Source organism: uncultured Sulfitobacter sp., assembly GCF_947499945.1.
Lineage (GTDB): Bacteria > Pseudomonadota > Alphaproteobacteria > Rhodobacterales > Rhodobacteraceae > Sulfitobacter.
The window spans coordinates 1-57,671 of record NZ_CANMQD010000008.1 but is presented as its reverse complement, the minus strand read 5'-3'; the positions used below and the strand labels follow the sequence as shown (position 1 = coordinate 57,671).

Genomic DNA, 57,671 nt, shown 5'->3' with positions numbered 1-57,671 from the left:
TTCCGACATAGACATAGCAGATGGGAAATCTCCCCAATTATCAGTTTAAGAGCTGCTGTAACCACTCAGAACCAAGTCCAAATAAGGCAAGTCCGAATACTGCAACAACCAAAGATACAATAACTAAAAGCCAGTCATGACCTGAGGTAGAACCAATTTTATTGAAGTCTGGGATCGAAAGATATGCTGCTGTAAGGCCTGCAAAGGCCACAATCCCGTTAAACCAAGGGATAGTCGTCTCGGGGTTAAAATTCTTCCACACAACAAAAAATATACCGAATGCCAACCCCACGGCAAAGCAAAGAGTTAGTATTCGAAATGTTGCGTTTGCATTTTTCTCTGTCATGTATTCCAACTTGAATTTAGGTGCGGTGTTGATTTTTCCTAACAACCCAAGGTAGTGCTTACAACAGAAAATCGTAATATATTCCAATTACTTATCTGGGGTGCAGTATGCTTTGTATTGATCTCAATCGTGCCTTGCGCTGCACAGGGTTCATATGCGCGTTGTTTGATATCTTACCGATAACCTACCCGCCGCCCGTCAATCCCCCCCAAACAGATCGCGGGTAAAGACCTTGTCGGCCACATCTTCCAGATCATCGGTTTTGCGATTGGCGATGATGACGTCGGCCTCGGCTTTGAAGGCGTCCAGATCGCGGATCACGCGGGAGTTGAAAAAGCGATCCTCTTCCATTGCAGGCTCATAGACAATGACTTCGACGCCTTTGGCCTTGATCCGCTTCATGATGCCCTGCACGGACGATTGGCGGAAGTTGTCGGAGCCTGATTTCATCACCAGACGGTAAACGCCCACTACGCGCGGTTTGCGGGCGATGATTTGTTCGGACAAGAAATCCTTGCGCGTGCGGTTGGCGTCCACAATGGCGCGGATCAGGTTTTGCGGCACTTCGGAATAGTTCGCCAGCAGCTGTTTGGTGTCTTTGGGCAGGCAGTATCCGCCATAGCCAAACGAAGGATTGTTGTAGTGGTCGCCGATGCGCGGATCGAGGCTGATGCCCTCAATGATCTGGCGGCTGTCGACACCGCGCGACATGGCATAGCTGTCAAGCTCGTTGAAAAACGCCACCCGCATGGCAAGGTAGGTATTGGCAAAGAGCTTGATCGCTTCGGCTTCGGAGGCGTCGGTGAATTTGACGGGAGCGGTTTTGTCTATCGCACCCTGCACCAGAAGATCGGCAAAGGCATGAGCGGCGGGCCCTGTATCGCCGACGATGATGCGGCTGGGATGCAGGTTGTCATAGAGTGCGCGGCCTTCGCGCAGGAATTCAGGCGAGAACATAATCCGGTCACTGCCCGTCTGGGCGCGCATACGCTCGGTAAAGCCGACGGGAATGGTGGATTTGATCACGATATGGGCTGTGGTGGTGCAGGCCAGCGCTTGGACAATGACTGCCTCGACGCTGGAGGTGTCGAAATAGTCATGCACGCTGTCATAGTCGGTGGGCGTTGCCACGATGATATAATCGGCATCCCGAAACGCGGCCTCCGCATCGGTGGTGGCCGTCAGGTTGAGATCGTGATTGGCAAGGAAGTCATCAATATCAGGGTCTACAATGGGGCTTTTGCGTGCATTGACCATGGCCACGCGATCCGGATTGATGTCTACGGCGATGACTTGATTATGTTGAGCAAGCAGAATTGCACCTGACAGCCCGACATATCCCAGACCTGCGACAGCGATTTTCATTTGTATGAATTCCTTTGGGAGGGCTTAGAACGTTTGGTCGTAATCGCCCACAGCAGGCTCTGTGCGGATCACGTCATCGACGGCTTTGAAAATCGCACGCAGCTCGGCTTCACTCTCGGAACTTTCGCAGACCACTACCAGATTTGGCGTGTTGGATGACGCACGTACCAGACCCCAGCTGCCGTTGTCGAGGATCACGCGGGCCCCGTTGACGGTAACGACCTGTGCTACTTTGCGCCCCGCAAATTCGGTTACCGTTTCCAGTTTGGAAACAATGCGCGCGAGGATGTCGTATTTTTCCTCATCGGCGGCATAGGGCGACATGGTGGGCATTGCATAGGTCAGGGGCAGGGCGCGGCGCAGGTCGGACATGGACATGTCGGGGTTGCGGTCCATCAGCTTGCAAATCTCGACAGCGACGCGCATGCCGCAGTCGTATCCACGGCCAATAGGTTCGGCCAGAAAGTAGTGGCCGGATTTCTCGAAACCGGCGAGTGCGCCGATTTCTTTCACGCGCCGCTTCATGTGGCTGTGGCCGGTTTTCCAGTAATCCGCCTTTGCGCCATTGGCGATCAATACGGGATCTGAGGCGTAAAGGCCGGTTGATTTCACGTCAGCCACAAAGGTGCTGTTTGGATATATCTTGGACAGATCACGCGCCATGATGACGCCGACCTTATCGGCAAAGATTTCTTCACCCTCGTCGTCCACCACACCGCAGCGGTCACCGTCGCCATCAAAGCCAAGGGCGAAATCAGCGCCAGAGGCTTTCACGCTCGCGCTCATATCATGGAGCATCTCCATGGCTTCGGGGTTGGGGTTATAGTGCGGGAACGTATAGTCCAGCTCGTTATGGCTCTCGACCACTTCGACACCGAGGCGGCGGAACAACTCAGGCGCGAAGGCCGCTGCTGTGCCATTGCCTGTGGCACAGACGACTTTGAGTTTGCGGGTCATTTTGAAGTCACCAACCAGATCATCAAGGTAGGCCTCGCGCACGCCCTCGACGAATTCGTATTTACCGCCCTCGCGCGTGACACCTTTGCCGTTCAGCACAATATCGCGCAGTTCGTTCATCTCGTCAGGGCCATGGGTCAGGGGGCGTTCAAACCCCATCTTGACGCCGGTCCAACCATTGGGATTGTGTGAGGCCGTCACCATCGCCACCGCAGGTGCGTCCAGATGGAACTGGGCAAAATAGGCCATAGGCGACAGGGCGGGGCCGATATCCTTGACGTGAATACCTGCCTGCATAAGCCCCAGCATCAGAGCGTTTTTGATGGTCAGCGAATAGTCGCGGTAATCGTTGCCCACAGCAATCACAGGCTCGATCCCGCGCTGGTGCATTTGTGTCCCAAGCCCAAGGCCTAGTGCGGTGATGCCAGGCAGGTTGATCGCTTCGGGGTACTGCCAGCGGGCATCATATTCCCGAAAACCGGTGGGCGCGATCATCGGGTCGCGCAAAAATTCCCATGTGTTGGGCGTGACTGTTGGAAGGGGCTTTTTCATGGGGCTCGATTTTCCATTATTCTTATTAGGAGATAGGGTAGCCACTTTGAGAAAAACCTTCAATCTGTCCGCGTGATGAAGCGTCTTTTGCAGGCTAAGTGTTCTTTGATTGCCTCAACGGATGGCGGGTTTGACGGCCAAGAAGGCTCAGTGCATTTGTCCATCGCCCAACATCCGCCATTGGCGAACAATTTCTGCGGGTGCTGACTCTTGCGGGTCAAACGGGTGCAAGGCGGTCAAGGCGGTGCAGTCGAGTGTGACATGTTGATGTGCGTTGCACTGTGTCGGGCGCAGTTCCAGGGGGATCTCGGCCGCCTGTGCCAAAGCCTGCATTGTGACGGGATGCGGTGCCGCAGTGTTGAGCGTTGCGGGCAGGGACGTGTCGGCTCGGGTGAGCGATACCATTACCCGTGCAAGGCTGTGCGGTCCGATATAGGAACGCAGAGGTGTACTCCCGTCGTGAAAGCAATCGAGGGGCAGTTTTTCATTCGGTTTGAGTGCGACCCCGCCAGATAATAGCGCATCCGCTCCTGCTACATTGCCGATACGCATGCAGCATAGCTCGATACCGTTTGCCAATGCCTGCGCACGGCAAGCAACCTCCATATCCCTCTTTGAGTGGCCATATGCACTCACGGGATCAAGGGGGGCATCCTCGTCAAAGGGGGTGTTGCTGTAGGTGCCGTAAACAGCCGAAGTGGAGGCCAGCAAAACCCGTGGTATCCCGAGATCTGCGGCGGCGTTCATACCTGCGGCGCCAATCAGACTGTTGAGGGCGAAATCAGCCCCCTGTTTTGGGACAATCCCCGACAGGATAATCATACAGTCAAAAGGGCCTGCATCAACCAAGGCTCGGGGTGGCTTTTGCAGGATGTTCCAAAGGATATCACCGGGCGCAAGTACAGGTGTCTGGCGCGTCTGGAAGGTGAATTCCACAGCGGTGTCCTGAGTGGCCAGTGCCGGCTGTGTCCATGCGCGGCGCAGCATTCTACCGATGCGGCCACTGCTCCCCAAAACAAGAATCCGTGTACATGTCACCTGCTGTAAGGGTCCAGAATATGCGGACCCGCACTGTTTGCTGCACAGTAAGGTTTGCGGTGCGCTACGCTGTTACCGGTCGTGCAGAGCGGGGAGGTGGCAGGCATGCAGGTAATCCTTGTCCTTTTATAGTCTTGAAACCGACCAAACATATGGCGGGTCTTACGTTGATTACGGCGTGTCGTAGGGTATGCCCATCCAACACTGGATCTTGCTCACGAAAGTATTGCTACTTGTAATCGGTAATCCACCTGACGATCAACCCGGTCGCCAGTCACACGCATGAAGCGATTTCTATCGCGAACCTGCCTGTACTAAAGCCCTGCGGCCTTTGTCAGGTTAACGCGGAACCGATCCCGCCGACGTTGATACCGCCGCGTCATCTCTGCCGATGCATGGCCAAGTTGCTTTTGAATGTAGCGTTCGTCGACGTCAGCGCTCGAAGCCAGGCCAGCCCGCAAGCTATGCCCGGAGAACAGCGCAAGGCGATCTTTCTCGGGCAACTCACTGCGGATACCCGCGTCCAGTACAGTTTGTTTGATCAACCGCGCCACGTGTTTATCAGAGAGGCGCGCATCAAGGGCGCGCCTGTTGTCACGGGTGGTGCGGCGGAACAGCGGGCCAAAATCGATGCGTGCAAAGTGCAGCCACCGTTCCAACGCCTGTACGGGGCAGGTTTGATCGCTCGATCCGCGGCCAATCTCGACCTCACGCCAACCGGTTTTGCCGCGCAGGAACAGCACCGCGCCGTCGTCCTCTATCTGCACCCAACCACCGCTGTCAGGGGTATCGTCCTTGCCGTGATCCAGGCTGACAATCTCGGATCGCCTAAGCCCGCCCGCATATCCGATCAGCAAAATCGCGCGGTCCCGCAAGCCACGCAGATCGAAGGGCAGGGAGGCGATCATCGCGCGGATATCCTCCGCTAGTACCGCTTCTTTCTGAACGGGTGGCCGCGCGTGCTTGCGCCGGATACCAGCAAGGACGGTCGCGATATGCCGGTCCTTGCGATCAAGCGTAAAGCCGCGCTGCTGGTAGTGCCAGGCAAGGCCAGACAGGCGGCGTTCGATGGTCGATACCGAGAGGGCAGGGGCCTTGGTATCGGGTGCCGCACAGTTCGCAATGTAGAGCCCGATCAGTTCCGGGCTCGGAGGCAACGCGTCTGCCCCCCGTCTGTGACACCAACGCATAAAGTGAGCCCAATCCTTTGCGTAGGCCTTTAGCGTGTTCTCAGATGTCGCCTGCTTCGCATAGTCGCGGGCAGTCTCAACCAGCCGATCGAGTGTGCCAGAACCAGCAACAAAGGTGGGGAGGCTTAGGGCCTCGCCGGAAGGCCGCAATCTATCGTCGCCCTCGTTGGGTGAGAAGGCGGTTGCTGGCTCTGAGCTTGATTTCTGGGGCTTTTGAGGCATGTCGCTGGGCATAGATTATAATGTCCGATAATGCAAACTTATTGGACATAGAGAAGACCTGTAAGGTGGGGCGGTTTATGAGCTATTTACTGGAAGTAAGCGCCGTCTTGGGATAGTGTCGGGACATGATTTATCAGTCTGGCACACTCTCTGACGACTTGAACACCCTACCGAAACTGCCCGCGTGGATCACGTCCGGACGGGCAGAAACGTTCGAGTCTGTGGCTTTTCGGTCCGGTTCGGCGCTGACAGTGTTGGATGCACTGATCTCTGATCCAACGCACGGCATGCCTGTCAAACTACTCGCCAACCGATTGGCGTTGAGTGCGGCTACGGCGTCCTCGAAACTGGAAGGGCGGTTGGCGCGGGAGGCGGATATTCGTGACGCCTATTATTTGACACCCAGAGGCGAAGCGCGCGGCCCGGACGGCGATCTGTTGGCGTTCTGGCGTGATGCGACGCGTATCAAGTTGACGGGGCGAGGCTGGTTATCCGAAGTGGCGGACCTGGTTCATAGGAACTTCGAAGGTGAGATCGCTGTCTGTTTGGTTGCCGGTACCATCCGCGCGAAAACTCACGGGCTGCTGGCGGGGTGTGTTGCGGTGATGCGTGCGGTTCTAGAGGTGGACGATCGGGCCGAGCGGGTCGCTTGTCTGCTCTCCGATATTGTGGTGGCGCAGGCATTGAATTGGACGTCAGTGGTACCTTTCACAGCACAAAAACTTACCAAAGCAATGTTGCGTGATCTGGTGGCGGACGTGCAGGGGGCGGAGCTGAATGTTCAGAAGCGCCTCTTGGAGTGCGTCGAGGACACGATCCGACAGTCGTGTGATTTTGCAACCAGAGCAACGGCGCTGCAAGCCATTGCTCCAAAGTTGCGTTCCAAAGGATCGGAGGTAGCCGTCGGGCTATTCCTGTCCGAAGATGCCGTGGCACCGTCGACCATGTTGTCGCCATTGATCCAGGGCAGCACCACTTCCATGACCGACCGTGCCGCGCGGCGGTTCTGCGACCGGCTTGTTGAATTGGGCGTTGCTCGCGAACTGACCGGTCGGGCGACGTTCCGGCTTTATGGGATTGCGCCATGACCTTCGCCAGCAAACGCAAGCGCCCGAAAGAGAAGGACGTCTCGGCGCGAGGTGACGTATTTGATCGTGAACTCGAGGATCTGGCACAGGAACTGCGCTGGCGCGAATGGATGGGGCGGATTGAAGCGGTCTTGTTTGCGAGTGCTACGCCGGTTGGCCGCGAGGACTTGTCGCGTGTGGTTGGGCAGGGGGCCTCGGTTGATATGCTCATAGAGGATATTCAGGTAGAATTGGTGGGGCGGTCCTATGAGTTGGCGGAGGTTGCTGGTGGCTGGATGCTCCGCACCAAGACGCAATTCGCGGATGCGATCAGGGCCGCAGCAGAGCTTGGCGATCAAACGCTTGCCTTCACCGAAAATGAGATGGGCGTACTTTGTGCCATTGCCTACTATCAGCCGATCGATCGGGCCGGACTCAAGGATATCTTTGGCAAAGACGTCAGCCGGGATCTTCTGGCGCGGTTGCGGTTCAAGGATCTGATTGCCAGCGGTCCAAGGGCGCCACGACCTGGTGCACCCCACACGTTTGTGACGACGGAGACGTTTCTGGTAGTATTTGATCTACCAAGCTTGAGGGATTTACCTGATTTTACATAAGGGTCAGGCAAATCAGCGTGGACATGATGAAGCAGCCACGCTGTTTTGGTGATTTACGCGGCTTTGCGACTGCCGCCACATGTGTCGACCGAAGTGGGGGTAATGCAATCAAGGCCACCAAGCAGTCGTTAAGGTCCACCAAAGCCAAAAGGAAGCCAGCTCATTTCGCTAAGAGCAAACAGGGCCGCCTATGTCGAAGTGATCCGTTCTGCTGCTGATGTGGGAGACCCGATACTGGCGCTGAGCGCATTTGATGTCTCGGTGCTGGCTGCTCGCTTGTCATCAGCTTATGACGTGCGACGGGTTGAAAGACATCTTTGGCAAGGAGATCTGCCGGACCCTGACAGGCCGCTTGCATGCACGCGGCCTGATCGGCACAGGCCCCCGCAGCCCCCAACGCGGTGCGCCCTATACTGTTGTGACAACAGGGCAGTTCTTATCTGCTTTTGATCTGGAAAGACTGCGCGATCTGCCAGAATGTGAACAGCTGGAGGATATGATGCCGAGCCAAAATAAAAGTTGATTTATATATTGAAAAATAAAGAAAAATTGATGATAAATTAAACAGAGGTATGACAATGCCGATTAAAAAATATGGTTATTTCTCATGCTTGGAGGGGGACCCTTTCTAAGGAATTTGAATGACCCGTGAAGTTATATTTACCCAAACCGATATTGATTTGGGGTCCGACAGCAGAAGCTATGACTTTACGCAGACAATTGGAAATTTGGGGGGGGATTGGGAGAGTGCCGATCTGCGCGCCTCTCTGCCCAACCCTTTTGGCGCTGATGTTGATGTGGCCTCTCTCACCTTTGATTATAAATTCTGGTCGCGGTTCGGGTTTGAGGTTGATTTTGCCGCGAGTTTGGGCAGCGCCAGTGTTGTGGCTCCTTTGCTTATTGATCTGGACCAACAGGCTGTGGCGCCAGATGATGTTGTTACCTTTGACACATCAGCGTGGAATTGGGGCAGCGGTGTCGTTGTCTCGAACGGGCCGTCCTATTCCCTTGATGTTGATTTTGTCACGGAACTGCTTTTTGCGGTCAGACCCGAAAGTGCCAGTGTAAATCTGGCACCTGATGAGGTTGGCGATGCATGGGCCAGTGCAGATATTGATCTGCCCAGTCTTCTGTATACTGAAAACCTCAATACCGGTTTCCGCTATGATTTGCTGTCGCTCGACAGTGACACGGGAGCCGAGGAAAGTTTCGAGATTGGCGATGTCACGTTCACCGCAGCACTGCCAACCACATTCGGGGCAGTCACCTCCGAGGCAGATGACTATGGTCCTAATGGGCAGGTCATTGCGGATTCCCTGTCGAACCCGATCTTCACCGCCGGTTTCAATGTGATCGACCTGCTTGAAAAGATAGCTCCCATCGCAGAGGTTTTGCGCAAAGAAATATCGACGCCGATTGGCGATCTGTCATGGACCGTGCTGGACATGACGGCCACCGCAGGTCTGCGCCTTGCCCAAGAGGTGCTGTTTGATCCCGGTGCGGTTCAGGTCAGGCTGACGGATCAGGCGACGGGTGCGCATCAGACAGGTCTGTTGGGGGAGAGTTTTGATTTCCTTGCCGGCGCGGATGATTTGAACATTACAGCCGAATTTGATTTGTCCGGGGCTGTGAGCACACGTTGGGGGCTGGCCCCTGAACTGGTCTTCGGCTTTGATACTTTGGGCGCATCGTTGTCATCTCCGATATTGGCGGATGACGTCACATTCGGGCCGTTTTCCGATGAATTCCGGTTCCAGTTTGATCCTGTCTATTTTCTGGACGGCCCCCTGCGCGACATTACTTTTGCCACGCAGACAGAGGTGTTCACAGTTGATGTCGACCCCGGGCTAGCGCTGGAACCAGCAGCCCCGCCGCCACAACCGGTAGCATCCGTTTTTGCGGGCGCATCAGTGATCGCGGGGCAAAGCATCGGCTTTTCCATCACGCTTGATCAGGTTGCAACACAAGCCACGTCTATCGGGTGGACCGCTTTTGGTTTGACTGCGGAAGCGGGTGATTTTGCCAGCGGTAACGGGTCTGTTACTATTGCGGCAGGACAGCGCAGTGCTACCGTTCAGATCGCCACCTATGGGGATGGCGATTTCGAGGATGAAACGATCGGGTTGCGTCTTACCTCGGCCAGTGGTGCGGTGCTGGGCTCCAGCCGTGAGGCTTACGCAACAATTATCGATCCCGACACAGCACCTGATGCCACACCTGCACCGCCGCCCCCGCCTTTGCCGGATGGCACAGCCGCGCCGACCATCGCACGGCCGGTTTTGTTTGCCACCCGCAATGATCGTGGCGACGAGGGGGAGGTCCTGTCGTTCGAGATAGTACTGGATAAAGATGCACCATCAGATGTGACGGTGTCCTACCGGATTGCAGGGATCACGTCGGAGCAGGGTGATGTTGGTATCACCCAAGGCACAGCAATCATCGCCGCTGGACGCCGCTCTGTCTTTGTTGATGTGCCTACAACGGTGGATGATGACGGCGACGACGAGCGTTTCCGCCTTGAGGTGATCGGGCTGGACGGCGCGGATATGAGCGCTGACACGACTGCGTTCGGGACGATTACGGATATCTATACGCCGCCGGCCACGCCGCCTGTGTTCGGGGCATTCAATGACGTGACGGTGGCTGAGGGCGCTGTTGCGCGGTTTGTTCTTGCGCTGGATGGCCCTGCCAACAATGACATGCGGCTGACCTATACCATCACTGATCTGACATCTGAAAACACCGACTATTACCCGATCGGCAATTACGAAACCACGGTTAGACGCGGCGATACACAGGCCGTGATCGAGGTCCAGACCCTCGCAGATACAGACAGCCGGGATGAGACATTCCGCATTGATTTGATCTCCAACAGTGGTGGGGATCTGCCGTTAGATACAAGCGCTATCGGCACCATTACCGATGATGATCCGGCCCCGCGTCAGCCGGTTGTGACAGTCACGGGATCCAGTGATCGCGAAGGGCGGGAGGCAACTTTTGCGTTTGATCTGGACTATAACCCGACCTTCTCCACGGTTCGTGTATTCTACCGTGTCGAGGGGGGGACTGCGACCGAGGGTATTGATTTTGCCGACAGACCGGGCCAGCAGTTCATTGATCTGGCAAGCGACACCCAAACTAAGACGCTAAGGGTGAACACATTCGGTGACACGCTGCCGGAGGATAACGAGACGATCCAGCTTATCATCGATCGCGTTGAGGGTGGTACGGCATCTGCGGCAGTGGTCAATGCGACGATCATAGATGATGATGTGCCCGGTGCGCCTTTGCCTGTGTATTATTTTGGCACACAAAGTGCGCCATTTGAGGGGGGTGCGCTGACATTCAGTCTCAAAGCGAATTATGCGCAGATCGGCGGGAGTGTGTTGAGCCAGGTGCACCTAAACGGATTGACCTTGGACGATGTGAATTCGGTTGTCGTTAATTATTCCGATACCAACAGTTCGGGTGTGTTGGGGTTCCGCACGGATACTTATCAAAAGGTGGGTGCCACGTGGCAGAACATGACTACGGGACAGAACTATGGTGCCATCGACACGCCAGTTTTCAACGTTCTGATCCATGAACGCGCGCTGCAGCTGGGCGGGGGCAGCACGATCGGCTTTACCATTAATACAGCCAACGACAGTGTCTATACTGGCGATAAAGTGTTTTTTGCAGACGGTGTTACTCTTGGTGGTCCCGCGACCTATGGCGGCAGCGTTTCAAATAACTCATGGAGTGGCACGGTGCGCGAAAACGATCCGCTGCCCCATGAGATCATCCTGTCCGACGCCGTTGTCGTCGAGGGCGGTACCGCACAGTCGACGCTCGCACTGGACCGCGCTGCGATTGCCAATCTGGTGGTGTCCTACAGGATCAGTGATGCGGACGGGACCGAAATCCTGACCGATACCGTGACAATTGCGGCAGGGGAAAATACCGCGGCAATCGTGCATCCGACTGTGGATGATACCATCGGCTCGGGGGATCAGACCCTCTCTGTTGAAATCCTGACCATAGCAGGCGCACAGGTCGAGATCATCTCGGGGCGCGCGCGCATTATCGTGCTGGAAAACGATGCAATGACGCAAGTCGGCACCGATCAGGCCGAGCGGATCACAGGCGGCAGCGAGAATGACCTGCTGTCAGGGCTGGCTGGCGCGGATGTTATCGAAGGGCGCAGTGGTGATGATACGGTGCAGGGGGGTGAAGGCGGTGACCGCCTGTCGGGTGGCGCAGGGCGTGATATGCTGTCCTACAGCGCCTCGACCAGCGGGGTGAATGTATCTTTGCTGACCGGTTTTGCTGCGGGGGGCGATGCGCAGGATGATCGCATCTCGGGCTTTGAAGGGATCACTGGATCGGGGATGCAAGATACCCTGTCAGGCGATCTTGGACATAATATGCTTTTGGGTGGTGGCGGAGATGATCTGTTGCGCGGGCGTGCGGGACAAGACCGCATTGATGGCGGTGCGGGGCGTGATACGGCAACCTATTCGGACAGTGCAGCAGGCGTAAATATCTCGTTGTTGACGGGCTATATCGCGGGTGGGGATGCGGCAGGCGATGTGCTGTCGGGGATTGAAAACCTGACAGGTAGTCAGGTTGATGACCGCCTCAGTGGGGACGCAGAAGGCAACATTCTGTCAGGGGGTGCAGGGGACGACATCTTGCGTGGACGTGGCGGAGCGGACACGCTGATTGGTGGCGCTGGGATGGACTGGGCTGATTATGCCGATAGTGCCGGATGGGTGAACGCATCGTTGCTGACGGGGTATGCGGGGGGCGGTGCGGACAATCATGCAAGTGCTGACCGTTGGATAGGGATCGAGAACCTGACAGGGTCACGCTTTGGCGACCGGCTGAACGGGGACCACGGGAACAACATCCTGCGTGGTGGCGAAGGAGCTGATGTCTTGAACGGTTATGGCGGCTCGGACTGGGCCGATTACAGCGACAGTGTTTCCTTTGTAAACGTATCACTGTCAACGGGATTTGCTGGAGGGGGTATAGGATCGGCTGCCTTGGGCGACAAATGGATGTCGATCGAAAACCTGATCGGCTCAAACTTTGCCGACCGCCTGAATGGCAATAACGACGACAACATTCTTGCAGGTGGTGCCAGTGCGGACAGCCTGAACGGCAATGGCGGATTTGACACAGCTGACTATGCGCAATCTGAGGGCTTTGTGAATGTCTCCTTGCTGACGGGATATAGCGGGGGCGGGACTGGTAGCCATGCGGCGGGTGATACATTCTCTGGTATAGAAGCGTTGCGCGGATCGCGCTTTGCGGACCGTCTGAACGGGGACAATGGCGCGAATGTGCTGGCGGGCGGATTGGGTGCAGACACGCTTCAGGGGAATGGCGGCGAGGATACGCTGGATTATTCCGGATCCGCAGGACATGTCGATGTCTCGTTGTTGGCGGCATATGCTTGGGGGGCACAGGACAGCGACGCACGCGGTGATGTGATTGCAGGGTTCGAGAACATCTGGGGCAGTGCGCAGGATGACAGTCTAACGGGCGATCACAGTGACAACACATTGGCCGGTAATGGTGGAGAAGACCTTTTGGCTGGACTGGGCGGCGGTGATGTTCTGGCGGGCGGTGGCGGGCAGGATTGGGCCAGCTATGCGGCTTCGGGCAGTTTTGTGAACATCTCGCTTGCGACCGGCTTTGCGGGTGGTGGTTCGGACAGTCACGCACGCGGGGACAGTTGGATCAGTATCGAGAACCTGATTGGTTCGCATCATGATGATATTCTGAACGGGGATCAGGGCGCCAATATCTTGCGCGGGGGCCTTGGTGCGGATGTCCTGCGCGGTTATGGCGGCATGGACACTGCCGATTATTCGACCAGCGCTGCGTTTGTGAACATCTCGCTTGCTTCGGGATTTGCGGGTGGTGGTGCAGGCGGTGATGCGATTGGCGACAGTTGGGAGGGGATCGAGAACCTGCGCGGCTCGCGGTTTGCCGACCGGTTGAACGGGGATGCTGGCGCAAATGTATTGGAGGGCAAAGCCGGTGGTGATGTCCTCGATGGCAATGGCGGTTCGGACTGGGCGAGCTATGCGTCCTCTGCTGGCGGTGTGAACGTATCTCTGCTGACGGGGTTTGCTGGTGGTCAATCAGGCTCTCATGCGGTTGGCGATACATTTATCCAGATCGAGAACCTCACAGGGTCGGTATATGCAGATATTCTGAACGGGGATCATGGCGCCAACCGTCTTGACGGTGCAGGTGGCAATGATGTGTTGCGCGGGTATCTGGGGGCGGATTTGTTCGTCTTTACCGACGGGTTTGGTCAGGATGTAATTGCAGATTTTCAGGATGGCATGGACCTGCTGGACTTCTCTATGCATTCGGGGGTCACAGGTATTGATGATCTGATGATCCGCGACAGCGGCGCGGACGCGCAGGTCTGGGACGGGGCTGGAAATATAGTCACGGTGCGCGATGCCGCAGGCCTATTAGATGTAGGCGATTTTGTGTTTTAGAGTGGCTTTGAGAATAGGATTTCCTTAAGGTGATTTGAGAAAATACTATGATATTTATGAAAAAATTTGCTTTACTGATCTGTACAATTGCATTGCTGAGGGGTGGTGCCGTTTATGGTCAGTCCGAGGATAATATGCACTGTAACGAAATGGTATTGAGTAAAAGTATTTATTTTGAGTTGGAAAAGAAGACTTCGGATTTTGTTGGTAAAACGGCTGAAGAGGTTAAGAACGGCTTTCAACGTGTGGGGCATTTCAGCTTTGGCTTTGAACGGCAACTCTCAGGCACGTCTGGCCGTAAATATGACCTCTATTCTGCTTCACAGGACGGATTGCAAATATTTGCAGCCTTCGAGCGTGACGGCGAGCAGGTAAAAAACACGCATATACGTGCTTATTTCATGTCCGGTGCCCATGTGAACGTTGCTGATGCTCTGGGTCCTGAATGTTTTCTGGAAGAAAAAGACTATGCCGACTTTATCCACCGAAAGTTTCCGGCGGGTGATGCTGATGCGGATAACTTTTTGGAGTTTGCCAAAGCAACAGGGCTGGTTTTGCACCGTGAAACGCCAGACGAGGTGGTCCTGTTTCAAGGGCCTTTCCCGCTTGCCAGTTTTGAGGCGGATATTGGTGGAAATATGTCTCCCAACCTTCCCAAAGGGGTCTGCATTACAGTTGATCCGCAGAGCCGGATAATTACCGGATATAATAAACCCCATGAATGCAAAATTGATATGGCGCTGCTTGCACGCCAGTTTGACGATGAATTGAATAAGGAAAAGTAATTATGTCGGAAATTAGAATTGAGGCATATCCGGTCCCAGGCTCTAATGGCGCCGGTCACCTTTATTTGGTGCATGTCGATGATACGGGGCAGGAGTCGGTCATTCGTGGTGGCTATTCAGGGACTGTGCCGTTCTTTGGTGATCTGATTTTGAATATCGATGAGCCTCTTCAGACGATTGATCAAGGTGATCAACGTCCCGACACTGATGCTGCGCGTGCCGAAAGGGGCAGTGTCGTTCTTGATCTTGAGGGGCGTGATGCCGACAAGCTGTGGGACCAGCTTATCGGGATGTCCGAGCAAATGAACGATGCTGAAATAGATTACGATCCTGATCCACCTGCGGCGCGTTCGAACGGTGTTAACAGCAACTCGACAATCGCGTCGTTACTTGATGCGATTGGCATCGATGTGAACGATACTTTTCCAGACAACCCCGTTGGCATTGATGATGATAACAGAGGGTCCGACGGAGAGTACCCAGGCGCAGGTCAAGGAGGGCGGCTGACTGATCTGCTTGTCGAATACATGGCCGAAAACATCTCCGAAGAGGATCTGGTCACCCTGTATCTTAATGGCGACCTGCCCCCAAGGCTGGTTTTTCTGGTCGCAGAAGAGGGCGACCAAACCATCGGTGATTTCTTTGACTTCATCGAAAGCCAATACGGTCAATCCCTCCAGCCGCCGCGCGATCCTCTTATTGTGGACCTTGGCCCCAACGGCATCACGCTCAAATCCATGGCCGACAGTGGTGTGTTCTTTGATATGGACAATGACGGCTTTGCCGAGGCCACGGGCTGGCTGACGGGCGAAGACGGGTTTGTTGCGATTGACGAGAACGGCAATGGTATCATCGACAATGTGGGCGAGCTGATCGGCGATCCCGGCCAGTCGGGTTTCGCCGAGTTGGCGACCTATGACAGCAACAACGACGGCACCATTGATTCCAGCGATGCGATTTGGTCGGATCTGCGCATCTGGCGCGATCTGAACGAGGACGGTGTTACCGATGCGGGCGAATTGCAAAGCCTTGCGGCCAACGGGGTGGCCTCGTTCGGTTTGAACTTTACCACCGTGAACTTTACCGCAGCTGAAAACCTGATCCACGAGCAGGGATCGTATACCACCACCGCAGGCACGCAGCGCTTGCTGGTGGATGTCTGGATGCAGACCGACAGCGTCAATACCTATACCCAAGGCAGTGTGCCGCTCTCGGCGGCGGCTGAAAGCCTGCCCAATGTGCGCGGATACGGTACGCTGGCCAATCTGCAAGAAGCGATGACGATAAATGCCTCGCTGTTGTCACTGGTGCAAAGTTTCCAGACCCTGACACCATCACAGTTTGGTCAGGTCCGCGAGCGGATCGAGGCGATCATGATCGAATGGGCCGGAGCCACAGGGATCGACCCTGCCAGCCGCGGCGGCAATTTTGATGCACGTCAGTTGGCCGTTCTGGAGGCGATGACCGGAACGCCGTGGATTCAGGCCGGCACCAACCCGCCACAGACCAACCCCCCCGCCTTTGCTGTGGGTAATCTGGAAGCGGCATGGGCCGAGACCATGGACCAGTTTGCGGCACGCTTTTTGACCGTGGGTCCGATGGCGGGTGCGCTGACGGGGCTTGTCTATTCAGTGAATGTTGACCGCTTGTTCGGACTGCAAGACTTCGAGATCTATGTCGAAGCTGTTGACGCGCTTGTGCCGCAAGACGAGGTGCGCAATATCCCTGCCTATCTTGGCGAGATGGAAAATGCGCTCCGCTTTATCGGGCAATCCAACGGCGTGTCCAACAGCGAGATCAACACGCAGATCAATGCCTTGCTGGAGACCTACGGGCTGGACCATATCAGCGGTGATTTGACGGATGCGATTGAGGATTTGCGTCTGGCCGGGGGCGGCGAGCGTGCGTTTGACGAGCGCGGTGTCTATCTTCTGGGAGAGCTGGATAACATCGCTACAATCGAGACAAGCGGTGTCGCCGTGTATTCTGGCTCTGGCGATGATTTTCTGGAAGTCACAAGCAGCTCGACCGCTCTGCTCTCGGGTGGGGGCGGAACGGATGTTCTGATCGGAAGCAACAGCGCTGACTATCTTGATGGCGGATCGGGTGCGGATTGGATGGAGGGGCGCTCGGGGAGTGACCGTTACTTTGTCGATAACCTTTCCGATATTGTTGTCGAAGACAGCTCGAGTGGCGGCACAGACGAGGTCTTTGCCAGCGTCGATTTCACCTTGTCCGATTATGTGGAAAACCTGACGTTCACCGGAACGGCCAATCTGGACGGGGTCGGCAACACACTTGGAAATACCTTGCGCGGCAATGCCGGGGCGAACCGGTTTGAAGGAGGCGCCGGCAACGACACTTATTATGTCGGGGCAGGCGATACTGTGATTGAACGGAGCGGTGAAGGGACTGACCTTGTGAATTCCGACACCAGCTTTGTGCTGGGCAGCGCGATTGAAAACCTCACACTGACGGGCAGTGCGGGTATCAATGCGACCGGTAATGCACAGCGCAATACGATCTACGGGAACACGGGCGATAATGTACTGAATGGTGGGGCTGATTATGACCGCATGTACGGGCTTGCCGGTGATGACACCTATATCTTTGACAACACAAACGACAGCGCAAGCGAGTCTGCGAATGCGGGGTATGACCGTATCATTTCTTCGGTTTCGGTCAGTTTGGGTAGCAATATGGAAGCTCTTCGCCTGACAGGTTCGGAAGACCTTGATGGCTATGGCAACGGGTTCGACAACTTCATCGAAGGCAATGCGGGCGACAATCTGATCAACGGCTACGATGGTGCGGATACGATGCTGGGTGGTGGCGGTGATGATACCTACTATGTGGATGATGCGGGTGACAGGATCGAGGAAAGTCAGAACCGAGGCGATGACAACGTTATCTCCGAAATAAGCACATGGACACTGGCGGCGAACCTCGAAAATCTCAGCTTTAACAGTTATTCTGTAGGTCTGAGCGGTACAGGCAATGCCAGCGACAACTTCATCGAAGGGCGAAGCCAGAATGATACGCTGGCTGGTTCCGGTGGTAATGACACGCTCGAAGGGTCGAGTGGCGACGACAGTTTGATCGGTGGTCAGGGCGATGACTTGCTGGATGGTGGTAGTGGTGCCGACACGATGGTCGGCGGCGACGGCAATGATACCTATCTCATCGACAATGCGGGTGACGTGGTGGTGGAGCAGGCCGCAGGTGGCATCGACACAATCGTAATCAACACCTCTATTTTCACGCTTGTTGATGACATCGAAAATATTACATTCGCCAATAACGGGCAATATGATGCCAACGGGAACGCTGCCGATAATATCATCATGGGCAATGACTATCACAACGTCATTGACGGTCAGGGCGGCAGTGACACCATGTTCGGTGGACGGGGGAACGACACGTTCACTGTGGACAGTATCGGTGACAAGGTCATCGAATACTCTAACGCAGGTACAGACGAGGTTCGCAGTTTTGTGAACCATGCATTGTCCGGCAACATCGAGCGGCTGACATTGTTGGGCAACACGGCGACCCATGCCATGGGCAACCAGCGCGACAATACCTTGACGGGAAATGCCCTGAATAACGTGCTGACCGGAAACGGGGGCAGCAATACGCTGGCTGGTGGATCAGGCAGTGACCGGTTTGTCCTGATCGAAGCCGTTCAGGGAGAAATTGACACAATCACCGATATGACTGTTGGAGCAGGGGGAGACATTATTGATGTGTCTCGTCTGCTGGATGCTGCGGGCTACACAGGCAGTGACCCCTTTGCCGATGAAGTTCTGCGTGTGACGGGTGGGACCACATATGCCTATCTCCAGTTCAATTATGACTGGGACGAGGCGGGAAGTACGGATTGGCGTGAGATTCTTTATGTGACGGATGTGTCCGAAACAGACTTGGCGACCAATGCGCGTTTCGAGACGTCCAGCAGCCCCAATCTTGCACCTGTTGTTGTTCTGGAAGACCGCAATATTTTCATCGAGCAGGGGTCTGCGCTGCGTCTTGATCTGGGGCAAAACACCATTGTCGATTTTGACGATCCTGATCTCGACTGGTCCGTGGTTGGAGCATTGCCAAGCTGGATGGCCTTTAGCAGCTATGCGGACCGCCTGTTTGGTCGAGGGCCGCAAAACTATGGCGAAAATGATGTCCGGCTGCGGGCCACAGATTCAGTTGGGCAAACTGCCGAGATTGACCTGTCTGTCTGGTCGGTGCGTACTGACCTTGGAGAGATCAGGACAGATGGTTCGGAGCTGGCCGATACAATCATCGCCAGCTCGGGACGTAACCTGATCAACGCGCTGGACGGTAATGACCATGTCTCCGGTGGCAATGCCATAGACCGGATTTTGGGCGGTGAGGGGAATGATGTCCTGCTGGGTTTTGGCGGTGATGACCGGCTTTATGGCGGGGCGGGGCGCGACACGCTGGCAGGCGGGGTCGGGGCAGACCGTCTTGATGGTGGCAGTTCTACCGATCTTGCCGACTACAGCGCTTCGAATGCCGCAGTTAATGTGAGCCTGCTGACAGGGTTTGCAGCGGGAGGTCATGCGGCAGGCGATACATTTGTGTCGATCGAAAGTTTGAAGGGCAGCCGGTTCGATGATATTTTGAACGGGTCGAACGGCGCGAGCGTGTTGGAAGGCGGTCAGGGTGCTGACGTACTGCGCGGCAATGGCGGCAATGACACGGCGAGCTATCTAAGCTCGAACGCGGGCGTGAACGTGAGCCTTTCGTCGGGCTATGCGGCAGGCGGTGATGCAACGGGAGATGTCTTTTTCAGCATCGAACACCTCACGGGTTCGGCCTTTGACGACCAGCTTTCGGGGGATGGAACAGCGCAGGCGCTCACGGGGAGTTTTGGCGATGACCTGTTGCGCGGACGCGGAGGCGCCGACCGTCTGTATGGTGGCGATGGCAGCGATACGGCCAGCTACTCCGATGCTGTGGATGCGGTAAACGTCAGCCTGCAAACTGGCTACACAGCAGGTACGCATGCCGCGGGGGACACATTCTTTTCCATCGAAAACCTGACGGGCAGTAGGTTTGAGGACCGTCTGACAGGCACTGACGGGCAGAACGTTCTGGAAGGCGGTGCGGGGGCAGATATTCTCAACGGCAGGTCAGGGAATGACATCGCGAGCTATGCGGGTTCAGGGGCTGCTGTAAACGCGAGCCTGCTGACCGGTTATGTGGCTGGTGGCGACGCGGTTGGAGATACGTTCATCTCTATCGAAGGGCTACGTGGATCGCGGTTTGCCGATATCCTCAATGGCTCAAACGGCACCAATACCCTCGAAGGGGGGCGTGGTGCAGATACGCTCAACGGGAATGGTGGAACCGATACTGCCAGTTACAGCACCTCAAGTACGGGTGTGAATGTGAGCCTTGCGTCCGGATATGCCGCAGGTGGTGATGCACTCGGCGATGTGTTCATCTCTATCGAGAATCTGATCGGTTCGCGCTTTGGCGACCAGCTTTCAGGTGATGCGACTGCACAGTCGCTTGAGGGCGGCTCTGGTGACGACTTGCTGCGTGGGCGTGGCGGTGCAGACCGGCTTGACGGGGGGGACGGCACAGATACCGCCAGTTATTCGGATGCGGGATCTGCAGTGAACGTCAGCTTGTTGACGGGATATACAGCAGGCACCGATGCTGTGGGGGATGTATTCGTTTCGATCGAAAACCTGCAGGGCAGTGTGCATAATGACATCCTCAACGGCTCGGCTGTGGGCAATACCCTTTCGGGCGGTGCAGGTGCGGATACCTTGCGCGGCTATGATGGTGATGACCTGTTGATCGGTGGGACGGGTAGTGATGACCTGCAAGGTGGCGCAGGACTGGACGTCGTGAGCTATGCGACATCCGGAGCGGGCGTGAATGTCAGCCTGCTGACCGGCTATAGCGGGGGAGGGGATGCGGCTGGTGACAGCTTTACCTCGATCGAAGGCTTCCTGGGCTCGCGCTTTGCCGATATTCTGAATGGATCTAACGCGGACAACATTCTGGAGGGGGGCCGTGGCGGAGATACGCTGCGGGGCAACGGCGGGTCTGATACGGCCAGCTATGCAGCCTCGGAGAACTTCGTAAACGTCAGTCTTGCCACAGGTTTTGCGGGGGGCGGGAGCAGCAGCCATGCAATTGGCGATACGTTCTTGAGCATCGAAAACCTGATCGGCTCGCGCTTTAACGATATCCTGAACGGATCGGATGAGGACAATATTCTCGAAGGTGGCGCAGGGGCGGACGTGCTGCAGGGCTATGGGGGAACAGATACTGTCAGCTATGCGTCCTCTGAGGGGTTTGTAAACGTCAGCCTTGCAACAGGCTTTGCGGGCGGCGGTTCCGGCAGCCATGCCATCCTCGACAGTTTCAACAGCATCGAGAATATCATCGGGTCGGATTTTGATGATCTGATTAACGGCAGCAGTGGTGCCAATACGCTCAAGGGTGGTTTGGGTAATGACCAACTGCGCGGATATGGCGGGGCAGACCTGTTTGTATTCGGAAACAATTTTGGAACGGATATCATTCTGGACTATCAGGACGGTCTGGACTTGATGATGTTTGAGGGTCTGGCCGGCGTGAACAGCTTTGCTGATATCAGTGTTGCCGACGATGGCGCCGATGTGCGTATCAGTGCGCAAAACAATCTGATTATTCTCACCGGTCAGGCAGGCAACATTGATGTGGATGACTTCCTGTTTTCATAGAGGCCTGTAGGGCTGGGCGTTTCAGGGGGTGTGGCGGGATCTTCTTGCAGGATTTGCAGGGGCAACAACAAACAGCCTTTGCAAACCAAGTTGCGTGTGTAGATTCCTTGACATAGGTGTGATTGTCGGCACCATCTGCGGTGTCGGCAATACCATTCCGGTGTTCTTGAACCCGCCTTATATGCAGTGCATCTATTAGAGGTGCTGTCTATTTTTAAGAAGAACGAAAGGCGCAAATGTCCCAAAATGTTCTTGTTGTCGGGGGGGCCGGTTATATCGGTTCGCACACCACGCTTGCGTTGAGAGAGGCGGGGTATGGCACAGTTGTTTATGACAATTTCTCGGCGGGCCACCGTGATGCCTGTTTTGGCGATCATCTGGTGGAGGGGGATCTGGCGGATACGGATCTGCTGACCCGAACGATGCGGGACTATGACATCGACAGTGTGATCCATTTTGCGGCCCTGATCGAGGCGGGCCAGTCGGTGGTAACGCCGCTGCCGTTTTTCCACAACAATCTGGGGGGAACGTTGTCATTGCTGGATGCAATGAATGTGGCGGGCGTCACGCGGCTGGTGTTTTCCTCCACGGCGGCGGTTTATGGCAACTGCGAGGACGTGGCACGCCTGTCCGAGGATTTGCCGCGCGCGCCGATCAACCCTTATGGCCACAGCAAAGCGATGGTCGAGGCGGTGTTGGAAACCTGTGTACAAGCCCACGGGTTAGAGGCAGTTGCACTGCGGTATTTCAACGCCTGCGGTGCCGATGCACAGGGCCGCAGTGGAGAGCGCCATGACCCTGAGACGCATCTGATCCCTTTGGTGATACAGGCCGCACGCGGGCAGCGCGACCAGATCAAAATTTACGGCACCGATTATGACACTCCCGATGGTACCTGTGTGCGTGATTATATCCATGTCAGCGATTTGGCTGCGGGTCATGTTGCGGCCGTGGCGCATCTGCAGCGCAAACAGACAGCAGGGTTCGAGGCGCTCAACCTTGGCACGGGTGCCGGGCAAAGCGTGCGCCAGATTATTGATGCCGTGCGCCGCGTGTCGGGGCATGATTTCAAAGTGGAAGAAGATGTGCGCCGTGCCGGTGATCCGGCCTTTTTGGTGGCCGATAACGGGCGTGCGCAACAGGTGCTGGGCTGGCAGGCGCGCCACAGCGATCTGGATACGATCATACGCGACGCATGGGCCTATGCGACAAAGAACCTGTAAGGAAACGACATGAAGATTCTGGTGACAGGCGGGGCGGGTTTTATCGGCTCTGCCGTGGTGCGTCAGGCGATTGGTGCTGGCCATGATGTGGTGAACGTCGATGCGCTCACCTATGCCGCCTGTCTGGAGAATGTTGCCAGTGTCGTGGATGCCCCCGGCTATGCGTTCGAGCATGTCGACATCCGTGATCGCGCCGCATTAGACACTGTTTTTACGCGTCATGCGCCTGACGCGGTGATGCATCTGGCCGCGGAATCCCATGTAGACCGGTCCATTGACGGGCCGGGTGCATTTATCGAGACGAACATCACGGGCACCTACAACATGCTGGAGGCGGCGCGTAGTTTCTGGGTGGCACACGGCAAGCCAGATACGTTCCGCTTTCATCATATCTCGACGGACGAAGTATTCGGCTCTCTCGGCCCCACCGGCATGTTCACCGAAGAAACGCCCTATGATCCGCGCAGCCCCTATTCCGCCTCCAAAGCGGCCAGTGACCATCTGGTGCGCGCCTGGGCCGAGACATATGGCTTGCCCGTGGTGATGACCAATTGCTCCAACAATTATGGCCCCTATCATTTCCCCGAAAAGCTGGTGCCGGTGGTGATCCTGAACGCGCTGGCGGGCAAGCCGCTGCCGATTTACGGCGATGGCTCCAATGTGCGCGACTGGCTTTATGTAGAGGATCACGCGGATGCGCTGCTGTGTGTGCTGCAAAAGGGGGCCGTGGGGCGCAGCTATAACATCGGGGGCGAGAACGAGTTGAGCAATCTGGAATTGGTCAAAACGCTGTGCGCCATTCTGGATGAATTGCGGCCAAGCAGCAGCGGGGCGTATGCCGATCTGATCTCCTTTGTCACGGACCGCCCCGGCCATGATGCCCGCTATGCCATCGATCCGACCCGCATCCGCACCGAGCTGGGCTGGCGCCCGTCAGTGACGGTACAAGAGGGGCTGCGCAAAACCGTGCAATGGTATCTGGACAATGCTGCGTGGTGGCAGCCGTTGCAGGCGCGTGCCGGAGTGGGTCAGCGACTGGGCCGCGATGCGGATGCCGCCGTCAAAGGGCACGCCCCGTGAAGGTTCTGGTATTTGGCACAACAGGTCAGGTCGCCTGCGAGATTGCACTGGCTGCCCAAGCTGTGGGTATCACACTGGAGGCGCACGGGCGCGACACGGCGGATTTTACCGATCCTGAGGCTTGTGCAGCTTTGGTGGCCCAAACGTATGCGGCGGCGGTGATTAATGCGGTGGCCTATACGGCCGTGGACCGCGCCGAAGAAGAAGAAGACCTTGCGCTGACCGTCAATGCACGCACCCCCGAAGTGATTGCACGGGTCTGTGCGGCACGTGGCCTGCCGCTGGTTCATATCTCGACCGATTATGTGTTTGACGGGGCAGGGCATGCGCCCTTCACCCCCGATCACCCCACAGCCCCTTTGGGGGCATATGGACGGACCAAGCTGGCGGGCGAGCATGCGGTGCGTGCTGCGGGGGGACCACATGCGATTTTCCGCACCTCATGGGTTGTCTCGGCGCACGGAAACAACTTTGTGAAAACCATGCTGCGTTTGGGGGCGGAGCGGGACGCCCTGAGCATCGTGGCCGACCAGATTGGCGGACCGACACCGGCGGCCGATATTGCGCAGACCTGTCTGTCAGCGGCCCGCCAGCTGTGTGCGGACGCAGGCAAAAGTGGCACCTATCATCTGTCAGGGGCACCTGATGTAAGCTGGGCCGACTTCGCCCGCGAGATTTTTGCACAGGCAGGGATCCCCTGCGAGATCACGGACATCCCGTCGGTCGCCTATCCGACCCCTGCCGCACGCCCGCTGAATTCGCGGATGGACAACACCACAACACAAAATGTGTTTGGTATCGCACGCGTGGATTGGCGTGTTGGCCTACGGGGCATCCTTGCGGCACTTGATGTGGCCACTCCCTAACGCTCATACCCCTCATACCCTTGCCTTTAGGGTCTTGCCCGTGACATGGAACAGCGCATGAAATTGATCCTCTACATTGGACATCACAAGGTTGGTTCGACTTCGCTTCAGGCGTTTCTGGCGCAAAACGCGCAGGCACTGAATGCGAATGGTATCCTGTATCCGATGGTCGACCCGCGCGGGCTGATCCATATGCTGCGCCAGTCCATCGGCACTAAAGATAAACCTGGCCTTCTGCCCCCGCATCTGCGCGAACCGCACAGCGCATTGGCCTACCGGATGATCGAAGCGGTATCGCGGCGCGGACTGCCACAGCAATTTGCGCAGATGCCTGCACTGTCTGATATGCGCAGCACCATCGCCACACAGATCGAGCGGCTGTCCCCGCATACAGTGATCTTGTGCTCGGAGGTCTTTTCAACGTTCGGGGATGTGAACGAGGCGCTGATTGAGCAATTGCTCGCCCTTGTTCCGGATGTCACGCAGATACAAATTTATGGCGTTTTGCGCAGGCCTGACCAGTATCTTGTATCATGGCATGGCCAGCGCCTGAAAGTTGGTGAGCAGCTTGTGCCTTTTGACGAGGCTGTTGCCGGATATGCCGGTACTGTGCATTTGGACTACACGCGGGTTTTGCGGGGCTGGATGGCGCGCTGTGCGGATGCACGCATCACGCTGCGCAATTATGCAGATGTGATGGAGACGGGCAATTCGGTGCGCGATTTTCGCAAACACGCCGATGTCGCATGGCCCGCCAACCTAACGCCGCCCCCACGGATCAACCTCAGCTTGCCCTTGCCGCTGATGGAGATCGCGCGGCGCGGCAATCATATGCTGGCCTCTCAGGATGCACTGCAGTTGCGAAATTTTTTGATGCAGGGGTGTGGGGAGATGGCGCTTACGCCTAATGCGCAGGTCGATATGCTGGGGGCTGCTGCACGGGCTGATCTGCTGGCACGGTTCATGCCGGTGCAAGTGTACCTGTCACAGGTGTCTGGCCGTGATGCGTTTTTTCCCAATCTGGAAGAAATTGCCAACTGCCCGCCTGTGACACAAGATGAGGCTGTGCGCGGTGCATTGGCACAACTGGGGCCGGACGGCTTTGGCGGGGACCTGTCCAACCCGATCCGCGTATTCCTTGAAACACTGCGCAAGGAATACGGGCTTGTCTGATACAGATGGCGCAAGCGCATCCTTTCAGGTGCTTCAGGGGCTGATCCTGCCCGAACCCGAGTTGTGCGACGAGATGGCGCTGTATCTGCGGCTTCAGGGGGGGGTGCATGTCGCGCAAGGTATATTGCACTGTGAGCCTGCTGCAATCCTGCGCGGGGATACCTATTACAGCCTGTTCAATATCGGCAAATGGCGGCGCCAATGTGCGCTGAGCGATCTGGCGCTGCGGGTGCAGGGCAGGGGCCGGTTTGAAGTGACGATCTGGTGCGCCACCGCATGCGATGTGCGGCGTTTGGTTGTGACACAGATGCTGACGCTTGAAGCTCAGGCAAGCATCACACTCCCCATAGACCTAGAAGATACCGCAGGCGTGCTCTACTACGAAATCCGCAGTCTGGGGGCAGGGCAGATCACCGCCCTGGACTGGGTCACGATCCAATCCCCTGTGCGTGCGCCGCAACTCATGCTCTCGGTTACGACCTACAAACGCGAGGCGGCTGTGGCACGCACGGCCGAGCGGTTTGCCGCATTCATTGCGGACAGTCCGCTGGCAGACCGTATTACGTTGTTGATTGTCGATAATGGCGCCAGCGCAGAGATTGCTCCCGCGCGAGGCATCGAGGTGATCCAAAACGAAAACCTTGGCGGGTCGGGTGGTTTCGCACGCGGGTTGCTGGCGGCGCGGGCACGCGGGGCCAGCCATTGTTTGTTCATGGATGATGATGCTGCCATCCATATGCAAAGCCTTGAGCGGACATGGACCTTTCTGGCCTATGCGACTGATCCCGCAACAGCCGTCATCGGGGGGATATCCTCGGGGCGTGATCCGGCGGTGTTGTGGGAGAACGGTGCGGTCTTCAACAGCCGGTGCCGTCCTTGCTATAATGGTGTTGATCTGCGTGCGTTCTCTTCGGTCTTGGAGATGGAGCTTGAGACGACGCTGCCACCGCCACAGGGGCATTATGGCGGCTGGTGGTATTTTGCTTTTCCGGTGGATCACGCGCCGCATATGCCGTTTCCGTTCTTTGTGCGTGGCGATGATATCTCCTTTTCGCTGGTCAACCGGTTTAATGCAGTCACGCTGCCCGGTGTGCTGTGCTTTCAGGATTTGGACTTTTCCGAGCGTGAAAGCCCTCTAACGCTCTATCTGGATCTGCGCAGTCATCTGGCCCACCATATGGCACTGCCCGAGATGGCGCTGGGACGCTGGCGCACGGCACGCATTGCCGCATGGTTTTTTGCCCGCAGCCTATGCGGGTGCCACTACGAGACACTTGCAGCGCTCAACCTTGCGATTGAGGACGCGCTGAAGGGGCCTGATTTTTTCGCGCAAAATGCAGATATGGCGCAGCGGCGCAGCGATATTGCCGCCCTGCGACACGACGAGCTGTGGCGCGATCTGCCCCTCGGGGCACCCTTGCCGGATACGTCCGGTCCCGCCAACCCGATGAAGCAGAACTCCGTTGAGCATTTGGTGATGAAATTCACACTCAACGGTCATCTATTGCCGTTTTTTTCCCGCTGGGGGCGCAGTGTCACGCTGCGGGCACGGCACCGCGGCTCTCTGGGAAAGCTGTGGGGGGCCTCACAGATCACATATGTCGATACCCAGAAACGCCAGACCTATACGGTGCACCACAACAAGCGTGCAATGCTGCGCGAGGGGGGGCGTATGATCAGCTCAATGGTCAGGCTGGTCTGGCGCTATGACAGTCTTTGTACGCAGTGGCGTACGGGCTATGACGGGCTGACGCGCGGTGATTTCTGGGAGCGGCGTTTGGGGATGTCCGAAAGTACTGCAAAGCCTGCACACCTTTCAAAACCGCTGAGAAAGAACTAGACGTGTCAGGGTACTCCAAAGTGTATTTTGTGCCCTCTGGATGGAGGCATCTATCGTAGGTATCTTTTGGCCTCAAATTAAAACCGCCTGGTACACAAGACGCTGTTTCGGAGTTATGGTCTGGACCTCCCAGAAGAGCCAATTCCATTGCTCTTTTGCTTTCGGAAGACACATATGAAAATTACCGCCATTGGCCTATCCGACGATTTACACGCATCGGTACGTGCGGCCTATCCCGAGCATGAGTGGACCTTTATCGCCTCTGATGCACGGCTTCGGCTTATGGGGCGGAAGTTTATACGCAGTTTAGGGCGCGGGGCAGACCTGTATGTGTTGTCGTGTGATGATGTGGCGCTGGATGCTTTGGCTGCGACATTACACAAGGCTAATGTGCATGTGCTGTATTCCCAGATGCTCAAGCCTGAGGGTGTGAAAGGGGCAGGGCTGTGCCGTTTTGCACTGCTCCCTTATGGGGCTTTGATGCCGCAAGAGGGCTCTAGTGGAGCTGCTTGGCTGGCCCGACATATGCGTTATCTGGATGGTGAGACCCATGCCCGCGTCCCCCATGATCAGGTGCGCCAGCGCCTTGCTGCCTGTGCGCCTTCGGGCGTTGCGCAAGAAGGCGAAGGGGTAATAGATGCGCCGCAACGGCCGCGAAGCATTGCGGGTGGAGACCTATGCCTGATGGCAGGTACATCTGTGGGAATCGCTGGATCGCCAGCTTCTCTTTTCGAGACGGCAGATATTATTCAGGCGCCTGCCACAGACACTGCAAATGGGCTGATTGACAGTCCAGAGGTGCTTGCGGGTCAGGACCTGATTGTTTGGCAGGGCCTGCAACATCCGGACTGGGTACATGGCGTTACGGGCCGTGTGCGTGTGCTGTCACGTTATCCTGCCGGCATGCCGATGCACCTCAATCAGGACGGGGGATTTTTTCCTGTTCTCAGTTGCGACAAGCTGCGCGAGGAAAAAGCGGCAGGAGGGGTCTCGACCCTGCACTACGATCTGGCCACGGATCTGGATGCCTTGAGCAATGCAGGGCGGGACCACCTGAGGGGGCTGGGGCGCATCATGCTTCCCGATCTGGCAGGTTTGCAATCGACATGGCGCATGCAGCGGCACAACCTGTTTGTGATGACCCGCAAACTGGGGCTGAAAGAGGGTTTTCGTCTGGTGGTGCTGGGCCGTGCCGCACCACACGAGGGGCTGCGGGTGCACACCAACCCCGAAGGCATGGACGATCTTGATCTGGTGATGCGGGTGCTCACGGCGCATCCAAAAGCCGAAATCATTTACCAGCCCCACCCCTCCATGAATATGGACAAGACACTATGCGAAAAGATGGCCGCACTGTCAGACCGTGTCCGCATTATCGGGCCGGAATATAATGCTTCCGAATTGGCGCTGGTGTGTGATGCATTCCATACGGTGGATTCCCCGCTTGGCCTGCCCGCACTGCTGACCGAGAAGCCTGTGATCGTTTATGGCATGCCGTCTTATGCAGGTCTGGGTCTGACCCGTGATCTGGATGCACAAGGGGGTACCCGCCCTTTGCTTGTCGCCAGTGCTGTGGATTTACCGCTGTTTGTTGGTTGGTACTTCCCCCAGAATGTACTCTTTGTAGATCCAATAACGGGCCTGCGGGCCGCTGCCATAAATTATGCCGCCACATGGTATCCTGTGCGTGGGGCAATGAGGGATGAGCAGGCGACGCGCATGGGGGCCTGCGCACAGGCCAGCCCCAGCCCCGAGTTTCGCATGGCCATCCTGCATATGTTGCAGATGCACGGACAAGATGTCCCTGTTCGCGCCCTGTTGAAACATATTGATCTGGACGCTGAGATCGCTGTACGCCCTCATGTGGCGCTGGCGTATGCCGAAGCATATGCAAGCTTGGGCGACTGGCAATTTTCCTTGGAGATTGCGGCCAAGATATTGGGTCACCACCGCATCAAAAGAACAGGCAGGGCTAAATCGGCAGAGAAGGCGGAAGTGGCCAACAAGGTAGCCGAGACCATCGCCTTTATCAGGTCGCGTCTGCGCAAAACGGACGACTGTGCGGTGTTTGAAACCCGCCTGCTGACGCTGCTGCACAAAACCTCTGCGGCTGATATGGAAAAGATTGCGCGCAAGCTGATGCGAAAACGCTATTACAGCGCAGCTTTGGCGGTCTTGAATGCGCAGCCCCCGTCGATCGGGGTGCTGAAGGCTGTCTGCCGCTGTCACATCGGGCGCTGTGATGCGCAAGCGGGCAGGCAGACCATCACGGATTTGGCGGCCTTGGGAATGCCACAGGAGCAGAGTGCTGATCTGGTGCTGGCGCTGCACGAGGCGACAGGCGAGTGGACCAAGGTCGTGGAGGCGCTGACCCGGCGGCTACAGCAGGACCCGGCTGACCCGGAACTGATGCTGCGCTATGCGCAAGCCTGCGTGCATGCGGGACAATACGACGAGGCACATGATATTTTTTCCCGACTGGTTGATACACCTCAACAAACGGAAGCCGTGCGCGGGCTGGCAGCACTCGAGATCGCGCGTATGAATATCCCCGCAGCGCGTGCCCTGCTGGAGCCGGTGCTGGCCACCCGTACCGCTGATCAAGCGCTTTACCGGCTGATGGGTGACTGCCTCAACTTCGAGAATAACTTTGAGGAGGCTTGTGTTTACTATTTCCGCGCCATGCAGCTGAACGGGTTGGATACCCCCTCCTATAGAAGTCTGCGAGAGCTGGAAGCCGAGCTGGACAAGAGCGGATGCGCACCTGAAGTTCTATGGAGTACGCGCCTGAAAGCGCGGTTTGAGCAAGCTGGTGATCCCACGGTCGAGACGTTGTTGGGGGCGGGACGCGCAGGCTTGCTGGACAATGATACCGAGACGATGCGGATAAATGCTGCACGTGCGATCACGCTTTTTCCCAATGACTTACGCGCCTATGCGTGGTGGAGCCATGCCATGACCTGGACCGCTGGACGGCGCACGCCACAGGAGGTGTCGCAGATCATCGCACGCTACCGTGCCACGATTGCAGGCGGCGGCGAGGACGGGTGGTGGAGCACCTATGACTTCACCCGCTCCATGGCGTTTCTGGGCCAATCTGCAGAGCTGCGCACACTATTAAAGGAACAGCACCGGATTTTATATGTCGCACAGAAGGCGCGGATGGGCTGGCCGCGGTTTTTGGCGGGGGCGGCCCTGCCTGACCTTGATGTGGCGTTCGAGGCGCTGCGGGATTACCCGCGCACGGCACTGCTGCGCAAACACGCACGCAATTTTCGGGTGGCTGACAGCATCGACGAGGTAAAGGCGGGGGAGAAGGTCATGGTCCTCTCCGAAGGGGGGGTGGGCGACGAGATCCGCTATGCGATTGCCTACCCTGAGCTGGCGCGGCGGTTTCCGGATGCGGCGTTTAGCGTGGACAAACGTCTGGCCCGCCTGTTTCGTCGGTCCTTTCCGCAGGTGGCAGAGTTTATCCCGCTGCCGCGGTTCCACCGTACCCGTGTGAACTGTGATCTGCTGCCAATGATTTCGGATCTGCCTGATCAAAGCCTGGCGCAATATGCCGACAACACGGTCTGGGCCGCCGCACAAAAAGCCGATGTGGTGATCCCGGCGCCAAGCGTGATGTGTGACTTGCGCCCAGATGCGCCTGCGTTTGCGAATGCCCCGCGCCCTGTGCTGGTGCCTGATCCTGCACTGCTCACCACGTGGCGCAAACGGTTGCAGCCCTATGCCGACACATTGTTGGTGGGGGTGATCGGCACCAGCCGCATCCTCGAATACCACCGCATGGCCAACTATTTTACCCCCGACCAGATGGGCGAAATGTACCGCCTGCCGGGGGTCACATTCGTGAGCCTCGAATACAAAGACGATCCTGAAATGGCCGCCTATATCCGCACCACGTTCGGCGCACAGTATCTCAGTTTTGATGATCTGGATAAAATGGATGATTTTGACGGTGTGGTTGCACTGGCTTGTGCGCTGGATTGTGTTGTGGGGGCCAATACCGCCACGATCGAACTGACCGCCTTTGCGGGGGTTGATACGATTTTTGCCGCCCCTAATGCCGCCCATATCTGGCGCGATCCGAAGGGGACAGGGGAAGATCTGTTCTTTGACAAGATGCAGCTGGTGATGGGCCGTGACCCTTCGGAGAAACATTTGGTCACGGCACGCATTGCCGCACTGTTGGCACAGCGCCGTGATGCCAAATGCAGTGCGAAAACAACAGGCGCGTAAAGCCGCCCTGTTTTACAAACCCGACCCGCATTTTACGGTGCGTCCTGTGTTTTAAAAAATTTGTTAAAAACAGGACAAAATTATGTTAATATTGTGGCAATCTATTCAAATAAACTTAACATTTTAATTTCATAGGATATTTTCATGGCACAAATTGATGCAACCCAGCTGTCGGGAACATTCGACGCGTCGAATATCAGCAACGTCTCATTTAACAGCGGGACGACAACACCGTTCAGCTACACTTGGACCAGTTCAAACTCCTATCAGATCACTGCACTGGGATATCTGGGGGATTTTACGCCCGGTCTGGCCGGAACGGTCAACGGCATATTCATTGCAACATCGGGAGGGACCAACTCTATTCTTTCGATCCTCGGTCTGAATGCGCCGCTCACGGATTTTATTGATTCCGGTAATACTGCCCTGAACCATGAAAAGTTCTGGAATACGGCACTGGCGGGCGAAACCGACGTACTGTTGCCAACACAAGGCGGTTCCCTCACCATGATGGGTGATTTTGTGCGTGTGGCCACGGGCCAGACGCTGACGGGCGCGCGCGACACATTTACCGGCGACGGAATTGCAAACAATCTCTCCGGCGAGATAATCGGCGATGCCCTGACCGTGAATGCCGGTGGTACGCTGTTTGGTGGCAACGACCGTTTCATCAATGCAAGCACGCTAAACCTTGTGGGAGATGTGGGTGGGCCGGGCACCGGCAATAGCGGTACCGTCTATGGCGGTGACGATGTGTTCATCACCTTCTCGCCCGTTGCAGATAGCGACTGGAACTATAGCAACATTATTGGCGATGTGAACTTTACGGGCATGGGCGGCACGACCTACGGCGGCGATGATACGATCCTGCTGCGCAACACCGATGACATTTCCCTGATTGCCGGTGATGGTAATACTGCTGATTCAGGAAGCGCTGTCTATGGCGGCAATGACGTGATTTTGGTGGAGGCGACCGACCCTGATCGGAACGGGACCTATGTGAGTACAATTGTGGGCGATGTCGACAGTATGTCAGTCAGTGCGGGTGTCTTCTCTACACTGGAGGGCGGTAACGACACGATCACACTTGATTCCTCCGCAAGCAACACTTTGGTTTCCGGTGATTTTGACGACATCAACCACGAAAGCGGTGCATCAATCCGCGGTGGCGACGATCTGATCAACATCACAAGCCAGTTTTATGGTTTAGACGTTGATGGTGATACATTTAATGTTGGTAACGTAATCGGTGATGCAGACACCGTGGTCCTTGTGCAAGGCGCGTTTACAGGAGGGGATGACAGGCTGTTCATCACCAATACGGGATCACAAGGGGTATACGGGGATGCAAGGACCGCAAGTCTGAGCTCTGGCGCTTCTCTTGGTGCCGGGAATGACGTGATCATCGTATCTGATGACCGCACCAATAACAACGCATTAGGCAATATCGTCAACGACGTTTATGGCGATCTGGAGACCGCCACACTCACCTCCGATGTGGCGCACCTTTTTGGCGATGATACAATTGCAGTGACCTCGCAGCTCATAGTTACCAGCGACATCGATCTCTACGGGGACGCAAATGTGATCACCGTAGACGGCGGCGAAGAGCTCCAGTTTGGCAGCGACGATATGCGCTTGTCAGGGATCGAAAATGTCCAGGCGTATGGTGATGCAAGGCTGTTGCAGGGCAATATCACCACCGGAGGTGATCTGACGGTTTATAACGGAGACGATTATATCGAGACTGGCGCAGGGAATGACCTTCTGGTCGGTGACAGTAGTACCGACAGCATCATAGAAGGTATGGTATTCGGGGAGGGAACCCTCAATGCCTTTGGGGGCGATGACACGCTGGACGGAGGCCTCGGCAATGACACGATCGACGGTGGCGATGGCTCTGATACCGCCTCCTTCGCCTCTGTGGACCGGTCTGTGATGGTGTTTCTGGACGGCATCGGTGGTGGCAGCTTCAACGCCATCGGTCAGGGCAATGACCAGTTCATCAGCATCGAGAACGTCATCGGCTCCTCGCGCAACGATGTGATTGTGGGCGACAGCGGTGACAACGTCATCGAGGGCGGCGCGGGCGCGGATAACATGGTCGGCAACCAGGCCTTTTCGCCATCCGGCGCGGGCGACACGCTGAGCTATAAGTCCTCCACCGGTTTTGTGAACGTCTCGCTCGAGACGGGTTTTGTCGGCGGCGGATCGGGCAGCCATGCGATTGGTGATACCTTCCTCAACGGTGCGATGAGCACCAGCTTCCGCAATGTCATCGGGTCGGACCATAACGATCTGATCAACGGCGATGATTTCGACAACTACCTGTCGGGCGGCAAAGGCGATGACTATCTGCGCGGGCGCGGACAGGAACAGTCCAATGCGGGGCTGGGCGACACACTGGATGGTGGCGAAGGGTCTGACTGGGCCGATTACCTCGATAACTTCACCAACATCAACGTCTCGCTGGCCAGCGGTTTTGCCAATGGCGGGCCCAGCACCGATGCTTTGGGCGATGTGTTCATCTCCATCGAGAACGTGCGCGGCACCAACTTTGGCGACCGGATCACGGGCGACGGCGAGGACAACATCTTTGAGGGCCGCCTTGGCGCGGACAGCCTGTTTGGCGGCGGCGGATCGGACACCGCCGATTACCGTGCGTCGGGGACATTCGTGAACGTCTCGCTGCTCACCGGATTTGCGGGCGGCGGCACGGCCAACCACGCCAACGGCGATACGTTTGACAGCATCGAGAACCTGTTTGGGTCGGCCAATGGCGATGTCCTGAACGGGTCCAACGGCAATAACATCCTGCGCGGACGTGCGGGCGGTGATGCGCTCAACGGCAACGGCGGCTTTGATACCGCTGACTATACCGACAGCGCAGGCTCGGTGAATGTCTCGCTGCTCACCGGATTTGCGGGCGGCGGCGCGGGCAACCATGCCTCGGGCGATACGTTCAGCTCGATCGAGAACCTGATCGGCTCACGCTTTGGCGACACTCTGAATGGTGACAACAACGGCAACATACTGGAGGGCGGTCTGGGCGCTGATGTGCTGCGCGGCAACGGCGGCACTGACGTTGCCAGCTATGCCAATTCCAACGAAGGGGTGAACCTCTCGCTGGCGACCAACTTTACCCAAGGTGGCCATGCAGCGGGGGATACGTTCATCTCCATCGAGGATGTCATCGGCTCGGCGTTCGACGATTCGCTAAATGGCGACTCGGGTGCCAACTACCTGATGGGCGGGGACGGGAATGACATCCTGCGCGGGCGTCTGGGCGCGGATACGCTGGAAGGCAGCAGCGGCTTTGACATCGCCGACTATGGCGATGCCTCGGGCGCAGTGAACATCAGCCTAAACTCCGGCTTTACCGCAGGCAGCCATGCGGCGGGGGATACGTTCACCTCCATCGAGGGGCTCAATGGCTCGGGCTTCAACGATACCCTCAGCGGAAATAGCGACGAGAACGACATCAACGGCGGGTTGGGCAACGACAGCCTGCGCGGCTTTAGCGGAGAAGACTATTTCATCTTCGATGACAACTTTGGCAATGATACCATCGGCGACTTCAGCGATGGCGAAGACATGCTGGTCTTTGCGGACAATAGTCAAGTCAACGGCCGCATCGATCTGACCGTGACGACCGTGGGCGGCGACGCGCTGGTGGCCGATAACTTTGGCAACACCATCCTCGTCCAAGGTGCCGCCGGTGATATCTCGGGCAGCGACTTTATCTTTACCCTGCAAGAAGACATGGGCTTCTAAGCACTTGAGTTTAATATAGGTGCCTTGGCGGCGCAGGCTCCTTGCTTGCGCCGCCAACTGGACAATGCCTGCGCGCTTAGGGTATCGCAGTCTTATGAGTCCATTATCTTTTCGGAGTGCCCCCATGTCCCAACCCGAGGGGGAGATAACCTCCCAACTTGCGTCGTTCCTGAGCACATGGGCGCGTAAGACGCGACCCCTTTCTACGGGTGAAATGGTCACTGTACAGGGGTTGGATTGCACAAACCCCGATCCAGACACCCAAGACCTCTATTTCAAAACGGGGGCGGACCATGTGTCGGATGTGCGCGGTTTGCCCGTCACATTGGCCAATCAGGATTTTCTAAGCACAGACAGTCTGCGCAACGGCTTTTTCCCTGACATTTTTCGCAAACATACAGCTGTGAACAATCTGCATCTGGTGTTGCGTGGCAAGGGGCGCTTCCATCTGGGCCTCTATACTCATGATACCGAAGGCAGCACAAAACTGCTGAGCGATGCGGCCAGCCAAGCGGGCAGTGATCCGGTGCGTGTCAGCCTTGGTGCTGACCTGCCTGCCAGTGTGCGTCTGGAGGCGCGGGTGCAGGCCCGCAGTGGCAAATCCCGCATCGACAGCCTGACATGGGAAACCGCCGCCCCGCGCGATGTAGATGGGCGTATGGTTGTATTGTTGCGCACCTTTGGACGGACGCGCGATGTGGTGGCCCTGTTTGCACAGTTGCGCCGCGAGGCGGCCTTGGGGGACTATACCCACTTCCTGCGCAACACGGCCTTTGTTGTGCTGGATGCCTCCGACGGCGTGAGCAAGCGTGACTATGCCACGGCCACAGCAGGGGGCATGTTCAATATCTTTGTCTACGCCGGTGCCAATCTGGGCGGGGGTGGCAACATGAGCCAGGTCATGCTGCACGCACGCGAGGCGTTTGCGCAGGCGGATGTGATGCCGGACGAAGTGCTGCTGCTGGATGATGATCTCGGCGTGTCATTGGAAAGCTTGCGTCGCAACTGGGCCGCATCGCTGTTTCGCACTGACACCACCATGTTCACCCTGCCGGTGTTCCGCCAGAACAACCGCCGCGTTCTGTGGGAAGACGGCTCCATGTGGGGCCGGTTTGCAGGCGGCTCTATCACGGGCAAGCGCGAGGTTATTCGCCCAAGGTTTTTGCGCCATGGCCGCGAGATCGAAAGCGTGGCGGACATCTCGGACTTGGCTGCGGCGCATTACCCCGAATACTCCACTTTCATTTTTCAGTCCCTGCCCGCAGCGATCCTGCCCGAGATGGGCTATCCGGCTGCGTTTTTCCTGCGCGGCGATGACATTGAGTATTCCCTGCGTGGTCGCGCATACGGGCACAATGTTATCTCTAACCCCAATATGGCCAGTTGGCACGAGCCTGCGCATTCCTACGGGCAGGAGTATATGTCGATCAGCCACGGCTTGATCGTGAACCTGTGTTATGGTCAGGAAAGCGCCGACACGATGGTGCAGTTCTTTTTGCAACGCGCATTGTCGCATCTGGGCATAGCTGATCCCATGGGGCTCGAGTTGTACGCGACCATCCTTGAGGACATCATCGACCGCGAGATGTTTTTGACCCACGGGTTCGCGCCGCGTTATGTCCAGCGGCTAGGTAAATTCCGCGCTTTCGATCAAAAGTTCGAACAGCTCCCCCCCGAGATCATTCAAGAACTGCTTGAGCAAAGCGATCCGCGTCACGGGCAGGCCGAACATCACTTCTTCCTCTATATGACACCAGAGCGGCCCGTGGACCGCAGTGTGGGTGCGAAAAAAGCACGCAAGTCCAAAGATCTGCGCCGTGACACGGCCTCGCGTATTCCGCTGACGCAGGTGATCCTGACCAACCCCAACAACTGGACCCAATATGTCTATCGCCCCCAAGAGGGCGCACACGGAGTTGCAGTGGCACGGGCCGCAGCACGGCTTTATGCCCAGATCGACCACTTTGCGACAGAGTTTGACGCGCTCAAAGCGCATTATATCGCGCAACTGAATACGACCATGCAGGCAGATTTCTGGCAAGAAGAACTGAGTGCATGGGAAAGCAGCATCACCCATGTCACATCGGGGCAGCGCAATGGCTGAAGTGCCGATGACATTGCTGCGTGCACCTGTGGATGGCAGTGCGCAAGCGCTGGAGGGATGGCAGGGTCTGCGGCTGCGCGATGGCATGCATCTGGCGCTGCGCAGTGCGGCCAAACCGTTGTGGCTGGACGGTGTGTTTGACAGCCGCCGTGTGACCACCGCCAAAAGTACCGCACACCCCTTTGCCGGCACCCGTTGGAAATGTGTCGAAGTGCCGGGGCAGTCGGGCCTGTGGCGATTGGTGTGCCAGAATGAGGATGACTATTGTCTGGGTGCAGATGCTCCTGATGTGCGGCTGGAGAAATCCGATCCCGATCATGTACTGACAGGGGTCCAATGGCTGCTCTACCGGCGTGGCGACCATTTGATGCTGCGCTCGAAGAGTGGCGATTGGCTGGGCTGTAAACGGGGTACACCGTTTTGTGCGCCGCTGGATGATCTGGACGATGTGCGCCACCACTGGATCCCGCAGGTGTATTGGTGAGGCGCCTGTTGTCGCGCCTGATGCCACGTCGGGGTCGCCCGCGTCTGGTCCTGCATGTGGGGACGCATAAGACGGGCACCACGTCGATCCAGTCGGCGCTGCGCGACAACCGCGATGCCCTGCGCCGCGCAGGCATCTGCTATCCCGATCCCTCCCGCGATCCGCACCCGCATCTGCCCGCCCATAACTTCATCTACCGCGCCACACTGAACGGCGCGGATGCGATGGCCACCGAACGTGATCTGATCATGGCCGAATTCAAAGCCAGCCGTGCAGATTGCCTGATCCTGAGCGAGGAAGGTCTGAGCCTGCCACGCGACGCGTTGCAGGAATTCTTTGCGCCCTGGCGCGATGTGTTCGATTTCGAAATCGTCTGTTTTCTGCGCCGTCAGGACCGCTATGCGGAATCGCTGTTTTCGCAATATGTGCGTGAGCGTAAACCCATTGCCACAGGCACCATCGCCGAGTTTGTAAAAGTGCCTGAAATCGCTGCACGCTTTGACTATGATACCAATTTGCAGCGCTGGGATGCGTTTGGCCCTGTGCGTGCGGTGAACTATGATCTGCTTAAAGGCGACGGCTTGCATGTACCCATATTAGAAGCGGCGCAGACGGACCTGCGTATCGCGGCGACACCGCAGACCAACGTAAGCCCGCCCGCAGGTGCAATTGAACTGATCCGCCAGATGAACGCGGCACATCTCGACTATGCATTAGGGCCGCTGTTGACAAAGCTTCGCCGTGACCCGCCCGAAGCTTTGCAACAGATGCTGGCGCGGCGTGGCATGATGGGCAGTAAGCTTCGCCACGAGTTCATGGCTGGGTTGGCACAGGTCAATACCCGTCTGGCGCAAAATCGGGGTGTGGTCTTTGGCACTGATATGCCGGACGAGCCCGAGCATATGTTTCACACCGATCTGGATGCGGCGCTGGTTGCTGATCTGGCAACTACACGCTGAGTGGCCGATGCTGTTTCGGGCGCATGACATCCACTGATGTGATCCCGTCAGGATGCACACATCCCAGCTGTGCGGGGGATGTTTGGAGCCCAAGCAGGTGACAAATAGCCATCCGGTGTATCCCACCTGCGCCAAAAAACTGACGCCCGTCGGGGCCGACGTGGATGAGTATGCCGTCACTGGCGCATAACACAGGGTTATCAGGGTGCAAAAGCCACGCGGGCTTGATGCGGCGTTCCAGATTTATCTGCCGGTACAGACGGTCTATCTGCTGGTATCTGTGTTTGATCTCTTCAAGGGTTGTATAGCCGTCGAGGCTGCCGTGTTGAGCGATCCAGTCCATCGATAATTGGTAAACCCCTGTTTCTTCCCAAGAGAAGTTGTACCGGAAACGTTTGATGCAGGCGGTGTATTTGAACAGATTGTCCAGTGAAACTGCCTTGCTGTGCCAGTCACCTGACTTGATCTGCCCCGACATATGACGGAGAAAACCGCCATAATAGAGTGCAATCTCAGGCGGCTTTATAACAATATCCAAATTGTCAAAATGCTGCATCAAAACCCTCTGACACTTGGTCACGTCGCAGGCACTATCCTCAAGTGACACAACAAAAATTTATTAGGATTCAGAAAGTAGGTGAGTGTTCTACATTATCAATATTCGGCGCCATAAAATGCGCTCAGCATCCTATAACGTCACAGATATATTGATTGTCTGTGACCAGCAGCAGCCATCGGCCGGTTATGGTGGATATCACCAACGCAGAGCAACTTAAGAACTTTGTATAAAAAGCTTATGCGCAAAGAGCTGTTTGCAAAGGAGTGTGACAGGCTCAAAGGCCTAAGTGCCTAGGCCCAAAACCTCTAACCACCGCTAAAAATGTCTGGCTACCACGCGGTCCAGCCCCCGTCGGCACGTAATGTGCTGCCTGTCACAAACGAAGACGCAGGCGAGGCAAGAAAGACAACAGGCCCCCCGATTTCATGGGCTTTTCCCACCCGCCCTAACGGCGTTTTCTGGGCCAGTTGTGCCACAAATTCAGGCGCGTCGCGCTGGACATTTGTCTGGGGGAAAGGTCCGGGTGCCAGTGCGTTGACGCGAATGCCATCTCCACCCAATTCACACGCGGCATAGCGGGTATATTGCACCAATGCCGCCTTGGCCGCGCCGTAAAACGGGGGGTTAGTGCCTTCGGGAGTGGCATAGTTGCGCGGATCGGGGCTGACCAAACCATACATTGAAGCAAGGTTGATGATGCTGGCATCGCCGAATTTCGCGACGGTTGCTTTGAGGTGCGGCAAGGCGGCCATGATAAGCCGCTGGGCCGAGACAACGGCAACGTCATAGCTGGTTCTGAAGGCGTCCAGAGATGCGGTCTGGATAGTGCCACCCCCGCCTGCGTAGGCATTGTTGATCAAGCAGGCCAGCGGAGACGCGTCAAAATTGGTAAAGAAGGTATCGACCTCATCGTCGTCACGAATGTCAAAGGCCGCCTCCTGCGCAGTCAGGCCTTCAGCCTTCAGGGTGTCGGCCAATGCGGCGCAGCGTGCTTTATCGCGGCCGTTGACCAGAACATGGGCGCCAGAGCGTGCCAAGGCTCTGGCCATTTCCTGACCAAGGTATCCGGTGGCACCCGTCACAAGGACGGAGCGTCCGCTAAGGTCAAAGGGGGATGTTGCATTCATGTCGAAGGCTCCGTTTTCCAACGCGCAGGGTCAAGCGTGTCGTGGGATAATGTGGGACGGCTGGCATCCAGTGCGGCGATGACTTTTGCATCCAGCGGGGGCCGCCGGAACAGGCTCAAGGTATCGTGAAGTTGGGCCTCGGAATCGATGCCTGTCACCACACCGTCAATCCAGTCTTGTCCGCGCACATAGGCCAGTGCCAGATCGACGACATCGCGCCTGCCTTGGGCGCGGGTGGCCTCTGCCAACCAGCGATGGACAGAGGCGGCATCAGAAACATTGGCGCGGGCCCACAAAGCGGCATCACTGCTCGTGAGCAGCCCTTGCAGCAAGGCGCTGCGCACATGAACGGTCAGGCCACGGGTGGCACGGGCCTGCCGGATTCGCGGCAGCATATCCTGCCAGCGGTGATCCATAATGTTGAACGGCAGTTGCACATGGGCCACCTGCGGCTGATCCAGTGCCTGCGCCAGCTCCGTAGGAGATCCGACCGAGACACCCAGCTGTCCGATACGCCCCGCCTCCACCATCTCTGTGAGGCGGCTCCAAACAGCCCCGTCCCAAGCGGTCAAATGGGCTGCACGGTGAAGCATCAGCGTATCGATCCGGTTTTGCTTGAGCGCGACACAGGAGGCCAGCACACTGATTTCGGCCGCTTGTGCCGCCACCATGGCAGGGGCATCATCGGGGATATCCGCCAAAGGCAATAGTTTGGTCAGCACACGGGCACGTCCCGCCCACCCCGTAGCAAGCGTGGCAGCAATCACCTCTTCGCTGTTGCCGTAGGCCTGTGCGGTATCCAGACAGGTAACACCATTGCCGATGGCAGTCTTGATGATCGCCTTGCGCTCTGCGTCCGACAGGCTGGTCTTGTTGGCGATGCCATAAGGCATGCCCAACTGTGCCGTGCCCAAAACCAGTTCGGGCACTGGCCTGCCTGTGGGTTGGTACAGGCCGTGATCAATCCTGTGCACAAGGTCTATCCACGGCACTTCCAAAGGACTGATGTCATCGGGAAAAACCTTGAGAATGGAGAGATAGTCATCCAGACAATCCACCGTCGCACGACAGGCGGTCTGGCCCAGTTCCGCGTAGCGGTTAAAGCTGCTGTGCCCGAAACGGCGTACCACAGCAGGCGTTACATGCTCGCGGTCATAGGCTGTGGTGACTGTTTGGTCTGCATGGCGCAGATGCGCCAGCCGGGTCATCTCGATGCTTAGCCCGTAAGGCAGACCAGAGCCTGCATCATTGGAGCTGATATAATCGAGCCCACGGGCCAGGAAATCCGCCTCGATCTCATCAATGAAAGCGCCGTCGGGGATAGGGTTGTCACCCGTCAGGCGTGTCACAATCGCATCATCTGCCGCATCACGGGTGGCAAGGATGAAACGCGCCAGAACATCATCGAGCGGTCCACGCACACAGCGGATATCATGCGCCAGCGCAATCTGGGCCAGCGCATCGTCGCTGGGGTCCTGCGATGTGGCCAGAATAAAGGGCCTGCCTTTTGAGGCCGCGCGCTTGGCCGCGACAACAATCATCGGCACACCGTGGATTGGCAACAGCGCCTTGCCAGGCAATCGCGATGATCCCGTACGGCTCTGCATGACTAGAATATTCTGCGTATCACTCATGATAAGATAACCTTCGGGACGAGATAGACGGGGGTGGATATGCTTTAATTTTTTGTAATTGCTTCAAGAACTGTTTTGCGTTCCGTAACAAGTGCTTCAGATGGTGCTTCGCCTGCAAGTAAACTGTCCAGAAGCTGTCTTTCGATCCGGGCAAGACGCAAACGGTCTTCGGTCTGGCTACGGGCGGCCAAAGGCGTTGCATCTTTGGTCCAGTTGCGGGCAGTACAGACATCCGCAGTTAACCATGCAGGGCCAGTGCCTGATACAATTCTGAAAGCTGTCGCATCGGGACAGTCAGGGCGGGCCGTTTCACCCTCTTTAGGGGCGGGGTAGAGGCTTTCGGCATCCAACATCAATGTAACAGATTCCGCGCGGGTGGTGGGACCTGTGCGCAGCGCAAGTCGCGCATGGTTGCGTGTCAACGCACTCACTTCGAGCTGTGCAGGGGCAGCGGGCTCCTGCAACAAGGTCAGCACAGGATCTTGCGCCATTTCAGAAAAGGTAACATCGGCTGTCAAAAAGCCTGCGGGGTCTTGAGGCGACAACAATACATCATGGCGCTGGTAATATTTCGCACATCGGAGGGCCTCCTGATGGGCATCGCCGCGCAAAACCGGGGCGGGTACGGGCCAGATGATGAGGCCAATATCACCATACACATGATGATAGGGCTCTGTTTCATCGGTCCTGCGGATCTCCAAAATCAGCTCAAGTGCGGCACCGTGTCCCTGCGCCTTGCCCAATACGGACGGCAGCGCCCCGACGTAGCTATAGGCCAGCGGCTGATTGGTGAGCGTGACATCCTCGGCCAGTTTGACGGTGACAGGATCAGGACCACCAGCCCCGAAATCCTGACGCAGCAAGATCGTCGCGAGCCGCTTGGGACCCGCTTCAAAGGCCTGCGCACGCATCGTGAGCGTGACCCGCTCGCCTGCGCCGGTTGCGACATCTGCAATCCGCTGCACAATACGGTGCGCCCCTGTGCCAGACGGGGCTTGTGCCGCACATGACAGACCGAACTGGTTGATGTTTTTGGGGTGATGCATGGCGGTACGCGCAGCGGTGGCGCGGTCGCCCACGGGGATACGAACCTGCCAACGGTCTGCTGTGACCGCAGGCCCCTCAAGTTCGAAATCAGTGCCGCGCTGCCAAAGGGTCATGGTGCCATTATCAATCACAGACATCTGGGGCATGGCCGAACGCCACGATGGCGCATCGACAATCACGGGTGCCTGAGGGGTGATCAATGCCAGAAAGGTACGCTTGTTATCGCGTGTGGCAACAGGGGGTGTTTCACCGCAATTTACCGCAGCCATCCAGCGGCCTTCGACCTTGCGCGGGAAAATATATCCGATCGCTGCTTCGGGCAGAGTGGTGACTTCGCGCCACGTGCCAAAATCGGCAAACCGCCCTTTGGTACGGATCAGCGGCGCCATCGGTGCCTGTGCCACAACCATTCGGTTGCCCCGTGCGATCTGGCCATCCGCAGGTAACTCACGGTTTCGGTCCTGACGCGAGACCGTATAGAGATATGCCATATCCGTCTCGGCATCGGTCACCAGACAGGGCGCGTTCGCCGACAGGACAAGGCCGCTGTCATAGGGGCCGTCCCACGTCACCAGATCATCAGAAAACAGCACTGCGGCATTTGCACTGCTATCTGCTGTGACAGGACGTGACACCATCATCCACTGCATCCTGTCGCCCAGACGCTCTGCCCACATCTCGTTCAGATGCGGCGCAAATTCGCTTGAGTGGCACCTGTCTATGCGCCATTCCCACGTGTCGCCGTTGTCGCGGGTATAAAGGCCGTCGATCACCTTGTGCGGTGTGCTGTAGGAAAATGCGGCAAAACCGCCACTCTCGGCGCCGCCAACTGCGGCAGGCCAGTCCAGTATGTTGCCATGGAAATTCACATGTGTGCCCTCGCGGGGAGGCAGGGGCAGATCGCGGTGCTCCCATGTGAGGCCGTTATCGTCAGAGAATATAAACAGCGGGGCATGGACTTCGATACCCACCTTGGGGCGCAGCCGGAACCGTGTGCACAAGATGCCCAAGCGGCCCTGCGCCATCCGACAGGTTGCAAAATTACGTGTGTCCCACTCCGGATCCACATAGATGCTGCGCTCTTGCTGAAACGAGGCGCCCATATCTTCCGAGACAGCCATCCGCAACTCGGACCCTTCCCAAGGCCAATGGCCACCCGCGCTGCGCCAGATCAGCAGCAGTTTTGAAGGGGAATCAGCTGTTTCAAGCAAAGTGGTGTTCAAACCAGCATGATCTTGTCCCAGAGTGACGGTTTTGATCCAGCCGTTAAGCGGGTGTGGATCGCCGAGAAGGGAGCGAGCGGTCATAGAGCTTGTTTTATCCCCAACCGCATCATTTTGAATGGTCATGGAAATCTCATAAATAAAATACGTCTAATGGCGTTTTTATGCGGCGCAGACGGTCAGATTACAATCCCTCTTCAACGGCTGCTTTGACCAACGCTGGCTGACTTGACCGCCTCTTAACCTTTGCTTAGACACGCACTGAATGGGACTGCTTGCAAGTAGCATAGCGTACATGTCAATTATTTATGCGCTATCGGTAATTGGTTAGGTTATAATGCAGTCCTAATCAAAAGAAGGCTGGAAATTTTTCCACACCCAATTTTAGCGCCGTATTATTTATGAGAGGCCTTTATAAAAAATGTCCCTAATTTCAAGTTTAAAAGCCCGCATCGGACAAGAAAAAAAAGAAGCGATAAAGGGTAAGTTACCCGGTGCTTTGGTAGGATTTATCGAACGCGCCGGAGCAGACATCGCCCCGACTGCTCAGGACCCCAAATCCGATGCACCACAGAGCGCTCCAAATAAAGCTCCGGTTGTTAATGGGCCAAGTGAAGCGCCGGTAAGCGGGCCGGTCCAAGGGCCCAATACACCCCTTAAATCAGTACCTAAGCCGAGTGGAAAGGACCCTGTCAAAGCCTCTCCAAAGCCGGCAGTGCAGGCGGCGCCTGCTAAATCCGATGCCCAGTTAATAACACTCTTCGAGCGGTCCGGACGTACCTTAACCGACCTCCCTGTCGAAGAAGACCAGAGCGGTCTGGATCTCTTCTCTCTTGCACGGGCTTTTGCCAAATACGGCAATGTCGAAAGAGCTCTGCGGTGTATTGATCACATCCCCGAAGACCAGCGCACGCACAAGCATACCCGCTTTGCAGCGACGCAATACGCGCGTGTGGCACAATTTGACGTTGCATTGCAGCTTTTGGACAGCATCAACCGGCTCGACTTGTCTGGTGAAGCACGCCGCAAGCTTGATCTTGAGCGGCTGCGCTATCTGCGCTTTACGGGAAAGCTCGATCAATCACTGCATATTGCCGAAGAGCTGGTAGAGGCGTTTCCACATTCAATCGAGACCAAGCTGGCCTACGCAGAGCTTCTCGCGCTGGATGCACAGCCTCAGGAGGCGGGGCGCATTTACTCACAGCTTATCGCCAATCCCAACCACCATATCTCGGTGGCGGAACGTTATCTTGATTTCCTCTATGAAGCCAACCGACCCAGTTCCTCCGAGCTGCTGTATGCGATTTCACTGGGTAAGTTCCAGAACGGCATTAGCCTGATGTGGCGGCAGTGCCGCCATCACTGGACCTTGGGGAATGCGGAAAGTTTCAATACCGCATGTGAAGCGCTTGCCGAGCGGCTGGAAAAGACGCGCATGCCTGCGGCCGGTATCGGCTTTTTTGCCAGTCTGCAAAGCGACGACGAATGGCCCGGGATTGCTGCTGTTAAGTCAGCCATCGAAAATTTTATTGCCACAGAGCGTGATCAGCTGAAAACCCTGACCACAGCGACGCTGGATAAGGCCATCTCAATACTGAACGATGCGCTGGTCTTTGAGAGCGAACAAGACATTCAGGCATTCTCGGATGCGATTATCGCCCAGTTTCCGTTTAGTGCCCGTGGATGGTACGGCAAAGGTGTGACTGCGGTTGGCAAATCCGATTTTGTGCTGGCCGAAAAAGCATTTCGTCAGGCGATCGAATTAGATCCGTCCAATCCTGAACACTACAACGCACTCTTTACCGTGCTGGCCACAAAACCCGGCAGCCTGAAAGAAATGGAAGAACTGATCGCCGTGCGCAATGACTTTGTGCCCAAATTCAAAGATCACTTCCCCGACGGGCGTGCACGTTATTACGATCACGAGACATTCTATCTCAACCTGCTGCGTAATCAGTTCCGCGATGCCTATGCCCTGCGCAACAATCAGGCACCCAACCGTTTCTTGGGCAAACATTTCCCCGAAGCCTACCGCGCTCTGGCGGATGATGTACTGCCCAAGAAAAAATCAGGCACAGTTTGCGTGATCGATCAAGACGGGGTCGGCGACGAGATCCGCTGGGCACGCTACTATGACGAGTTGGGCAAGCATTTTAACAAGGTACAGGTTTCGTGTGATCCGCGCCTTGTGCCGATTTTTTCACGGTCTTTCCCTAAATATGAGTTTACGGCTGTTGCACGGCGCTGGCCCTCGGTGCCATGGCGCGCGCGTCAGGCACGTGAAGAGGTCAAACAAATCTCGCTTGCCGGAAAGCTTTCTGCACCCTTCCTGTTCCGCCTCTCCGAGGCTGACCGGATCATGTTCCCCGAAGAGGTGGCCTATCACGTTTGGGGCCGCGATGGGGCAGAAGGCCCCACCGAGCCGCACACAGGTGCCTACCTCAAACCGGATGCAGCCCTGTCCGCCGAATGGCGTGAAACCCTTGATGCCGATGCCGGTGGCAAGCTCAAGGTAGGGCTGTTGTGGCGCAGCGGTCTGATGCTCAAGAAGCGCAGAATGCACTATATGGACGTGCGCGACTTTGCGCCGCTGACACGACTGGATTGTCACTTCGTCTCGCTGCAACCACAGATCGAAGCGGAAGAAGAAAACGCCTGTAACCGGATGGGCGTCACCATTTATGATGATCTTGATCTATATGACGACTTCGAGAACATCGCAGCTTTTGTTGCCAATCTGGATGTTGTGATCGGCATCTCGACGCTGCCGCTTGAGATGGCAGGCGCGGTGGGTACGCCGTGTTGGGTGCTTAACTTCTCCAATTACGGCAATGCGATCCGCCTTGCTGCAAATTCCAAGGATGGTGACATCAACACCTCCAACTGCACAGTGATCAGTGGCGATCAGGACGGTAGTTTTGCCATGCCGCAAAAACAACTGATCAAGAACGCAGTCACAAAAACAGTGCCACGGCTCAAGCAGGCGGTGAAAGACCGCAAGACTGGCAAAGGGCTCGCGACAGCAGCAGAATAATCTCTGGTCTATAAAAATAAAAAGACCCCCCCGACACGCTGGCCGCGTCGGGGGGGGCTTGGATAGAAGTAGCAAATTAAGCGGGCTGTTAGCCGCCCAATACTGTTTTCAGTGCCGACACAACAGTATCTACATCCGCCTCGACCATGTCGGGGTACAGTGGCAATGACAGACACCCCGCATAGTAGGCTTCAGCCCCTTTGAGAGTCAGGCCTGGGTTCAGCTTGGCATAGTAGGGCTGGCGGTGGATCGGGATGTAGTGGACCTGTGTGCCAACGCCCAGATCGCGCAACTCCATCATAACCTGACGCCGTGTTTTCCCACGTGCCGCAAAGTCGATGCGCCCGACCATGAGGTGCTGGACCACATCGTCATTGCCGCTGTTGGGGGCGGGTGTAACCAGATGTTCCATGCCTGCCATTTTGCTGATGTAGGCCGCCACCAGCTTTTTGCGCTGGGGGCCAAAGCGGGTCATCTTGGACAGCTGGGAGCGTCCCAACGCCGCCTGAAAATCGGTCAATCGGTAGTTATACCCCAGCAGTTGTAGCTCATAAGCCCATGGGTTTGCCTCCCCGGAGCCTGCCTCAAACCCGATGTCGGCATCGGTGAACAGGGTGTGATCGCGCTCCAGTCCATGGTTGCGCAACAGGGCCAGTTTTGCTGCCATTTCGGGATCGCGGCAGGTAATCATACCCCCTTCACCAGACGTGATGGTTTTTACAGGGTGGAACGAGAAGCTGCAAAAATCCGACAGGGCGCAATCGCCGATGCTGCCTGTGCCCTTGCCTGTGGGATAGGTCGATCCCAGCGAGTGGCAGGCATCCTCAATCAATGTCACACCGGCCGCTTTGGTCAGCGCGGCGATGCCTTGCAGATCCACAAGCGAGCCATTCAGATGTACCACAAATACCGCTTTAAGACGGTCTGCATCGGCACGTGTCATCGCTTCTTTGAGCGTGTCAGGCGTCATCAGGCCCGTATCAGGGTCTACATCGGCAAAAACCACTTCGGCACCGCAGTAATGCGGCCCGTTGGCCGTTGCCACAAACGAGAGGGAAGGCACAATCACCTGATCGCCTTCTTTGAGGCCAATGGCCATGCCGATCATGTGCAATGCGGCGGTTCCGTTCGAACACGCCAGCGCATGGGCAGCACCCGTATAGGCGCAAAATGCCTCTTCGAACTTTGGAACTTCAGGTCCCGTTGTTAGAAAATCACCCTTGAGGACGCGTACGACCTCGTCGATGTCGTCTTGGTCAATTGATTGGCGGCCGTATGCAAGCATGGGATTACTCCTGTTCAAATGTCTTTTGGGCGTCCCTGTCAGAGGACATAATTTCAAGTAATGCAGGGGCAATGCGGTCCAGCCCCTGACCGTCACACAGCGTGGCGGCAGCACTGCTCATGGCGCGTAAAGGGCTTGTGCCCCCTCCCTTAACGCCGTCTTGAGGCGTATGGGACATAAACGCGCATAGCGCATCATATACACTGTCTGCTGTGATCTGCGCCGTATTTCCCAGCAATTGCACAGCGCCCAGTCCGGCCATGCGGTTTGCTGTCTCGATCTGGTTATCTGCCACCACCACCATTAGCGTAGGCAAGCCCAGCACACAGCGCTCAATCGCCGTCACACCTGCCGCACCGATCGACAGGTCGGCCTGTGCCATCAGCGCGGGCATGTCTCTTGTGTCTATGTGCAGCGTGACATTGTCGTGGTGTGCCACCTCGGAGCGTACTGCATCAAGGTGTCGCGCGATGCCCGAGAGCACCACATGCACCTCCTTGAACATCAGCGGCGCACGCAACGCTCGCAAGACAGCCGATGTTACATCATCAGGATCAGCCCCCCCCAAAGACACCAGAAGAACCTGTGGAATATCAACTTCGGCACGCCGTGCCAAAGAGGCGGTGCGCAATTCTGCAAACGCACCGCGGACTGGCGCAAAATTCGCACCCGCCAGGACAGGGACACCCTCCGGTACACGCCCGTCATAAAGATCAGCCGTATGACCAATGTTCTGGTCAATGAGAATGTCACAGTCGTGGGCACGTTTTGGCAGATCATCGATCACTGCAATATGCGCTACAGCGCTGCGGATGAGCCGCTGCCATGTCGCATCCAGCGCATAGTGATCTACGACCAGCAAATCAGCACCGCCCGCTTTTGCAATTGCCTCACAGGTCAGCTTGGCATCGGCATCCACCGGTCCGCCAAGCCATGCCAGATATCCATCACCTGCCCATTCGGGCGTAACCGGCAAAAGTGTGCACGCATGGCCCCGCGCTGCGATTTGGTCAGCCATATGGCCGACATGAGCCTTGCAGATAAAGTGCACCTGCAAGGTCTCGTTGCTTTGGGCTGCCACCGCGACCAGACGGTCCGCAATCGACAGGCAACGCATCACATGTCCGGTGCCAATCCTTTGGCCGGCATCAGTGCGAAAGACGACCTGTCGGGGTGCGGCAACCATCTTATGCGTATCAGACGCCTGCTACGTTGAGCATCTTGGCCATTTCTTCATTGTCCAGCCACCAGTCATTGGTGCCCGAAGAATACGAGAAACGGTCTTCGACAGGTGTCGCATTGTAGACCTCGGCCAGTGTCTTGCGGGGATATTCCGCAAAGGCAGGCTCGATCGCATAGCGGTCACCCAGATCAACAGTGACATAAGCATCATCTTCGGAGATCATCATCTCGTGCAGCTTCTCGCCGGGACGAATACCGATTTCACGGGTTGGCAGCTGGGGTGCAATGACTGTGGCCAGATCGGTGATCTTCGTTGACGGAATCTTTGGCACAAAGACTTCGCCACCCTGCATCATCTCGAAGTTGGACAGAACAAAGTTCACACCCTGCTGCAGCGTGATCCAGAAGCGCGTCATGCGTGCATCCGTGATCGGGATCTCTTTGCCGTTCTCTGCGATGTTGCGGAAGAAAGGCACAACCGACCCGCGCGAGCCTACGACGTTGCCATAGCGCACAACGGAGAAGCGTGTCTTGCCTTCGCCCACCAGGTTATTGGCCGCAACAAAGGATTTGTCCGAGGCCAGCTTGGTCGCGCCATACAGGTTGATCGGGTTACACGCTTTGTCTGTGGACAGCGCGATCACTTTTTCAACATTGTTCGCAATGGATGCTTCGATGATGTTCTCGGCACCCAGCAGGTTTGTCTTGATACATTCCATCGGGTTGTATTCGGCAATCGGTACGTGCTTGAGAGCAGCAGCGTGGACCACAAAATCAATGCCGCGCATTGCCATGTGAACACGTGGCCCGTCACGGACATCACCGATAAAGAAGCGCAGTTTGGCAAAATTCTCTGGGCTCATTTCCTGACGCATGTCATGAGCCATCTCGTACTGCTTAAGCTCGTCACGTGACAACACAACCAGACGCTTGACGTCCCATGTGTTGATAATTGTGCGCACAAATTTCTGGCCAAACGAGCCGGTGCCACCAGTAATCAAAATACTTTTACCAGTTAGATCGACCAGGTTTTGATCAAATTCATTCAAAATACGGCTCATGGATATCTTTCCTTACAAATACAAACACACACGAGCCAAACACGGCCTGTATGTGTCAGATGAAAATATGAGGGGATCATCTTTCTGCAAACACTGCCATCACACCTGACCTTTATGGCCGAAACAGTGTCATGCAGGCACACTTTTAATGCCCCATATGTGATCGGCTTAAAATGTTATCCGATCAAGGTGTCAAGCATATTAACCCTTGCTTGAAGTGCTTGCCAGCATTTCTGGCCTTCTGTCTTTGGGGCTGTTCACCTTTGCGCAGCCTTGTTAAAACGTCATCAACATTTCATGCAGCTTTATAGAGGTTAGTCCATTGGCCATTACTCGTTTTTCAGACATCAACATCGGCGGCGACAACCCGTGCTTTATTATTGCCGAAGTATCCGCAAATCATAACCATGATCTGAACCGTGCGCTGGAAATCATCGAAGTGGCGGCGAAGGCGGGTGCAGACGCGATCAAATTGCAAACCTACACGCCAGATACACTCACCATCAAATCCGACCGCCCCGAATTCCAGGTCACTGGCACCATCTGGGAAGGCGAGACTTTGTATTCGCTGTTCGAGCAGGCATCGCTGCCGTGGGAGTGGCACAAGCCGATCTTTGACCGCGCAAAAGAGCTTGGCATGCAGTTTTTGTCCACACCGTTTGACTTCACTGCTGTTGACTACCTTGAGGACCACGGCGTTGATTTTTATAAAATTGCCTCCTCCGAGCTGGTTGATATTCCATTGATCAAGCGGGTGGCCCAGACCGGCAAGCCGGTTTTGATTTCTACGGGTATGGGCAATCTGGCCGAGATCGAGGAAGCCTTGGAGACGCTGCGTGCAAACGGCTGTGAGGACATCTGCCTGCTCAAATGCACCGCCGCCTATCCTGCCAAAGTGGAGGAGGCGAACCTTGCCACAATGGTGGAGTTTGCCGAGCGCTTTAACGTCATCCCCGGCCTGTCGGACCACACCATGGGGCCAACCCTGCCGATGGTGGCCACAGCCCTTGGTGCCAAAGTGATCGAGAAACATATCACACTGGCACGCGCGGATGGTGGGCCAGATTCAGCTTTCTCGCTGGAGCCTGATGAATTTGCCGACATGGTGCGCGTCGTACGCGACGCTGAATCCGCGCTGGGTGTTGTCTCGTTCGAACCCAGCAAGGGCGAGGTCCGCTCACGTGATTTCCGCCGCTCGCTTTATGTGACCAGTGCAATGAAAAAGGGCGAGGTGTTCACACCGCAGAACATGCGCTCTATCCGCCCTGCCAACGGTCTGCACCCGCGCCACTATGAGGATGTATTGGGCAAAACAGCCACGCAGGATATCGAAGCGGGCACCCCGCTGGAGGCAGGCCATTATGCCTGATGCAGGCACACATGATCCGTTTGCAGCCCTTCAGGTGCTGGTGCCGCAAGGCGGTGATATTACCGCCCTGCGCACCGCACCCGATTGGGAGCCGTTCAATGCGCCTGTTCTGGCCTTTGTCGGGGCGTTTTCACGTCTGCTGATGAAGACACAAGGCGCACGCGCTTTCCCCGAAATCATCTCGCTGGCGCATTGGATGCGACCAAAGGCATTGCAGGATCTGGCCGCCCGCTATCATGCGACACGGCCGGAAAACACGCTGCCCATGTCGCGCGGCATTGCCCTGCATTTCGCCCCCGGCAATGTGGACACGATCTTTTTGTACTCCGCGCTGCTGGCGATCCTGACAGGCAACCGCAATATCGTGCGGGTCTCCAGCCGCGTCTCGCCGCAGATCGAACTGCTGGTGGGTGTGTTGAACACGCTGCTGCAGGACCCTGCCCATGCCGCCCTGCGTGCGCGTCTGATGATCGTACGCTACCCCCATGACGAGACGATTACGGCAGCCCTGTCAGACATTTGCGATCTGCGGGTGATCTGGGGCGGCGATACAACTGTCCGTGAAATCCGCTCCCTGCCGCTGAGCCCGCGTGCCCGCGATGTGAGCTTTCCCAACCGCTGGTCACTGGCCGCCCTTGATGCCGCACATGTGGCAGCACTGGACGCGGACGCCCTGACAAAGCTGGGTGTCGATTTCGCCAATGACGCCTATTGGTTCGGGCAGATGGCTTGTTCCTCGCCGCGCTTGGCGCTCTGGCTGGGCGATGCGGATCAAACAGCCGCGGCTGCTGCACGCTTCTGGCCCGCCGTGCGCGCCGCCGCCGAACGCTTTGCCCCCGAAATCGCACCCGTCAATTTCGTCAACAAGCTGGTCAGCCAGCACATTGCCGCCATTGAGGGTGATCTGACCGAAATACGCCACCTGTCCGACAATGTGGTCAGCGTGGGCCAGATGACCCGCGCCCAAGCGCCCGATGATGATCTGTGTGTGGGCGAAGGTCTGTTCTGGGAGGCCCGCCTTGAGAAGCTCTCCGACATCGCACCCCTGCTGGACATCCGCAGCCAGACCATCATCAGCCATGGCATCGACGGGGCCGACTGGCAGGCACTGGTGCGCGATACAGGCGCGCGCATCGACCGCATCGTGCCCTTCGGCCAAGCGCTCCAATTCGGCCACATCTGGGATGGTATGGACCTGCTGACAGAGTTCTCGCGTCTGGTGGCAATCGAGGTCTGATTGCGCAAAGCTTCGGCTTGAAAACAGAAGCACCTGCACCACAGCGCCCGTAGGCCTCTCCCGCCTGCGGGCGTGTTTTATACGCAGCACATGGAATGAACTGTTCTATGCGGGTTCAACTGCGCCAATAAACCCCATTTATAAATAGTCTCGTAGACTCATATTTCAGAGCACCATTCGACAATTCATTACGACAGCTTAGAATTCAAATTGCCGAACACTCAGGTCGTGGATTTTTCGAATCTAATGCGCAATATCAACCTAGAGTAGAATATTAATTTAAAATCCCGCATTGGTAGAGGTTTTCACACCAATAGGCCTGATTTTGACACAATAGATACAGTTTAAAAATAGTGTTTATAATCAAATATTTAAATTCAATTTCGGCTTCCCTGTGTTTTTGTGTTGACCTAACGGAGGCGTAAGTGGTTAATCCTTAACAAATCGTTAACGCTGTAGTTCATTAGTTTTAGACCGTATAATTTTTCAAAAAACGCGGTCTTTTTACTGGTTCTCTCTATTCGGGACAGTGCGTTCAGGGGGGCAAAGATGATCAGAATTTTCCGTTTCCCAAGTGCTATTTGGACTTCTATTCCTGTTTTGCCCTTTTCAAAAACGCGCGCAGATTTCGCGCACACCAGACCAGAACGGTCATTCTTTCACGAAGATCTGTATGTGCATGCGCGCCCGCGCGGGCTGGCGCATGTCTAACCCTCTACCGGCGCATTTTGCCCGGGTCTGACACAGGACTTCACCGCAACCTCATATCGGCAATCATTGCCACCGAACGCTTACTCAGGAGCTTATTCATATGCCTACTTTCACCGTTGACCCAACCGCCATCGAAACAGCAACCACCTTCAACACGATCCAGGCTGCCATCAACGCTGCGAGCGCGGGCGATATCGTCACTGTTTCGGCAGGTACCTACACGGAAGATTTGACAGTAAGCGCGGGCATCACGCTCCAGTCCGACGGCGGTGTGGTTAAAACGGGGTCGATCCTGATCAACGAGCTGCCTGATGGCGCCACGATGACGATCGACGGCATCGATTTCGACAAGGCCGAGAGCACGGGCCGCCCCCATGGCATCCGCTATGATGGCGATTATGCCGACACCCAGACGGTTGTGCTGAACATCCAAAACGTAGAGGCCGAAGGCTTTGGGAGTGCAGGCATCTCGGTCAACGGCGGCGGCGCGTTCCTGTCGGTCAATTTTGACGGTGTGGACACAACAGGCAACGGCACAACCGGCGGCGGTGGCAGCGGCGAAATCTCCCTGTTCCAGTTCAACGGCAATGTTGATTTTAAGGATGTGACCGTTGTGGGCACGGGCACCGTGGCCGACCACGCCATCCAGATCGCAGGCTATGAAGATATCGATTCAGGCTCGGGCGATGTTGTCGAAAATGCATCGGGTTCGATCACATTTGAAAGTACCTCCGTCACAGGCACGTTCGATAGCACCTTTGTATTCATCCAAGGCTATAATGATCTGGCAGGGCTTGATTTCGACGGGCTGACAGTGGGAGACGCCACTTCCAGCAATGACACCTGGCCTGCGGTCTATGTGAACCCGACAGCCGGGGCGCCAAACTACACTGGTCCAGCGGACGGTGTCACAAATCTTGACATGACCGGTCTGGTCATTGGTGGGGGCACATATGGCGGCTTTGGCACCGGTGCCGCTACGTGGATCAACGGCACATCCAATACAGACTCCTACATCAGCGGCGGATTGGGCACTGTTTTTTGGGGCATGAGCGATGGCGACACCATCACGCTGAACCAGAATCTGACGGCGGGTGATTTTACCTTCACGCCTGCCGCGCTTCCCAGCACCCCCGCCACTTGGTCTGTCGATCTGGGGGGCGGTGTATCCGAAATTATCGGAGCCCCCGCAAGTGGTTCAATCAATTTCGTCGATGCACAGGGCGATACTTTTGCCCTCGGTGCGACAGCTGCATCGCTGGATAGCACCGCACCAACAGTCTCTTCCGTTTCGTTTAGTGATGCGGTGATTACGGACGCCGACGACGAAAACACCGTCACGCTGACCGTGACCTTTAGCGAGGACATGAACCAAGGCGAGGGCCTTGAGCCGACTGTGACGCTGGTCTCCCCTGCGGGCACCACGCTCTCCGAGTTGCCCGAGAGTGCCGGCTGGGCCACGGCCACCACCTTTACCGTACAATACACTGTCGATGCCGACAGCGATGCAGAGCTGGACAACATTCAGGTCATGGTCACAGGCGGTCAGGACGCGGGCGGCAATGCACTTGCGACTGTGACAGTCGCCTCGACCGATGACATCGACACCACCGCAGATCTGGGCGGCGATCTGGCCGTCAGCTTCACAGGCGGCAATGCCGATCTGACCTATAACGAGAACGAGGATATTGTCGTCTCCGTTGTGGGTCTGGACGACGATGCCACCGGCACGCTGACAATCAGCTCCGATGATGGCAGCTCGGTCACACTGGCCGCATCTGTCACGGACAATGGCAATGTCACGCTCAGCGCAGCCGAAAAGGCCGATCTGGGCGATGGCGCATTGACCGCATCGCTTGCCGTGACGGATACCGACGGCAACACCGCCTCGGCCACCGCCAACAGCTATGCGCTCGAAGTGGGCAAGCCCACGATCGACACGCTGACCATCACGGGCGAAGACGGCGCGGACGACGTGATCTCTGATGCGGATACAAGTGTTGTGCTCGCAATCACCTTCTCCGAGCTGATGGACACCACGACTCCGTCTGCCGTTACTGTCGCACTGAACACAACCGATCTGACGGAAACAACCCGCGCATGGTCCGGCAACACGCTCAACGTGACCTATAGCGTGGCCGACAATGGCAACGATCTAACTGATATTACGGCCACTATCTCCGGCGCCAAGGATGTCTTTGGCAACACGATGGACGCAGACAACGGCCGCACCACGGCCACATCCCTTGATATGCTGAACCCAGTGAATGGCACAGGCGCACAAACCCTTGCCGAAAACCCCGACGGTCTGCCGCAGACAACGCTCGACGACACTACACTTGCGACTTTCGACAACACCGATGGGGTGGTCTATACTTTCGCTTCCGAGGGCAACCCCGGCGGTGCCTTTGCCATCAATGGCAATACGCTTGAGATTGCCGACGCGGCATACTTGGATCTTGAGGAAAACGGCCCCGCCATCGCAGTCAACCTGATCGCCACGGATGATGCGGGCAACACCACAGAATTTACCTACACCGTTAACCTGACGGATGTGAACGACGCCCCTGTCGTAGACACAGACCAGCTGGAGCTGGCCAAAACGCTGGAGGAGCGCGCGGACCAGCCCTTGGATGCCGCGGCAGAGAATAACCCCGTAGGCTTTGGCACCACCGGTACGTTCGACTTTACTGACGATGATGCCACCGACACACACACCATCGGGGTGCTCTCGACGGTGAAAGACGGCACTGGCGCGACCCTGGGCGACCCGCTTGGTTTCCTGACCGCTGGCTCGTCTGGCCCGGGGGAAATCAGCTGGACCTTTGGCGGGCTGAACGCGACCGATATGGCGGCGGTTGACGCCCTCGCAGTGACCGAGAGCATCGTGCAGGTGTTCACCGTGACCATCGACGATGGCAACACTGTCACCACACAAGACATCACCATCACCATCGAGGGCACCAATGACGCGCCCGAGATCACAGGTGCGACCTCTGACACGGCCACCGAGCAGGCGATGGGTGCGACCACGGCCAGCGGTACAATCACCTTCACCGATGTAGACCTGAGCGA

Annotated in this window: 31 protein-coding genes and 1 pseudogene; 20 read left to right on the top strand and 12 right to left on the bottom strand. The window is 56.6% G+C overall.

Annotated elements, in window-relative coordinates:
* Positions 1-40 precede the first annotated feature (40 nt).
* From Q0775_RS18775 to Q0775_RS18755, 5 genes are all read right to left on the bottom strand, one after another.
* Positions 41-346 carry a hypothetical protein gene (locus tag Q0775_RS18775; RefSeq protein WP_298864766.1) on the bottom strand — a complete coding sequence of 102 codons (306 nt, stop codon included), beginning with the start codon at positions 344-346 and terminating at the stop codon, positions 41-43.
* 198 nt (positions 347-544) lie between these two features.
* Positions 545-1,711, bottom strand: coding sequence for a nucleotide sugar dehydrogenase (locus Q0775_RS18770; RefSeq protein ID WP_298864763.1), 1,167 nt, complete (start codon positions 1,709-1,711; stop codon positions 545-547).
* 24 nt (positions 1,712-1,735) lie between these two features.
* A complete protein-coding gene (locus Q0775_RS18765; RefSeq protein WP_298864760.1) occupies positions 1,736-3,220 on the bottom strand; it encodes a phosphomannomutase/phosphoglucomutase in 1,485 nt (494 codons plus the stop codon).
* Positions 3,221-3,367: 147 nt separating this feature from the next.
* Positions 3,368-4,234, bottom strand: coding sequence for an NAD(P)-dependent oxidoreductase (locus Q0775_RS18760; RefSeq protein ID WP_298864757.1), 867 nt, complete (start codon positions 4,232-4,234; stop codon positions 3,368-3,370).
* Positions 4,235-4,572: 338 nt separating this feature from the next.
* Positions 4,573-5,670: a tyrosine-type recombinase/integrase gene (locus Q0775_RS18755; RefSeq protein WP_298864754.1), complete on the bottom strand. Its 1,098-nt coding sequence runs from the start codon at positions 5,668-5,670 to the stop codon at positions 4,573-4,575.
* 125 nt (positions 5,671-5,795) lie between these two features.
* On the opposite strand from Q0775_RS18755, the gene Q0775_RS18750 reads away from it, so the two are divergent.
* From Q0775_RS18750 to Q0775_RS18675, 16 genes and pseudogenes are all read left to right on the top strand, one after another.
* The gene (locus Q0775_RS18750) at positions 5,796-6,758 is read left to right on the top strand and encodes a DUF1403 family protein (RefSeq protein WP_298864751.1); all 963 of its coding nucleotides are present in this window, start codon (positions 5,796-5,798) and stop codon (positions 6,756-6,758) included.
* On the top strand, positions 6,755-7,354 hold the full coding sequence (locus Q0775_RS18745; protein WP_298864748.1) for an SMC-Scp complex subunit ScpB: 600 nt from the start codon (positions 6,755-6,757) through the stop codon (positions 7,352-7,354). Before Q0775_RS18750 ends, Q0775_RS18745 begins: the two co-directional genes overlap by 4 nt.
* 201 nt (positions 7,355-7,555) lie before the next feature.
* Positions 7,556-7,877, top strand: a pseudogene (locus Q0775_RS18740) (SMC-Scp complex subunit ScpB); the annotation flags it as partial.
* A gap of 118 nt (positions 7,878-7,995) precedes the next feature.
* A complete protein-coding gene (locus tag Q0775_RS18735) occupies positions 7,996-13,857 on the top strand; it encodes a Calx-beta domain-containing protein (RefSeq protein WP_298864745.1) in 5,862 nt (1,953 codons plus the stop codon).
* 56 nt (positions 13,858-13,913) lie between these two features.
* Positions 13,914-14,642 carry a hypothetical protein gene (locus tag Q0775_RS18730; protein ID WP_298864743.1) on the top strand — a complete coding sequence of 243 codons (729 nt, stop codon included), beginning with the start codon at positions 13,914-13,916 and terminating at the stop codon, positions 14,640-14,642.
* Positions 14,643-14,644: 2 nt separating this feature from the next.
* Positions 14,645-21,382 carry a hypothetical protein gene (locus Q0775_RS18725; protein ID WP_298864741.1) on the top strand — a complete coding sequence of 2,246 codons (6,738 nt, stop codon included), beginning with the start codon at positions 14,645-14,647 and terminating at the stop codon, positions 21,380-21,382.
* A gap of 236 nt (positions 21,383-21,618) precedes the next feature.
* Entirely contained in the window at positions 21,619-22,605 is a 987-nt protein-coding gene (gene galE, locus Q0775_RS18720) for a UDP-glucose 4-epimerase GalE (protein ID WP_298864739.1), read from the top strand.
* A gap of 9 nt (positions 22,606-22,614) precedes the next feature.
* On the top strand, positions 22,615-23,685 hold the full coding sequence (gene rfbB, locus Q0775_RS18715) for a dTDP-glucose 4,6-dehydratase (RefSeq protein ID WP_298864736.1): 1,071 nt from the start codon (positions 22,615-22,617) through the stop codon (positions 23,683-23,685).
* Positions 23,682-24,551: a dTDP-4-dehydrorhamnose reductase gene (gene rfbD / locus Q0775_RS18710; protein ID WP_298864732.1), complete on the top strand. Its 870-nt coding sequence runs from the start codon at positions 23,682-23,684 to the stop codon at positions 24,549-24,551. The genes rfbB and rfbD overlap by 4 nt, the downstream gene beginning before the upstream one ends.
* A 57-nt stretch (positions 24,552-24,608) precedes the next feature.
* A complete protein-coding gene (locus Q0775_RS18705) occupies positions 24,609-25,724 on the top strand; it encodes a hypothetical protein (protein WP_298864729.1) in 1,116 nt (371 codons plus the stop codon).
* Positions 25,717-27,564: a glycosyltransferase gene (locus Q0775_RS18700; protein WP_298864727.1), complete on the top strand. Its 1,848-nt coding sequence runs from the start codon at positions 25,717-25,719 to the stop codon at positions 27,562-27,564. Before Q0775_RS18705 ends, Q0775_RS18700 begins: the two co-directional genes overlap by 8 nt.
* Before the next feature lie 174 nt (positions 27,565-27,738).
* Positions 27,739-31,806, top strand: a complete 4,068-nt coding sequence (locus Q0775_RS18695) for a tetratricopeptide repeat protein (protein WP_298864724.1) — start codon at positions 27,739-27,741, stop codon at positions 31,804-31,806.
* Positions 31,807-31,950: 144 nt separating this feature from the next.
* Positions 31,951-35,580: a calcium-binding protein gene (locus Q0775_RS18690; RefSeq protein ID WP_298864721.1), complete on the top strand. Its 3,630-nt coding sequence runs from the start codon at positions 31,951-31,953 to the stop codon at positions 35,578-35,580.
* Positions 35,581-35,704: 124 nt separating this feature from the next.
* A complete protein-coding gene (locus Q0775_RS18685) occupies positions 35,705-37,684 on the top strand; it encodes a hypothetical protein (RefSeq protein WP_298864718.1) in 1,980 nt (659 codons plus the stop codon).
* Complete coding sequence (locus Q0775_RS18680; protein ID WP_298864715.1) at positions 37,656-38,168, top strand: hypothetical protein; 513 nt, start codon at positions 37,656-37,658, stop codon at positions 38,166-38,168. The genes Q0775_RS18685 and Q0775_RS18680 overlap by 29 nt, the downstream gene beginning before the upstream one ends.
* Complete coding sequence (locus Q0775_RS18675) at positions 38,165-39,127, top strand: hypothetical protein (RefSeq protein WP_298864712.1); 963 nt, start codon at positions 38,165-38,167, stop codon at positions 39,125-39,127. The genes Q0775_RS18680 and Q0775_RS18675 overlap by 4 nt, the downstream gene beginning before the upstream one ends.
* Here the strand turns inward: Q0775_RS18675 and Q0775_RS18670 are convergent.
* The 4 genes from Q0775_RS18670 to Q0775_RS18655 all read right to left on the bottom strand — a co-directional run bounded on the left by Q0775_RS18670 (position 39,117) and on the right by Q0775_RS18655 (position 44,843).
* The gene (locus Q0775_RS18670) at positions 39,117-39,683 is read right to left on the bottom strand and encodes a hypothetical protein (protein WP_298864709.1); all 567 of its coding nucleotides are present in this window, start codon (positions 39,681-39,683) and stop codon (positions 39,117-39,119) included. The two genes, Q0775_RS18675 and Q0775_RS18670, sit on opposite strands and share 11 nt — an antisense overlap.
* A gap of 332 nt (positions 39,684-40,015) precedes the next feature.
* Complete coding sequence (locus tag Q0775_RS18665; protein ID WP_298864706.1) at positions 40,016-40,813, bottom strand: SDR family oxidoreductase; 798 nt, start codon at positions 40,811-40,813, stop codon at positions 40,016-40,018.
* Positions 40,810-42,447: an aldo/keto reductase gene (locus tag Q0775_RS18660; RefSeq protein WP_298864703.1), complete on the bottom strand. Its 1,638-nt coding sequence runs from the start codon at positions 42,445-42,447 to the stop codon at positions 40,810-40,812. Before Q0775_RS18660 ends, Q0775_RS18665 begins: the two co-directional genes overlap by 4 nt.
* A gap of 44 nt (positions 42,448-42,491) precedes the next feature.
* Positions 42,492-44,843, bottom strand: a complete 2,352-nt coding sequence (locus Q0775_RS18655; RefSeq protein ID WP_298864700.1) for a sialidase family protein — start codon at positions 44,841-44,843, stop codon at positions 42,492-42,494.
* A 589-nt stretch (positions 44,844-45,432) separates the two neighbouring features.
* Here Q0775_RS18655 and Q0775_RS18650 point away from each other — a divergent pair.
* The gene (locus tag Q0775_RS18650) at positions 45,433-47,751 is read left to right on the top strand and encodes a tetratricopeptide repeat protein (RefSeq protein WP_298864697.1); all 2,319 of its coding nucleotides are present in this window, start codon (positions 45,433-45,435) and stop codon (positions 47,749-47,751) included.
* A gap of 88 nt (positions 47,752-47,839) precedes the next feature.
* On the opposite strand, the gene pseC is transcribed toward Q0775_RS18650, so the two are convergent.
* From pseC to pseB, 3 genes are read right to left on the bottom strand one after another with little or no spacing between them, the layout of a single operon-like run.
* The gene (gene pseC / locus Q0775_RS18645; protein WP_298864694.1) at positions 47,840-49,036 is read right to left on the bottom strand and encodes a UDP-4-amino-4,6-dideoxy-N-acetyl-beta-L-altrosamine transaminase; all 1,197 of its coding nucleotides are present in this window, start codon (positions 49,034-49,036) and stop codon (positions 47,840-47,842) included.
* A gap of 4 nt (positions 49,037-49,040) precedes the next feature.
* Positions 49,041-50,222, bottom strand: a complete 1,182-nt coding sequence (gene pseG / locus Q0775_RS18640; RefSeq protein WP_298864691.1) for a UDP-2,4-diacetamido-2,4,6-trideoxy-beta-L-altropyranose hydrolase — start codon at positions 50,220-50,222, stop codon at positions 49,041-49,043.
* 10 nt (positions 50,223-50,232) lie between these two features.
* On the bottom strand, positions 50,233-51,279 hold the full coding sequence (gene pseB / locus Q0775_RS18635) for a UDP-N-acetylglucosamine 4,6-dehydratase (inverting) (protein WP_298864688.1): 1,047 nt from the start codon (positions 51,277-51,279) through the stop codon (positions 50,233-50,235).
* A 322-nt stretch (positions 51,280-51,601) separates the two neighbouring features.
* Between pseB and pseI the strand changes: the two genes are divergently transcribed.
* From pseI to Q0775_RS18620, 3 genes are all read left to right on the top strand, one after another.
* Entirely contained in the window at positions 51,602-52,648 is a 1,047-nt protein-coding gene (gene pseI, locus Q0775_RS18630) for a pseudaminic acid synthase (protein ID WP_298864685.1), read from the top strand.
* Positions 52,641-53,885 (top strand): acyl-CoA reductase, encoded by a 1,245-nt coding sequence (locus Q0775_RS18625; protein ID WP_298864682.1) that lies wholly within the window; start codon positions 52,641-52,643, stop codon positions 53,883-53,885. Before pseI ends, Q0775_RS18625 begins: the two co-directional genes overlap by 8 nt.
* A gap of 811 nt (positions 53,886-54,696) precedes the next feature.
* Positions 54,697-57,671: VCBS domain-containing protein (locus Q0775_RS18620; protein WP_298864680.1), on the top strand; the 2,975-nt coding region annotated here is incomplete at its 3' end.

Bases quoted from the DNA above. Each gene is read 5' to 3' on its own strand.
- Q0775_RS18695 (WP_298864724.1), top strand. From the start codon at position 27,739: ATGAAAATTACCGCCATTGGCCTATCCGACGATTTACACGCATCGGTA.
- Q0775_RS18725 (WP_298864741.1), top strand. From the start codon at position 14,645: ATGTCGGAAATTAGAATTGAGGCATATCCGGTCCCAGGCTCTAATGGC.
- Q0775_RS18765 (WP_298864760.1), bottom strand. From the start codon at position 3,220: ATGAAAAAGCCCCTTCCAACAGTCACGCCCAACACATGGGAATTTTTG.
- Q0775_RS18730 (WP_298864743.1), top strand. From the start codon at position 13,914: ATGAAAAAATTTGCTTTACTGATCTGTACAATTGCATTGCTGAGGGGT.
- Q0775_RS18665 (WP_298864706.1), bottom strand. From the start codon at position 40,813: ATGAATGCAACATCCCCCTTTGACCTTAGCGGACGCTCCGTCCTTGTG.
- pseB (WP_298864688.1), bottom strand. From the start codon at position 51,279: ATGAGCCGTATTTTGAATGAATTTGATCAAAACCTGGTCGATCTAACT.
- Q0775_RS18625 (WP_298864682.1), top strand. From the start codon at position 52,641: ATGCCTGATGCAGGCACACATGATCCGTTTGCAGCCCTTCAGGTGCTG.
- Q0775_RS18755 (WP_298864754.1), bottom strand. From the start codon at position 5,670: ATGCCTCAAAAGCCCCAGAAATCAAGCTCAGAGCCAGCAACCGCCTTC.
- pseG (WP_298864691.1), bottom strand. From the start codon at position 50,222: ATGGTTGCCGCACCCCGACAGGTCGTCTTTCGCACTGATGCCGGCCAA.
- Q0775_RS18685 (WP_298864718.1), top strand. From the start codon at position 35,705: ATGTCCCAACCCGAGGGGGAGATAACCTCCCAACTTGCGTCGTTCCTG.
- Q0775_RS18735 (WP_298864745.1), top strand. From the start codon at position 7,996: ATGACCCGTGAAGTTATATTTACCCAAACCGATATTGATTTGGGGTCC.
- Q0775_RS18745 (WP_298864748.1), top strand. From the start codon at position 6,755: ATGACCTTCGCCAGCAAACGCAAGCGCCCGAAAGAGAAGGACGTCTCG.
- Q0775_RS18705 (WP_298864729.1), top strand. From the start codon at position 24,609: ATGAAATTGATCCTCTACATTGGACATCACAAGGTTGGTTCGACTTCG.
- galE (WP_298864739.1), top strand. From the start codon at position 21,619: ATGTCCCAAAATGTTCTTGTTGTCGGGGGGGCCGGTTATATCGGTTCG.
- Q0775_RS18660 (WP_298864703.1), bottom strand. From the start codon at position 42,447: ATGAGTGATACGCAGAATATTCTAGTCATGCAGAGCCGTACGGGATCA.
- rfbB (WP_298864736.1), top strand. From the start codon at position 22,615: ATGAAGATTCTGGTGACAGGCGGGGCGGGTTTTATCGGCTCTGCCGTG.
- Q0775_RS18750 (WP_298864751.1), top strand. From the start codon at position 5,796: ATGATTTATCAGTCTGGCACACTCTCTGACGACTTGAACACCCTACCG.
- Q0775_RS18680 (WP_298864715.1), top strand. From the start codon at position 37,656: ATGTCACATCGGGGCAGCGCAATGGCTGAAGTGCCGATGACATTGCTG.
- Q0775_RS18775 (WP_298864766.1), bottom strand. From the start codon at position 346: ATGACAGAGAAAAATGCAAACGCAACATTTCGAATACTAACTCTTTGC.
- Q0775_RS18690 (WP_298864721.1), top strand. From the start codon at position 31,951: ATGGCACAAATTGATGCAACCCAGCTGTCGGGAACATTCGACGCGTCG.
- Q0775_RS18770 (WP_298864763.1), bottom strand. From the start codon at position 1,711: ATGAAAATCGCTGTCGCAGGTCTGGGATATGTCGGGCTGTCAGGTGCA.
- Q0775_RS18655 (WP_298864700.1), bottom strand. From the start codon at position 44,843: ATGACCATTCAAAATGATGCGGTTGGGGATAAAACAAGCTCTATGACC.
- Q0775_RS18670 (WP_298864709.1), bottom strand. From the start codon at position 39,683: ATGCAGCATTTTGACAATTTGGATATTGTTATAAAGCCGCCTGAGATT.
- pseC (WP_298864694.1), bottom strand. From the start codon at position 49,036: ATGCTTGCATACGGCCGCCAATCAATTGACCAAGACGACATCGACGAG.